At 67.2% G+C, this 55,891-nt stretch carries 51 protein-coding genes and 12 pseudogenes (2 of these 63 running past the window's edge); 27 read left to right on the top strand and 36 right to left on the bottom strand.

Translation table 11 applies throughout. The features are described 5' to 3' along the window. The 5 genes and pseudogenes from DPM13_RS18325 to DPM13_RS18345 all read right to left on the bottom strand — a co-directional run. Window positions 1-471, bottom strand: partial view of a CarD family transcriptional regulator gene (locus DPM13_RS18325; protein ID WP_028719133.1) — the 5' portion only. 39 nt of this gene lie to the left of the window's left edge; only the first 471 of its 510 coding nucleotides appear in the window; it begins with the start codon at window positions 469-471; its stop codon lies off the left edge, out of view. A 334-nt stretch (window positions 472-805) separates the two neighbouring features. After that, complete coding sequence (fdxA, locus tag DPM13_RS18330; RefSeq protein ID WP_080622591.1) at window positions 806-1,144, bottom strand: ferredoxin FdxA; 339 nt, start codon at window positions 1,142-1,144, stop codon at window positions 806-808. A gap of 178 nt (window positions 1,145-1,322) precedes the next feature. After that, the gene (locus DPM13_RS18335) at window positions 1,323-1,601 is read right to left on the bottom strand and encodes a S4 domain-containing protein (protein WP_223252165.1); all 279 of its coding nucleotides are present in this window, start codon (window positions 1,599-1,601) and stop codon (window positions 1,323-1,325) included. Between the two features lie 9 nt (window positions 1,602-1,610). After that, a pseudogene (locus DPM13_RS18340) lies at window positions 1,611-4,632 on the bottom strand (helicase-related protein). Then, window positions 4,632-5,309, bottom strand: coding sequence for a tetratricopeptide repeat protein (locus tag DPM13_RS18345; protein ID WP_112888572.1), 678 nt, complete (start codon window positions 5,307-5,309; stop codon window positions 4,632-4,634). Before DPM13_RS18345 ends, DPM13_RS18340 begins: the two are co-directional and overlap by 1 nt. 57 nt (window positions 5,310-5,366) lie before the next feature. Between DPM13_RS18345 and DPM13_RS18350 the strand changes: the two genes are divergently transcribed. From DPM13_RS18350 to DPM13_RS18380, 7 genes and pseudogenes are all read left to right on the top strand, one after another. Further along, window positions 5,367-5,651 (top strand): SCP2 sterol-binding domain-containing protein, encoded by a 285-nt coding sequence (locus DPM13_RS18350; protein ID WP_028719138.1) that lies wholly within the window; start codon window positions 5,367-5,369, stop codon window positions 5,649-5,651. 4 nt (window positions 5,652-5,655) lie between these two features. Continuing rightward, window positions 5,656-6,636, top strand: coding sequence for an alpha/beta fold hydrolase (locus DPM13_RS18355; RefSeq protein ID WP_112888573.1), 981 nt, complete (start codon window positions 5,656-5,658; stop codon window positions 6,634-6,636). A gap of 48 nt (window positions 6,637-6,684) precedes the next feature. Beyond that, window positions 6,685-8,552, top strand: a pseudogene (locus tag DPM13_RS18360) (M3 family oligoendopeptidase). A gap of 216 nt (window positions 8,553-8,768) precedes the next feature. Next, window positions 8,769-9,950: a dipeptidase gene (locus DPM13_RS18365; protein WP_112888574.1), complete on the top strand. Its 1,182-nt coding sequence runs from the start codon at window positions 8,769-8,771 to the stop codon at window positions 9,948-9,950. 251 nt (window positions 9,951-10,201) lie between these two features. Then, window positions 10,202-12,168 (top strand): annotated as a pseudogene (gene parE / locus DPM13_RS18370) (DNA topoisomerase IV subunit B). After that, window positions 12,168-12,496, top strand: a pseudogene (locus tag DPM13_RS18375) (YnfA family protein). The pseudogenes parE and DPM13_RS18375 overlap by 1 nt, the downstream one beginning before the upstream one ends. 93 nt (window positions 12,497-12,589) lie before the next feature. After that, window positions 12,590-12,868: an SH3 domain-containing protein gene (locus DPM13_RS18380; RefSeq protein ID WP_112888575.1), complete on the top strand. Its 279-nt coding sequence runs from the start codon at window positions 12,590-12,592 to the stop codon at window positions 12,866-12,868. Window positions 12,869-13,467: 599 nt separating this feature from the next. Here the strand turns inward: DPM13_RS18380 and DPM13_RS18385 are convergent. The 6 genes and pseudogenes from DPM13_RS18385 to DPM13_RS18410 all read right to left on the bottom strand — a co-directional run bounded on the left by DPM13_RS18385 (window position 13,468) and on the right by DPM13_RS18410 (window position 17,809). Beyond that, a complete protein-coding gene (locus DPM13_RS18385; RefSeq protein ID WP_112888576.1) occupies window positions 13,468-13,884 on the bottom strand; it encodes a phosphatase PAP2 family protein in 417 nt (138 codons plus the stop codon). A gap of 221 nt (window positions 13,885-14,105) precedes the next feature. Then, the gene (locus DPM13_RS18390) at window positions 14,106-14,768 is read right to left on the bottom strand and encodes an ABC transporter ATP-binding protein (RefSeq protein WP_080622600.1); all 663 of its coding nucleotides are present in this window, start codon (window positions 14,766-14,768) and stop codon (window positions 14,106-14,108) included. Beyond that, a pseudogene (locus DPM13_RS18395) lies at window positions 14,761-16,053 on the bottom strand (FtsX-like permease family protein). The gene DPM13_RS18390 and the pseudogene DPM13_RS18395 overlap by 8 nt, the downstream one beginning before the upstream one ends. 111 nt (window positions 16,054-16,164) lie before the next feature. Further along, on the bottom strand, window positions 16,165-16,791 hold the full coding sequence (locus tag DPM13_RS18400) for a LysE family translocator (protein ID WP_080622602.1): 627 nt from the start codon (window positions 16,789-16,791) through the stop codon (window positions 16,165-16,167). Between the two features lie 107 nt (window positions 16,792-16,898). After that, complete coding sequence (locus DPM13_RS18405) at window positions 16,899-17,357, bottom strand: Lrp/AsnC family transcriptional regulator (protein WP_099649605.1); 459 nt, start codon at window positions 17,355-17,357, stop codon at window positions 16,899-16,901. Then, window positions 17,354-17,809, bottom strand: coding sequence for an Lrp/AsnC family transcriptional regulator (locus tag DPM13_RS18410; protein ID WP_080622604.1), 456 nt, complete (start codon window positions 17,807-17,809; stop codon window positions 17,354-17,356). The genes DPM13_RS18405 and DPM13_RS18410 overlap by 4 nt, the downstream gene beginning before the upstream one ends. A gap of 127 nt (window positions 17,810-17,936) precedes the next feature. Here DPM13_RS18410 and ilvC point away from each other — a divergent pair. Together ilvC and DPM13_RS18425 are read left to right on the top strand one after the other, a co-directional pair. Further along, a pseudogene (ilvC, locus tag DPM13_RS18415) lies at window positions 17,937-18,960 on the top strand (ketol-acid reductoisomerase). Window positions 18,961-19,330: 370 nt separating this feature from the next. Beyond that, complete coding sequence (locus tag DPM13_RS18425; RefSeq protein ID WP_112888578.1) at window positions 19,331-19,798, top strand: hypothetical protein; 468 nt, start codon at window positions 19,331-19,333, stop codon at window positions 19,796-19,798. Here the strand turns inward: DPM13_RS18425 and DPM13_RS18430 are convergent. From DPM13_RS18430 to DPM13_RS18465, 15 genes and pseudogenes are all read right to left on the bottom strand, one after another. Further along, window positions 19,755-20,717, bottom strand: coding sequence for an IS1595 family transposase (locus DPM13_RS18430; RefSeq protein ID WP_112888817.1), 963 nt, complete (start codon window positions 20,715-20,717; stop codon window positions 19,755-19,757). The genes DPM13_RS18425 and DPM13_RS18430 overlap by 44 nt on opposite strands. 372 nt (window positions 20,718-21,089) lie before the next feature. Next, window positions 21,090-21,314 (bottom strand): substrate-binding domain-containing protein, encoded by a 225-nt coding sequence (locus DPM13_RS24275; protein ID WP_223252168.1) that lies wholly within the window; start codon window positions 21,312-21,314, stop codon window positions 21,090-21,092. 22 nt (window positions 21,315-21,336) lie between these two features. Further along, window positions 21,337-22,101 carry a LacI family DNA-binding transcriptional regulator gene (locus tag DPM13_RS18435; RefSeq protein WP_223252169.1) on the bottom strand — a complete coding sequence of 255 codons (765 nt, stop codon included), beginning with the start codon at window positions 22,099-22,101 and terminating at the stop codon, window positions 21,337-21,339. A gap of 81 nt (window positions 22,102-22,182) precedes the next feature. After that, on the bottom strand, window positions 22,183-22,278 hold the full coding sequence (locus DPM13_RS24280) for a class II D-tagatose-bisphosphate aldolase, non-catalytic subunit (protein ID WP_223252170.1): 96 nt from the start codon (window positions 22,276-22,278) through the stop codon (window positions 22,183-22,185). A 92-nt stretch (window positions 22,279-22,370) separates the two neighbouring features. After that, a complete protein-coding gene (locus DPM13_RS24285; protein WP_262983185.1) occupies window positions 22,371-22,901 on the bottom strand; it encodes a class II D-tagatose-bisphosphate aldolase, non-catalytic subunit in 531 nt (176 codons plus the stop codon). 203 nt (window positions 22,902-23,104) lie between these two features. After that, complete coding sequence (locus DPM13_RS24290) at window positions 23,105-23,443, bottom strand: class II D-tagatose-bisphosphate aldolase non-catalytic subunit (RefSeq protein WP_223252171.1); 339 nt, start codon at window positions 23,441-23,443, stop codon at window positions 23,105-23,107. Between the two features lie 4 nt (window positions 23,444-23,447). Next, window positions 23,448-24,137 carry a sugar kinase gene (locus DPM13_RS18445; protein ID WP_223252172.1) on the bottom strand — a complete coding sequence of 230 codons (690 nt, stop codon included), beginning with the start codon at window positions 24,135-24,137 and terminating at the stop codon, window positions 23,448-23,450. Between the two features lie 50 nt (window positions 24,138-24,187). Next, entirely contained in the window at window positions 24,188-24,385 is a 198-nt protein-coding gene (locus DPM13_RS24295) for a carbohydrate kinase family protein (RefSeq protein WP_223252173.1), read from the bottom strand. Window positions 24,386-24,387: 2 nt separating this feature from the next. Then, window positions 24,388-24,897: an ABC transporter permease gene (locus DPM13_RS24300; RefSeq protein WP_223252174.1), complete on the bottom strand. Its 510-nt coding sequence runs from the start codon at window positions 24,895-24,897 to the stop codon at window positions 24,388-24,390. A 171-nt stretch (window positions 24,898-25,068) separates the two neighbouring features. Then, window positions 25,069-25,671: an ABC transporter permease gene (locus DPM13_RS24305; protein ID WP_397246432.1), complete on the bottom strand. Its 603-nt coding sequence runs from the start codon at window positions 25,669-25,671 to the stop codon at window positions 25,069-25,071. Beyond that, window positions 25,602-26,558: an ATP-binding cassette domain-containing protein gene (locus tag DPM13_RS25470; protein ID WP_397245108.1), complete on the bottom strand. Its 957-nt coding sequence runs from the start codon at window positions 26,556-26,558 to the stop codon at window positions 25,602-25,604. The genes DPM13_RS24305 and DPM13_RS25470 overlap by 70 nt, the downstream gene beginning before the upstream one ends. A 2-nt stretch (window positions 26,559-26,560) precedes the next feature. Then, window positions 26,561-26,854, bottom strand: a complete 294-nt coding sequence (locus DPM13_RS25475; protein WP_262983187.1) for an ATP-binding cassette domain-containing protein — start codon at window positions 26,852-26,854, stop codon at window positions 26,561-26,563. 66 nt (window positions 26,855-26,920) lie between these two features. After that, window positions 26,921-27,478, bottom strand: a complete 558-nt coding sequence (locus DPM13_RS25480; protein ID WP_262983188.1) for a substrate-binding domain-containing protein — start codon at window positions 27,476-27,478, stop codon at window positions 26,921-26,923. Window positions 27,479-27,542: 64 nt separating this feature from the next. Next, a pseudogene (locus DPM13_RS26305) lies at window positions 27,543-27,833 on the bottom strand (substrate-binding domain-containing protein); the annotation flags it as partial. Between the two features lie 541 nt (window positions 27,834-28,374). Beyond that, window positions 28,375-28,920 carry a calcium-binding protein gene (locus DPM13_RS18465; protein WP_223252175.1) on the bottom strand — a complete coding sequence of 182 codons (546 nt, stop codon included), beginning with the start codon at window positions 28,918-28,920 and terminating at the stop codon, window positions 28,375-28,377. Between the two features lie 140 nt (window positions 28,921-29,060). On the opposite strand from DPM13_RS18465, the gene DPM13_RS18470 reads away from it, so the two are divergent. Genes DPM13_RS18470 through DPM13_RS18480 form a run of 3 tightly spaced genes read left to right on the top strand, consistent with a single transcriptional unit; the run spans window position 29,061 to window position 31,396 of the window. Further along, on the top strand, window positions 29,061-29,390 hold the full coding sequence (locus tag DPM13_RS18470; protein ID WP_112888579.1) for a PepSY domain-containing protein: 330 nt from the start codon (window positions 29,061-29,063) through the stop codon (window positions 29,388-29,390). Beyond that, entirely contained in the window at window positions 29,391-30,053 is a 663-nt protein-coding gene (locus DPM13_RS18475) for a response regulator transcription factor (protein ID WP_112888580.1), read from the top strand. It abuts the gene before it with no gap. Then, window positions 30,050-31,396: a sensor histidine kinase gene (locus tag DPM13_RS18480; RefSeq protein ID WP_112888581.1), complete on the top strand. Its 1,347-nt coding sequence runs from the start codon at window positions 30,050-30,052 to the stop codon at window positions 31,394-31,396. The genes DPM13_RS18475 and DPM13_RS18480 overlap by 4 nt, the downstream gene beginning before the upstream one ends. A gap of 5 nt (window positions 31,397-31,401) precedes the next feature. On the opposite strand, the gene DPM13_RS18485 is transcribed toward DPM13_RS18480, so the two are convergent. The 5 genes and pseudogenes from DPM13_RS18485 to hpbA all read right to left on the bottom strand — a co-directional run bounded on the left by DPM13_RS18485 (window position 31,402) and on the right by hpbA (window position 37,754). After that, window positions 31,402-32,454: a proline racemase family protein gene (locus DPM13_RS18485; protein WP_112888582.1), complete on the bottom strand. Its 1,053-nt coding sequence runs from the start codon at window positions 32,452-32,454 to the stop codon at window positions 31,402-31,404. Window positions 32,455-32,525: 71 nt separating this feature from the next. Beyond that, window positions 32,526-33,527, bottom strand: coding sequence for a glycine betaine ABC transporter substrate-binding protein (locus tag DPM13_RS18490; RefSeq protein WP_112888818.1), 1,002 nt, complete (start codon window positions 33,525-33,527; stop codon window positions 32,526-32,528). A 349-nt stretch (window positions 33,528-33,876) separates the two neighbouring features. Further along, window positions 33,877-34,533, bottom strand: a pseudogene (locus DPM13_RS18495) (electron transfer flavoprotein subunit alpha/FixB family protein); the annotation flags it as partial. A 236-nt stretch (window positions 34,534-34,769) separates the two neighbouring features. Continuing rightward, window positions 34,770-35,532: pseudogene (locus DPM13_RS18500) on the bottom strand (electron transfer flavoprotein subunit beta/FixA family protein). A 185-nt stretch (window positions 35,533-35,717) separates the two neighbouring features. Beyond that, window positions 35,718-37,754, bottom strand: a complete 2,037-nt coding sequence (gene hpbA, locus DPM13_RS18505) for an N-methyl-L-proline N-demethylase HpbA (RefSeq protein WP_112888583.1) — start codon at window positions 37,752-37,754, stop codon at window positions 35,718-35,720. A gap of 479 nt (window positions 37,755-38,233) precedes the next feature. Between hpbA and DPM13_RS18510 the strand changes: the two genes are divergently transcribed. From DPM13_RS18510 to DPM13_RS25495, 5 genes and pseudogenes are all read left to right on the top strand, one after another. Further along, on the top strand, window positions 38,234-39,115 hold the full coding sequence (locus DPM13_RS18510) for a glycine betaine ABC transporter substrate-binding protein (RefSeq protein ID WP_223252176.1): 882 nt from the start codon (window positions 38,234-38,236) through the stop codon (window positions 39,113-39,115). Window positions 39,116-39,297: 182 nt separating this feature from the next. Continuing rightward, on the top strand, window positions 39,298-40,185 hold the full coding sequence (locus DPM13_RS18515) for an ABC transporter permease (RefSeq protein ID WP_088239153.1): 888 nt from the start codon (window positions 39,298-39,300) through the stop codon (window positions 40,183-40,185). Beyond that, a pseudogene (locus tag DPM13_RS18520) lies at window positions 40,178-41,201 on the top strand (quaternary amine ABC transporter ATP-binding protein). Before DPM13_RS18515 ends, DPM13_RS18520 begins: the two are co-directional and overlap by 8 nt. Window positions 41,202-41,210: 9 nt before the next feature. Beyond that, window positions 41,211-41,921, top strand: a complete 711-nt coding sequence (locus tag DPM13_RS25490) for an FAD-dependent oxidoreductase (protein WP_262983189.1) — start codon at window positions 41,211-41,213, stop codon at window positions 41,919-41,921. Then, window positions 41,837-42,709: an FAD-dependent oxidoreductase gene (locus tag DPM13_RS25495; RefSeq protein ID WP_397246436.1), complete on the top strand. Its 873-nt coding sequence runs from the start codon at window positions 41,837-41,839 to the stop codon at window positions 42,707-42,709. Before DPM13_RS25490 ends, DPM13_RS25495 begins: the two co-directional genes overlap by 85 nt. 105 nt (window positions 42,710-42,814) lie before the next feature. On the opposite strand, the gene DPM13_RS27770 is transcribed toward DPM13_RS25495, so the two are convergent. The 3 genes and pseudogenes from DPM13_RS27770 to DPM13_RS27780 form a co-directional block, all read right to left on the bottom strand. Beyond that, a complete protein-coding gene (locus DPM13_RS27770; RefSeq protein WP_449579233.1) occupies window positions 42,815-44,557 on the bottom strand; it encodes an L-glutamate gamma-semialdehyde dehydrogenase in 1,743 nt (580 codons plus the stop codon). A gap of 307 nt (window positions 44,558-44,864) precedes the next feature. Beyond that, window positions 44,865-45,521, bottom strand: a pseudogene (locus DPM13_RS27775) (proline dehydrogenase family protein); the annotation flags it as partial. Window positions 45,522-45,605: 84 nt separating this feature from the next. Next, window positions 45,606-46,205: a hypothetical protein gene (locus DPM13_RS27780; protein WP_449579234.1), complete on the bottom strand. Its 600-nt coding sequence runs from the start codon at window positions 46,203-46,205 to the stop codon at window positions 45,606-45,608. Between the two features lie 109 nt (window positions 46,206-46,314). Between DPM13_RS27780 and DPM13_RS18535 the strand changes: the two genes are divergently transcribed. Further along, window positions 46,315-46,779 (top strand): Lrp/AsnC family transcriptional regulator, encoded by a 465-nt coding sequence (locus tag DPM13_RS18535; RefSeq protein ID WP_028718706.1) that lies wholly within the window; start codon window positions 46,315-46,317, stop codon window positions 46,777-46,779. A 9-nt stretch (window positions 46,780-46,788) separates the two neighbouring features. Here the strand turns inward: DPM13_RS18535 and DPM13_RS18540 are convergent, their stop codons facing one another. Next, complete coding sequence (locus tag DPM13_RS18540; protein WP_112888584.1) at window positions 46,789-47,955, bottom strand: ABC transporter substrate-binding protein; 1,167 nt, start codon at window positions 47,953-47,955, stop codon at window positions 46,789-46,791. Then, on the bottom strand, window positions 47,948-48,970 hold the full coding sequence (locus DPM13_RS18545; RefSeq protein WP_112888585.1) for a GntR family transcriptional regulator: 1,023 nt from the start codon (window positions 48,968-48,970) through the stop codon (window positions 47,948-47,950). The genes DPM13_RS18540 and DPM13_RS18545 overlap by 8 nt, the downstream gene beginning before the upstream one ends. Before the next feature lie 242 nt (window positions 48,971-49,212). Between DPM13_RS18545 and DPM13_RS18550 the strand changes: the two genes are divergently transcribed. From DPM13_RS18550 to DPM13_RS18585, 9 genes and pseudogenes are all read left to right on the top strand, one after another. Next, window positions 49,213-50,511, top strand: a complete 1,299-nt coding sequence (locus tag DPM13_RS18550; RefSeq protein WP_028718704.1) for an ABC transporter substrate-binding protein — start codon at window positions 49,213-49,215, stop codon at window positions 50,509-50,511. Between the two features lie 70 nt (window positions 50,512-50,581). Then, on the top strand, window positions 50,582-51,253 hold the full coding sequence (locus DPM13_RS18555) for an ABC transporter permease (protein ID WP_317616344.1): 672 nt from the start codon (window positions 50,582-50,584) through the stop codon (window positions 51,251-51,253). Next, on the top strand, window positions 51,205-51,456 hold the full coding sequence (locus DPM13_RS26310; RefSeq protein WP_317616345.1) for a hypothetical protein: 252 nt from the start codon (window positions 51,205-51,207) through the stop codon (window positions 51,454-51,456). Before DPM13_RS18555 ends, DPM13_RS26310 begins: the two co-directional genes overlap by 49 nt. A 9-nt stretch (window positions 51,457-51,465) precedes the next feature. Further along, a pseudogene (locus DPM13_RS18560) lies at window positions 51,466-52,306 on the top strand (ABC transporter permease). Beyond that, window positions 52,303-53,418, top strand: a complete 1,116-nt coding sequence (locus DPM13_RS18565; RefSeq protein WP_112888586.1) for an ABC transporter ATP-binding protein — start codon at window positions 52,303-52,305, stop codon at window positions 53,416-53,418. Before DPM13_RS18560 ends, DPM13_RS18565 begins: the two are co-directional and overlap by 4 nt. 1 nt (window position 53,419) lies before the next feature. Then, the gene (locus DPM13_RS18570; protein ID WP_112888587.1) at window positions 53,420-54,457 is read left to right on the top strand and encodes an asparaginase; all 1,038 of its coding nucleotides are present in this window, start codon (window positions 53,420-53,422) and stop codon (window positions 54,455-54,457) included. Then, a complete protein-coding gene (locus DPM13_RS18575) occupies window positions 54,457-55,359 on the top strand; it encodes a polysaccharide deacetylase family protein (RefSeq protein WP_028718699.1) in 903 nt (300 codons plus the stop codon). Before DPM13_RS18570 ends, DPM13_RS18575 begins: the two co-directional genes overlap by 1 nt. 4 nt (window positions 55,360-55,363) lie before the next feature. Then, complete coding sequence (locus tag DPM13_RS18580) at window positions 55,364-55,657, top strand: hypothetical protein (RefSeq protein WP_080622628.1); 294 nt, start codon at window positions 55,364-55,366, stop codon at window positions 55,655-55,657. Window positions 55,658-55,679: 22 nt separating this feature from the next. Then, window positions 55,680-55,891, top strand: the beginning of a protein-coding gene (locus tag DPM13_RS18585) for a CobW family GTP-binding protein (protein ID WP_223252177.1). The gene runs 718 nt beyond the window's last position; 212 of the gene's 930 nt are visible here — the first part of the coding sequence; it begins with the start codon at window positions 55,680-55,682; the stop codon falls past the right edge of the window.

A 55,891-nucleotide genomic window follows, 5' to 3' on the forward strand; every position in this document is an offset into this window, starting at 1 on the left:
CTGTGCGCCGGCCTCGTCGATGCCGCTGACGGCGGCGACTTCGCGGGTCAGGCGGTCCAGCGCGGCCTCGTACAACTGGCGTTCGGAATAGGACTGTTCGCGCTGGTCGTCGTTGCGGTGCAGGTCGCGCACCACCTCGGCAATCGACATCAGGTCGCCCGAGTTGATCTTCTGTTCGTATTCCTGCGCGCGGCGCGACCACATGGCGCGCTTGACGCGGGCCTTGCCCTTCAGCGTCTCAAGCGCGCGGTCGATCAGGTCCGGAGTGGCCAGGCCGCGCATGCCGATCTCGGTCGCGCGCGAGGTCGGAACGCGCAGCGTCATCTTGTCCTTTTCGAACGAGATCACGAACATCTCGAGGCGCAGGCCCGCGATTTCCTGTTCCTCGATGGAAACGATGCGGCCGACGCCATGGGTCGGATAGACCACGAAGTCATCGGGGCGGAATTCGGTCTTCTTGGCTTTCGACATAGAACTTCCTTCACAGCGGCGCCGTTCGCGGCGCAAAAAGCCCCAAGGCGGGCATGCTCCCGACCTTTTGGGCCACCATCGGTGTATTGCGATCCAGGCAGGGGCAGACAACCTGGACAGACAACATCGCCGGTCGGGCCACCAAAGCGGCCTGATCGGCGGTATGTCATGAACATAACATAAATTCAGGCCGGAATCAAAGCCGATGGAGCGCCCGAGGCCAACAAGAATGCAAAGGCTTTATGCGTCATGTTCCCAAAACCTTACAAGGAACATCGCAAGCACTTTCGAGGTCAGGGAAGCCCGAATCGCGTCGCCCTGACGCAGCGACAGATCAATCGCCCTCGCCGGGGTTGGGAGAGAAATATTTCTCCAGCTTGCCGGGCTGCCCGTCCATTTCCTGGTAGCCGGGCATGGGGTCTTTCTTGCGGGTGATGACGGGCCAAAGCTCGGAGTACTTGCGGTTGAACTCGACCCACTGCTCCATGTCCGGCTCGGTATCGGGACGAATGGCGTCGGCCGGGCATTCCGGTTCGCACACGCCACAGTCGATGCATTCGTCGGGATGGATCACCAGCGTGTTTTCGCCTTCGTAGAAACAGTCCACGGGGCACACCTCAACGCAGTCGGTGTATTTGCACATGATGCAGTTATCGGTGACGACATAGGTCATGGCGCGTCTATTCCTGTTTCCTGCCCGGCTAGTTACGCCCGGTGGGTTCATCATTCAAGGCCGGCCCGACCGAAAAGACCGGCATCCGAAGCGGAGCAGCCGGTCCGGGGACGGTGATCCAGAATGCGGCTGTCGGGCGAAACGCTGTTCCTCGTGCGGCCCCGATGGCGCGCAAGAATCACATTTCGACTTCCTCGTAAAGGGTTGCCGCCTCGGTCGCGGGGCCGCGCCGCTCTCCCAGGTCCAGGACCCGCAGGACGCGGACCCGCCCATGTGCCGCGACGGTGACCAGATCGCCCCCGCGCAGCACCTGCGCCGGCTTGGCGCAGGGCTTTCCGTTCAGGCGAATGCCGCCGGCCGCGATGGCGTCCGCGGCAAGTGTACGGGTCCGAAACATCCTGGCGTGATGCAGCCAGCGATCCAGGCGGATGCTGGCCGCGCCCTCGGGCTCAGCCACGCGTCCCGCTCACGTCTTGTTCTTGAGCGAGGCGAGAATCGCGAAGGGGCTGTCGGGGTCGACCTTCTTTTCGGGCCGCGGAGGACGCGCTTCGAAGGTCTTGGGTCCCTCGTGACGGGGCTTGCCCTTGTCGAAGCGCGGCTTGCCCTTGGGCCCGCGATCCTGGCGTTCCCCGCCCTGCCCCTGACGGTCTCCGCCGCCCTGACGGTCCGCGCGGTTTTCGTCGCGCCGGCGGGCTTCGCCCCGGGGCTTGCCGTCGTCGCGCGGGCCACCCTGCTGCCGGGCAGCGCCGTCGCGCCCACCCGCCTCGGCCGGCACACCCTGGCGCGGGCCGCCTTGCGGGTTGTCGCGGTCGCGGCGGGGGCCGCGGTCCTGACGGTCGCCCTGCGGACGCTCGCCCCGTTCGGGACGGCGGTTGCCGCGCGGGCGCGGAGCCCAGGTGAAGGTATAGAACACCTCAAGCTCGGGCGCGGCGGGCTGCTCGCCTTCGGCCGTCGTCCCCCACCGGTCACGTGTCGGACTCCGCGGCAGCCTTGCGGGCGGCCTGCTAGGCTCCACGGGCGCGGGTCTCGGCGGCCAGGACGCTTTCTGCCTCGGTCAGCGGATGTTCGTGGTCGGCGTCTTCGGGCGCGGGCGGCGCCGGCGGCGCGACCTCGGTCCGGGCCTTGGGGCGCTCGGCCTTCTCGGCGCGATAGCCAAGCCCGCCCATCAGGCCGGCGAACTGCTCCAGCGTCATGCCGGTGATCGACAGCATGTCGGGCGTCGCCTCGAATCCCGCGCGGCTGTCCTGGGTGCGCAGCATGTCGGCCAGCCGCTCCAGCATGTCGATGCGGATCGCGCGCTCGCCCGCAGGGTGATAGCCCGACAGCGTGTAATAGCCCTTGGGCACGTCCGGCAGGTTCGGGATCGTGACCAGCCCGGGCGGCGGGCTTTCGGGGAATTCGGAAAGCCCCTGGTCCAGCCCCCACAGCACCAGCCGCAGCCGGGTCGGCGCGGGCTTCAGCAGCGCCGGCTGGAAGATGGTGAACTGGCCGAAGCGCACGCCATGCTTGCGCAGGTGGCCGCGCGCGTCCTGATCCAGCTCCTTGACCTCGTTGGCCACGCCCTCGCGCGGCAGCACGCCCAGGGCTTCGACCAGACGGAAGGCGAAGCCACGCGCAAGCCCGGTCAGCGTCTCGTCGTTCTTCAGCGCCAGCAGCGGCTCGAAGGCGGTCGCCACCTTGCGGTCGATGAAGTGCTGCAGCCGGCGACGGACCTTTTCGGCGATCTCGGGGCCGGCCTCCTCGTCGACGAAGGGCTCGACGCCGGGCTTCAGCGCCTCGGCCCCCTTGACCAGCTTGCCGACGGCCGAGCTGCCCCACATCAGGCCGCCCTGTTCGGTAAAGTCCAGTTCGGTGTCCGGCGCGTTGTAGAACCGGTCGGCCCGCAGATGGAACTCGGGGCGCAGCGCCTCGTAGGCGGCGCGGGACAGCATCCGCGCCTCGTCCCCGGTTGCGTTCGGATCGGCGCGAAAGCGGAATCCCTCCAGACGGCCGGCGAACTCGCCCTCGACCGTCACTTCGCCCTTGTCATTCACCTCGGCCAAAAGGCTCTCCTTTTGCTTGAGCCGGCGCAGCAGCACTGAGGTGCGCCGGTCCACGAATCTTTGCGTCAATGCGGCATGCAACGCATCCGACAGTCGATCTTCTACCGCGCGCGTCTCGGCCCGCCAATGGGTTTCGTCCGAAACCCACCCCGAACGCTGCGCGACATAGGTCCAAGTGCGAATATATGCCAAACGTTTCGACAATGTGTCGATGTCGCCCGCCGTCTTGTCGATGCGGGACACCTGCGTGGCCAGCCAGTCGCCCGGAACACCGCCTTCTTGCAGAAAGCCGAAGATCCGCGCCAGCATCGTCGAATGCTCGGCCGGCGAGATCGAGCGGAAATCGGGAATCCGGCACACGTCCCACAGCAGGCGCACGTCCTTGGGGTGGGTCACGCGGTCGCGGATCTCGGGCATGGTGGTCAGCGCCTTCAGCGCGCGCAGGTCGTCCGCCTCGCGGCCCCGGGCCAGCCACTCGCTGCCGGGCGAGGCCTCGAGGCTTGCGATCAGCCGCTCGACGGTGCCGAACTCCAGCGCGGCGTTGCGCCACATCAGCCGGCTGATCGGCTGGAAGCGGTGGTTCTCGATCGCCTCGATCAGCCCCTCATCCAGCGGGCCTGCGTCCCCCGTGACGCCGAAGGTGCCAGGTTCCGTGTGCCGCCCCGCACGCCCGGCGATCTGGCCCAGTTCATGGGGGAACAGCGGGCGATAGCGGCGGCCGTCGAATTTCTCGGTCGCGGAAAAGGCGACGTGCCGGATGTCCAGGTTCAGGCCCATGCCGATGGCGTCGGTCGCGACCAGGTAATCCACCTCGCCCTGCTGGTACATGGCGACCTGGGCGTTGCGGGTGCGCGGCGACAGCGCCCCCATGACCACGGCGCAGCCGCCCTTCTGCCGGCGGATCAGTTCGGCCGTGGCATAGACCTCGTCGACGGAAAAGCACACGATGGCCGAGCGCGGCGGCATCCGGCTGATCTTTTTCGACCCCGCCCAGGACAGGGTCGAGAACCGCTCGCGCCGCATGAACTGCACGCTTGGCACCAGCGCCGCGATGGCGGGACGCATGGTGTCGCTGCCCAGAAGCAGGGTTTCGTGCAGCCCCCGCATGTGCAGCAGCCGGTCGGTGAAGACATGGCCGCGCTCGGGGTCGGCGCACAGCTGAATTTCGTCGATGGCGACGAAATCGGCGCCGACCTCGGGCATGGCCTCGGTGGTGGCGACCCAGTACTGCACCCGGTCGGGAACGATCCGCTCCTCTCCGGTGATCAGGGCGACGACGCTGGGGCCGCGCGCCTTGACGATGCGGTCATAGACCTCGCGCGCCAGCAGGCGCAGCGGCAGGCCGATGACGCCCGTGCGATGGGCCAGCATCCGTTCGATGGCATAGTGCGTCTTGCCGGTGTTGGTCGGCCCCAGGACCGCCGTCACCCGAGATCTGTCCTGCATCAGGCGTCCGTGCCCTTCGTGGTTTCTTCAAGCCGCTGCACCGCGTCCTGCGCGTCCTGCTGATGGGGATGGATCGCCAGGCTCGCGCGGTAGGCGGCAAGCGCGCGGGCGTCGTCGCCCAGTTCCTCGAAGATGCTGCCCAGCTGGGTCAGCGCGGCGAAATGGCGCGGCTCGCGCGCCAGCGCCTCGCCCAGGGCCGCGATGGCGGGCCCGGCGTCGCCGTTCAGGTAATAAGCCACGCCCAGCAGGTACCAGCCACCCGCGAAATCGGGCGCGTGGTCGGTCAGCGCGGTCAGGTGGCCGAGGGCGGCCGGCATGTCGCCCGCGTCCATCGCCGCCTCGCCCCGCTTGTAAAGCAGGTCCATCGCGGCCGAGCCGGACCGCGACCAGATCCGCAGGATGTCGGTTTCGGCGCGCGCCCAGGCCTCGCCCTCGGGCTGGGCCAGTTCGGCAAACAGCAGGTCCAGGTCCTCGCGCTCGCGCAGGCGGGCCTTGGCGGTGGGTTCGTCGGGCGCGGCGGGGGCGACCAGCGCGCCTGCGCCCGATTCGGGCGCCTCCTCGGCCACAGGCGGGCCGGCGGGGGGGGCAGCCTGCGCCAGCAGGCTGGCCGGAACCGCCAGCCCCAGGATTAACCCTGCCGTCACGGCAATGTGGAAATGGGGGACTGGCCAGCGCATGATCCCTATGTAACTGTCCCACCAATCCATTTCCAGACTCAGTCAGGGAGAATACTTATGAGCAAAGTGGTCGAGGCCGCCGTGGCCGCGCTGGACCCCAAGGCCAAGGGCTTTGACGGCACAGCCAAGTTCGTGATCGAGGGCGAGGGCGCGGTCTATATCGACGCTTCGGGCGCCCGGGCGGCGGACGATGCGGCCGACGTGACCCTGACCGCCAGCCGCGAGACGTTCGAGGGGCTGCTGTCGGGCGACGTGAACCCGACGATGGCCTTCATGACCGGCAAGCTCAAGGTCGACGGCTCGATGCCCACCGCGATGAAGCTCGGGGCGCTTCTGGGCTGACGCGGTGACGCCGGCGCCCTTCAACACGCTGCCGGGCGACCCCCTGCCCATGGCCCGCGCCGTCTGGCTGCGGGCCGAGGACGGGATCCGGCTGCGCGCGGCGCACTGGGCGGCAGGCGGGGCCTCGGGCTCGGTCCTGCTGTTCCCCGGCCGCACCGAATACGTCGAGAAATACAACGCCGTCGCGCTGGACCTGAACGCGGCGGGCTATGACGTCCTGGCCATCGACTGGCGCGGTCAGGGCATGTCCGACCGGCTGCTGGCCGATCCGCGGCTGGGCCATGTCGAGCGGTTTTCCGACTATCAGCGCGACGTGGTCGAACTGGTCGTGGCGGCCCAGGAAATCGGCCTGCCCCGACCCTGGCACCTGCTGGCCCATTCCATGGGCGGCGCCATCGGGCTGGCGGCGCTGGCGGGCGGCCTGCCGGTCGCCTCGGCGGTGTTCTCGGCGCCCATGTGGGGGCTGAGCCTGTCCAACATCATGACCCGCATCGCACTTGGCATGGTGGTCGTGGCCCGCACCTTCGGTCGCCACCAGGGCGTCGCACCCGGCTCGGGCGGGGCCGAGCCCTTCGTGCTCAAGCAGGGCTTCCTGGACAACCTGCTGACCGGCGACGGCACCCGCTGGGGCCGCTTCGTGGCCGAGGCCGACGCCTGGCCCGACCTCGCCATCGGCGGCGTGACCCACCACTGGCTGGCCGAGGCACTGGCCGAATGCCGCCGCCTGGCCGAGATCCCCGCGCCGCCCCTGCCGATGCTGGCGGGTCTGGGGGACGGGGAGCGCATCGTCTCGGCCCAGGCGATCCGCGACCGGGTCGCGGCCTGGCCCGGCGCGCGGCTTCTGGACCTGCGATCCTGCCGGCACGAAGCGATGATGGAGCGCCCGGCAGTCCGCGCCGCCTTCCTCGAAGCCGCGACCGCGCATTTCGCGGCCAGCCAGGCCGGCCCTGCGTCCGACACGCAGGATTTTCACGCCACGGGTTGAAGCCGCCGGGACAAAGCGTCAAATCCTGACCAACAGAAAGGAAAGTTCATGACGATTTCCCCCGCCAGCCGTCTTCTGTTCCCCTGGGCCGCCGCCCCGTCCCTGCCCCACGACGAAAACGCACAGCCTGTGGCCGCCGCCGCAAACGCCGCCCTGGGCGATCTGCCCGAATGGGACCTGACCGACCTTTATCCCGCCCCCGACGCGCCCGAACTGCAGGCCGACCTGGACACCCTGGCGCGGGCCTGCTGCAGCTTCGCGCGCGACTACGAGGGCAAGCTCGCCTCGCTCGACGCGCCCAAGATGCTGGAATGCATCCAGCGCTATGAACAGATCGACACGCTGGCCGGGCGCATCATGTCCTATGCCGGGCTGCGCTATTACCAGAACACCACCGACGGCGCCCGCGCCAAGATGATGGGCGACCTGCAGGACAGGATCACCGAGGTGACGACGGGGCTTGTCTTCTTCAGCCTGGAATTCAACCGCATCTCGGACGACCGCTATGACGAGGTGTTCTCGGCCAGCGGGACGGCGCGCTATCGCCCCGTCTTCGACCGGATGCGGGCCATGCGCCCCTATCAGCTATCGGACGAGCTGGAACGCTTCCTGCACGACAATTCCGTGGTCGGCGCCGCCGCCTGGAACCGGCTCTTCGACGAAACCACCGCCGGCCTGACCTTCGACGTCGAGGGCGAGGAGCTGGGGATCGAGGCGACGCTGAACCTGCTGACCGACCACGACCGCGCCCGCCGCGAGGCCGGCGCCAAGGCGCTGGCCGAGGTCTTCGGCAAGAACATCAAGCTGTTCTCGCGCATCCACAACACGCTCGCCAAGGAAAAATCCATCGAGGACAAGTGGCGCAAGATGCCGACGCCGCAGACCGCGCGCCACCTGTCGAACCACGTCGAACCCGAGGTGGTCGAGGCGCTCCGGAATGCCGTGACCGCCGCCTATCCGCGCCTGTCGCACCGCTACTACCGGTTGAAGGCGAAATGGCTGGGCCTCGACAAGCTGCAGGTCTGGGACCGCAACGCGCCCCTGCCCACGGAAAACCCGCGCCTGATCCCCTGGCCCGAGGCGCGCGCCACCGTGCTTGACGCCTATGCCGGCTTCTCGCCGAAGCTGGCCGAGCTTGCCGAGCCCTTCTTCGACCGGGGCTGGATCGACGCGGGCGTAAAGCCCGGCAAGGCACCGGGTGCCTTCGCCCATCCGACCGTGACGACCGTGCACCCCTATGTGCTGCTGAACTATCTGGGCAAGCCGCGCGACGTGATGACGCTGGCCCATGAACTGGGGCATGGCGTCCACCAGCGTCTGGCGGCCGCGCAGGGTGAGCTTCTGTCCTCGACGCCCCTGACGCTGGCCGAGACGGCCTCTGTCTTCGGCGAGATGCTGACCTTCCGCGCGCTCCTGGCCAAGACCACCGATCCGGTCCAGCGCAAGGCCCTGATCGCCGGCAAGGTCGAGGACATGATCAACACCGTCGTGCGCCAGATCGCCTTCTACGATTTCGAATGCAAGCTGCACGCCGCCCGCGCCGAAGGGGAGCTGACACCCGAGGACATCAACGCGCTCTGGATGTCGGTGCAGGCCGAATCCCTGGGCGACGCCTTCGAGTTCATGCCGGGCTACGAAACCTTCTGGACCTATGTCCCGCATTTCGTCCATTCGCCCTTCTACGTCTATGCCTACGCCTTCGGCGACGGGCTGGTGAACGCGCTTTATGCCGCCTACGAGGACGGGCTGCCCGACTTCCAGGACAAGTACTTCGCCCTGCTTTCGGCCGGCGGCTCGCGCACCACAAGGACCTGCTGGCGCCCTTCGGCCTCGACGCCTCGGACCCGGCCTTCTGGGACAAGGGCCTGTCGATGATCGAGGCGCTGATCGACGAACTCGAGGCGATGGAGGGCTGACGCGCCGCGACCCGGGGGCGCTTCGCCCCCCGGACCCCCCGAGGATATTTTTTCAAGAAAGAAGACCGGCTTGTGCTTCTTTCTTGCCCAAATATCCCGGGGGGCGAGGAGCGCCCGGAAAAGGTCCGCAGGGCCTTTTCAGCGACAAGCGGGGCGGAGCCCCGGCAACGGCGGGGCCGGCGATCCGCCCACCCCCGACAAGACGAGGGAGAAACCATGATCCGGATCCTGCAGCGCCTTGTCCTGACGCTCCTGGCGCTGGCCCTGGCGGCGGCCGTCTTGGTCGCGGTCCTGGGCCCTGCCTGGATCGAGCGGCGACTGAACCCGGTGACCGACGCGGGGGACAAGGTCGCCGTCTCGGCGCGGGCGCAGGCGCTGCACGACAGCCTGGTCATCGCGGACTGGCATTCCGACGCGCTGCTCTGGGATCGCGACATCCTGAAGCGCGCCGACCGCGGCCACACCGATGTTCCCCGCCTGGCCGAGGGCAATGTCGCCGTGCAGGTCTTTACCACCGTCACCAAAAGCCCGCGCGGCCAGAACTACGACCACAACAGCGCCGAGGCGCCCGACAACATCACGCCGCTGTTCATCGGCCAGCTGCGGCCCATCCCCAGCTGGTTCAGCCTCAAGGAACGCGCGCTGGTCCAGGCCGAGGCGCTGAACCGTGCGGCCGAGGCCGCGCCGGACAACCTGATGCTGATCCGTTCGGCCCAGGACCTGCAGACGCTGCTCGAGGCGCGGCGCAAGGGTGCGCGCACCCTGGGCGCCATCCTGGGCTCGGAAGGCGGCCACCCGCTCGAGGGCGACATCGCGAACCTGCGCGTGCTTTACGGCGCGGGCTTTCGCCTGATCGGCCTGACGCATTTCTTCGACAACGAACTGGGCGGCAGCCTGCATGGCGAAGGCGGCAGCGGCTCGGGCCTGTCGGAATTCGGCCGCCAGGTCGTGCGCGAGATGCAGGAGCGGCGCATGATCGTGGACCTGGCCCACGCCAGTCCCCAGATGGTGCGCGACGTGCTGGCCATGCCCGGCACCCGCCCGATCCTGTCCCATACCGGCATCCATGGTCATTGCCCCAGTCCGCGCAACCTGTCGGACGATCTGGTGCGCGCCATCGCCGCCAAGGGCGGGGTCATCGGCATCGGCTATTGGGCGGACGTGAACTGCGGCGGCACCCCGGCCGACATCGCGGCCTCGGTCAAGGCCGCCATCGCGCTGGTCGGAGAGGACCATGTCTCGCTCGGCTCGGATTACGACGGCTCGGTCGATGCGCCCTTCGACGCGTCGCGGCTGGCGGTCCTGACCCAGGCGCTGATCGACGCGGGCCTGAGCGATGCGCAGATCGCCAAGGTGATGGGCGGGAACATGATCCGCTATCTGGCGCAGAACCTCTAAAAGGCCCGACCGGCACGCCAAGGCCTGACGGCGCCGGTCGGCCCCCACTGGCCACCCTTTCAAAGCGGCGTTCCGCCCGCGGCGGCGCCGCTTTGCCACCCCTGAACAGCCTGACAATAGTCCAATTTGTCGCAGCCCGACATGACGCAGATCAAACGCCCCGCAGATCCGCCTGCGGCAAGGCGCTTTCCCTTGCCCCCGCCCCGCCGGGCATGAGATAACGCCGGCCCAAGAACAGACGAGCAGGTGCCATGGCCGACGATCTTTTCCCCGCCTCTGACCGGGCCTCCGACAGCTACTCGGCCGCCTCGATCGAAGTGCTCGAGGGGCTCGAGCCCGTGCGCAAGCGGCCCGGCATGTATATCGGCGGCACCGACGAACGCGCCCTGCACCACCTGGTCGCCGAAATCCTGGACAACGCGATGGACGAGGCGGTCGCGGGCCATGCCACCCGCATCAGGTCGGCTGCTCGCCGATTTCCCGTCATCGGCGCGACAACGGCCGTGGCATCCCGATCGACCCACATCCCAAGTTCCCCGGCAAGTCCGCGCTCGAGGTGATCCTGTGCACGCTGCACGCCGGCGGCAAGTTCTCGGGCGACGCCTACCAGACCTCGGGGGGGCTGCACGGGGTCGGCGCCTCGGTCGTGAACGCGCTGTCGGACAGCATGGTCGTGCAGGTCGCGCGCAACCGCGAGCTGTTCCAGCAAAGCTTCTCGCGCGGGATCCCGCAGGGCCCGGTCCAAAAGGTCGGCGCGGCCCCGAACCGGCGCGGCACGACGGTCAGCTTCCACGCTGACGAGCAGATCTTCGGCCATCACCGCTTCAAGCCCGCCCGGCTGCTGAAAATGGTAAAGTCCAAGGCCTATCTGTTCTCGGGCGTGGAAATCCGCTGGAAGACCGAGATCGACGATGGCGAAACGCCGGTCGAGGCCAGCTTCCATTTTCCCGGCGGGCTGGCGGATTACCTGAACGAACAGCTGACCGGCGCCTCGACCTATGCCGAGCGGCCCTTTGCCGGCAGCGTCGATTTCAAGGAAAAGTTCGGCGTCCCCGGCAAGGTCGACTGGGCGATCAACTGGACGCCCTCGCGCGACGGCTTCATCCAGTCCTATTGCAACACCGTCCCGACACCAGAAGGCGGCACGCATGAGGCCGGCTTCTGGTCCGCGATCCTCAAGGGCATCCGTGGCTATGGCGAGCTGATCAGCAACAAGAAGGCCGCGAACATCACCCGCGACGACCTGCTGACAGGCGGCTGCGCGCTTGTCAGCTGCTTCATCCGCGAACCCGAGTTCGTGGGCCAGACCAAGGACCGCCTTGCCACGACCGAGGCCGCGCGTCTGGTCGAGGGCGCCGTGCGCGACCATTTCGACAACTGGCTGGCCGCCGACACCAAATCGGCGGGCGCGATCCTGGATTTTCTGGTCCTGCGGGCCGAGGAGCGCCTGCGCCGCCGGCAAGAGAAGGAAACCGCCCGCAAGTCGGCCACGAAGAAGCTGCGCCTGCCCGGCAAGCTGGTCGATTGCTCGGCCACCAACCGCGAGGGGACCGAGCTGTTCATCGTCGAGGGCGACAGCGCGGGCGGCAGCGCCAAGATGGCGCGCGAACGCCAGACCCAGGCCCTGCTGCCGCTGCGCGGCAAGATCCTGAACGTGCTGGGCGCGGCCAGTTCCAAGCTGGGCTCGAACCAGGAGATCAACGACCTCTGCCAGGCGCTGGGGGTCAGCATGGGGTCGCGCTTCAACATCGACGACCTGCGCTATGACAAGATCATCATCATGACCGACGCCGACGTGGACGGCGCGCATATCGCCAGCCTGCTGATGACCTTCTTCTTTACCCAGATGCGGCCGCTGATCGACAAGGGGCACCTGTATCTGGCCTGCCCGCCGCTTTACCGCCTGACCCAGGGCGCGCATCGCGTCTATGTCGCGGACGACGCCGAGAAAGAGGCGATGCTGGCCCGTGGCCTGGGCGGCAAGGGCAAGATCGACGTGCAGCGCTTCAAGGGCCTGGGCGAGATGGACGCCAAGGACCTCAAGGATACGACGATGAACCCCAGGACACGCAAGCTGATCCGGGTGTCCATCGACGAGGACGAGGGCGGCGAGACCGGCGATCTGGTCGAGCGCCTGATGGGCAAGAAGCCCGAACTGCGCTTTCAGTTCATCCAGGAGAATGCCCAGTTCGCGGATGCCGAGGAACTGGACGTCTGATGCTGGCCGCGCCGCTCGCGATCTACGCGCTCGCCGCGCTGGCCGAGATCACCGGCTGCTTCGCCTTCTGGGCCTGGGCGCGGCTCGGGCGCTCGGCCTGTGGCTGGTGCCCGGGATGCTGTCTCTGGCACTGTTCGCCTGGGCGCTGACGCGGATCGAGACCGACTTCGCCGGCCGCGCCTATGCCGCCTACGGCGGGATCTATGTCGCCGCCTCGCTCGGCTGGCTGTGGCTGACCGAGGGGCAGGTGCCCACCCGCTGGGACCTGCTCGGTGGCGGCCTGTGCATCGCGGGGGCGATGGTGGTCCTGGCGGGCGCACGGGCCTGAGCCGCGCCTTGTCCGGGCGTCGTATCCGGCACCTGCCTGCTGTCTTTCGGCGCGGTGGTGTCGTAGTCAGAGCAAAACGATTCAGGTCAGGCAATGCGAACTCATCTTGCTGCTCTTCTCGCTCTCATGATCATCGCCGGTTGCGCGGCCGGTCCCGGCACCGTGGTCAAGGGCGCCGGGCCGGACGAGCTTTTGAAGCTGCGCGAAGGCCCCGGCCTCAACTACCGGATCATCCTCGGCCTTCCCGACGGCACGCGCCTCACGCGCCACGACTGCGTGACCAAAGCCGGCAAACGCTGGTGCCGGGTCTCGCTCGCAGCCAAGCCCGGCGTCTCGGGTTACGTGTCGGCAGACTATCTGTCGGAGTCCTGATTTTCCGCTGCCGGGCTAGCGGGGGCTCTGGTCGCTACGCCGGCGGGAGCGATACCGGATTGCTTTTAGCGGGCCGTCAAGTGTCGGCGTTGCGGGACGAAGCGGTCATTCTACATTGGGGAATTTCGAAGCACTCGGCTGCGATCAGACAGACAATTTTTTTAACCAAGCGAATTTGAGATTTTTTCAAGTGCCTCTTGTATGTCTGGCGCAAGTTCAATGCCAGTGAGTAAAGATCAAAGAAAGAAATATTGAGGTGCTCCGTTGCACAGTCCGCCTGCGTATAGATGAGTATATGAAAGGGCATCCACCGTTTCATTGATCCAAGGGAAGCCCCGCAAGCAACTCGTCACTGCTTGCGGGGTTTTTTGCAGCCAGCAATTCCAATTTAGCTACATGCCTATATAGGTATATGCCTATCTGCCTATATACCCTCTAGCAAACGCATAACGCCGAATGACCAGGCTGATCTGCAAGCTTTGCAAACTCCACACAACCAACTCTTGAATTTTAGGTGTCACAAGTCGGATCATAAGTTCTAATTTAGCCATTTGAGAATTCTAATCTGATGACAGCCATGTGCCAAGTCCGCAATGGGCTCAAAACCGCATCCCCCACCGAAACCCGACCCCCTCGGTCCCGATCCCGAAGCTCGCCGCGCCGAAGCTGACCCCGATCAGCGCGCCGGTGAACACCTGCTCCACGGTATGCTCGCCCGCGTGCACCCGGCTCCAGCCGGTCAGCCCGGCCGCGCCATAGGCCGCCGCGCCTGCCCAGGGCTTGTCCTCAAAGCACTTCCCCGCCAGATCGCCCGCGCCGAAGAACGCCGCCCCGGTGTGGCCCGAGGGGAAGCCCTTGCCCTCGCCCGAGGGGCGGCGCGCGATGGGGGCGCCGTCGAAGAATTCCTTCATGCCCCAGACCAGCGCCGTCTGCAGGAAGCCCCGCACGGCGAAATCCTCCAGCCGGTCCTGATCGGCGGCGCAGGCCGCCGCGGCCAGCGGCAACCCGTATTTCATCGCCGTGCCGAACTGTTCGAACGGGTCCGCCGCCGCCGGGAATGCGAGGGCGGCGACGAGGGTCAGCGATGTTGCGCAACGGCTGCGTGCGTTGCGCGCTGTGACCGCGCGCCGCGTCGGTGCAAGAAACCCAGCAATCACCGGGATTTTCGCTGTGACAGCCGTGCACAGGGCGTACACCGGCCGTACACCGGCGATGCACCGGACTTTGCGCCGCTTCATCACCCCCCCAGCCGGATCACCCGGTCCATGCGCCCCGCCAGATCCATGTTGTGCGTCGCGATCAGCGCCGAGAGCCCGGTCTGGCGCACCAGGCCCATCAGCACGTCGAAGACCTTGTCCGAGGTCGCGGGATCGAGGTTCCCGGTCGGCTCGTCCGCCAGCAGCAGCGCGGGCGCATTCGCCAGCGCCCGGCAAAAGGCCACGCGCTGCTGTTCGCCCCCGGAGAGCTGCGCCGGGCGGTGATCGGCGCGGTGCGACAGCCCGACACGGCCCAGCAGGTCCGCCGCCCGGGCCCGCGCCGCGCCTTGGGAAACGCCGTTCGCCAGCTGCGGCAGAACGATGTTTTCGGCGGCCGAGAATTCGGGCAGCAGGTGGTGGAACTGATAGACGAAGCCCAGCGAGACGCGGCGCGCCTCGGTGCGGGCGCGGTCGCCCTGCCCGGTCATGTCGCGCCCGTTCAGCACCACGCGGCCCGCGTCGGCGGTGTCCAGCAGACCCGCGATATGCAGTAGCGTCGATTTCCCGGCCCCCGAGGGCGCGACCAGCGCCACCACCTCGCCCCGCGCGACCGAGAGCGACAGGTCCGACAGCACCGGCACCGGGGCCGGGCCGCCCTTGCCGTAGGTCTTGGAGATCGCGTCCAGAACCAGAACGTCATTCATAGCGCAGGGCCTCGACCGGGTTCATCCGCGCCGCGCGGCGGGCGGGAAAGATGGTGACGACGAAGGACAGCGCCAGCGACAGGCCCACGGCCTTGGCGACATCCACCCAGCGCAGCCGCGCCGGCAGTTCATAGATGCCGCGGACCGAGGCGTCCCATGCGCCCCCGCCGGATATCCAGTTCACGAAATCCAGCACATGCTGGACGTTCAGCGCGAAGGCCACCCCCAGCGCGACGCCCGCGAGCGTGCCGATCACCCCGGTGAAGGCCCCGCAGAGGAAAAACACCCGCAGCACCGAGCCCTCGGTCAGGCCCATGGTGCGCAGGATGCCGATGTCGCGGCCCTTGTTCTTGACCAGCATGATCAGCCCCGAGGTGATGTTCATCGAGGCGATCAGCACCAGGATCGACAGGATGACGAACATCACGTTGTCCTCCATCGTCAGCGCGCGCAGGAAGCTGCCCGAGGCATCCTTCCAGGTCCAGATCTGCGCGCGTTCGCCGGCGGCGGTCAGCAGCGCCGGGGTCAGCGCGTCCACGCGCTCGGGGTCCTGCACGAAGACCTCGATCTCGTCCGCGACTCCCTCGCGGTTGAAATAGGACTGCGCCTGGGGCATCGGCATGTAGACGCGGGTCTTGTCGATGTCATAGCGCCCGGCCGAGAAGATATAGACCACGTCATAGCTTTCGATCCGGGGCGTGGTGCCGAAGGCGGTCTGCGCCCCGCGCGGGGAAATCAGCTGCACCCGGTCGCCGACGCCCACGCCCAGGTCGCGCGCAAGCTCGGCCCCGATGGCGATGCCGCGGTCGAAACCCTCGATATTGCCGCCGGCGGTCGAGGGATTGGAGATGCGCGGCATGGCCTTCAGATCGGCCAGCGTCACCCCATAGACCTCGGCCACGTTGTTGGAATCGTTGGCCGAGACCATCACCTGGCCGCGAACAACCGGGGTTGCGCGGGTGACGCCCGGAACAGCCGCCAGCCGCGCCGCCAGCGCGTCCGCATCCTGGATCGTGCCGGGCACGACATAGGTTTCCTCGGTCAGATCGTTATAGACCGAGGTCGGCATGTAGGACACCGAACTGTGGGCGTTCGCGCCCAGGATGGTGTCGACGAACTCGGCCCTCGATCTCGCCGTCCGCTGCGGCGATCAGCGCGGCCGCCGCGCAGGTGGCCTCGAGGCTGATCCGGTCATCACGCTGACCCCGCCCTCGGCCCGGCGGGCGCGCAGGTAGCGCCAGGCGATCAGGAATTCGTAGCGCGAGAACGGGCGGGAACTGGCCATCGGTCACCTTGGGTTTGGTTCGGGACTGATTGGCGCGGGCGATCACGAAAGGCAAGGCTACAAGGGCGTGAGGGCGGCGTGGGGATGGTGCGAGGGGGGCCTTTGCTGCCGCTAAGCGGTCGGACGCCGCGCCGCTGCGAGAAGCGCGCCGAAAGCGATCATCGTGCTGCCGCTGATGCGGTTGATCCAGCGCAGGCCATGTGCATTGCGCATCACCCCTGAAAGCCGGGTTCCGGCATAGGCGTAGAGTGCAATGGCCAGCAGTTCGAGGGTGAGGAAAACAGCCCCGAGGACCATGAAGCTGCCCCAGTAATGTGCCGGGGCCACGAACTGCGGGAAAAAGGCCGTGAAGATCAGAATGGCTTTGGGGTTGCCGATGGCGACCAGAAACTCCTGCCGGATGAGACCACGGACCCCATGCTTGCCAAGGTCCGGATTTTCCGCAGGTAGTTCCGCCTCGGAGCGCAGGATTTTGACGCCGAGCCAGACAAGATAGGCCGCCCCCGCAAACTTCACGGCCGTAAACGCGATCTCGGAGGCCACGAGCAATGCGCCCATGCCAAGCGCGGCCACGGTAATCATCATAACGAAGGCAACGAGGCGGCCAGCGGCAGCCACAAGGGCCACCTGCAAACCATACCGCGCGCCGATGGTCATCGAGAGCAGGTTGTTCGGGCCGAATGCCATGTTTAGCGCGAAACAGGCAGGCACAAACAGGAGCAAGGTTTCCAAAGGCATTGCGTCACCATCAGCTTTTTCGGGACCATGCCCCGAATTTATTTGGCTTGTCTATGACTGCATCGTCCCGCACAGCAGACATTCTACCGCAGCAACAGGAACGCACCCTATAGCGGCCCCGGCCGGCGTTCCTCGGACAGCATCACATTGGCCTCGACCTGGCCCACGCCCGGCAGGGTCATGATGCGGCGGCGCAGGATGCGTTCGAAATCGGCGATGTCGCGGGCGTGGATGCGCAGGCGGTAGTCGAACTGGCCCAGGACGTGCTGGACCACCTGCACCTCGGGGATGGCGGTCACGGCGCGTTCGAATTCGTCCAGGCTGGTGCGGCCCTTGGCGGCGAGCCGAATGCCCAGGAACACGGTGACGCCGAACCCCAGCGCCGCCTGATCGACCACGACGCGGCGCCCGGCGATCACCCCCGCCTCGGTCAGGCGCTTGATGCGGCGCCAGGTCGCGGGCTGGGTCAGGCCGATCTGGCGCCCGATCTCGGCGGCGCTGCGGGTCGCGTCGCGGGCCAGCAGGCGCAGGATGGCCCGGTCGGTGGCGTCGGGCGACAGGGTCACAGCGGCAGCTCCTGCCCGTCCTTGATATTGCTGACCAGCATCAGCGCGTCGGAATCCGAGACATGCGGCAGAGACAGGATGCTTTCGCGATAGATCTGCTGCCAATGCGCCATGTCGCGGGCAATGACGTTCAGCCGCAGGTCGACCGAGCCGAGGAAGGTCTGGATTTCCGTCACTTCGGGCACCTGCCGCGCCGCCGCCATGAATTCGTCGAAGGCGCGCGGGTGGGTCTTGTCGAGGGTGAAGCGCAGGCTGACCTGCACCTCGTAGCCAAGCTTGCGCCAGTCGATGCGGGTTTCGAGCGCGCGGATCACCCCGGTTTCGCGCAGCTTCTCGAGCCGGCGCCACAGGCTTGCCGGGGTGACGCCGGCGCGTTCCGCCAAGTCGGCATTGCCGATGTCGGGGTCGGCCAGGAGCTGGCGCAGAATGCGTCTGTCGGTGGCGTCGGGCATGATTTTTTCATTACAGTAAGTAATAGATTATCATTTCCTAGCTTAGCCACTCTAGAATGGAAAGATTGCACAGAACTGGCGCTGCGCGGTCCCTATAACCGTCGCATCGGAACGAGGAGAGACTCTGATGCGCGTTTACTATGATCGCGACTGCGACGTGAACCTGATCAAGGACAAGAAGATCGCCATGCTGGGTTACGGCAGCCAGGGCCACGCCCATGCGCTGAACCTGCGCGATTCGGGCGCCAAGAACCTGGTCGTGGCGCTGCGCGAGGGCTCGCCCTCGGCCAAGAAGGCCGAAGCCGAGGGGCTGAAGGTCATGGGCATCGCCGAAGCCGCCGCCTGGGCCGACCTGGTCATGTTCACCATGCCCGACGAGCTGCAGGCCGAGACCTACAGGAAATACGTCCACGACAACCTGCGCGAGGGCGCGGCGATCGCCTTCGCCCACGGCCTGAACGTGCACTTCGGCCTGATCGAGCCGAAGAAGGGCGTCGACGTCATCATGATGGCCCCCAAGGGCCCTGGCCACACCGTTCGCGGCGAATACGTTCAAGGGCGGCGGCGTGCCCTGCCTGGTCGCGGTGCACCAGGACGCGACCGGCAAGGCCATGGACCTTGGCCTGAGCTACTGCTCGGCCATCGGCGGCGGCCGTTCGGGCATCATCGAGACCAACTTCCGCCAGGAATGCGAAACCGACCTGTTCGGCGAGCAGGCGGTTCTGTGCGGCGGCCTGGTCGAGCTGATCCGCATGGGCTTCGAAACCCTGGTCGAGGCGGGCTATGAGCCCGAGATGGCCTATTTCGAATGCCTGCACGAGGTGAAGCTGATCGTCGACCTGATCTATGAAGGCGGCATCGCCAACATGAACTATTCGATCAGCAACACCGCCGAATACGGCGAATACGTCAGCGGCCCGCGCATCCTGCCCTACGACGAGACCAAGGCGCGGATGAAGGCGGTGCTGAACGACATCCAGACCGGCAAGTTCGTGCGCGACTTCATGCAGGAAAACGCCGTCGGCCAGCCGTTCTTCAAGGCCACCCGCCGCATCAACGACGAGCACCAGATCGAGAAGGTCGGCGAGAAACTGCGCGCCATGATGCCCTGGATCAGCAAGGGCAAGATGGTGGACAAAGAGCGGAACTGATCGGTTCCGGACAGGAAGCCCCGCAGCGATGCGGGGCTTTTTTGTTGCGGCAAATGTAGCCGATCATCGGACGAGGCTTTTCATGAAGCTGAGACAAGACCACTCCACCGGGCTTGCCGCCGCGAAGGCGGGGCTCCGCCGGGCAGGGCCACCGGGTTGCAAAGGACTGCCTTGCCGAAGGAGCAGGCGCATCCCGATGAGCGGTTTCACCGGGCCGATCATGCGGGATGTTCAGAAGTTCAGATACCGGCGATCCCGACGGCTGAGGTTACGGAACGCAGCCTGCGCGTACGAGCTTCTTCGGTCTTAGGTAGCAAACGCACCAAATTGCCGACTGGATCGGGGGCATGACGTTTGTTCCAATGTCGGCATGTCCGAACCTTTGGTGATCCAGACGTTGACGCAGAAGCGCGCCGAGATACTCGGCCGGATCAAGGCCTATGAGGCGCAAATCGCCCAGGCCAAACACGACCTGGCGCATGTGAACGCGACGATCGAACTGTTCGCCGCTCCAGAGCGGCAGCGGGTGCGGTATATGGTCAGCCATGGCTTCTTCAAGAAGGGCGAGATCGCCGACATCTGCGTCCGCCATCTCGACGTCGACGGGGAGATGACCACGCGCGAGCTCGCCGAGCGCGTCATGGCCGAACGGGATCTCGAGATCTCGGATACCGCCCTGAGGAACTCTGTGGTATTCAAGGTGGTTCAGGCGTTGCGCCATGCCAAGCGCCGAAAGCTCGTCCGTATGGTGGAGAAGCGCAAAGGGATGTGCTTGTGGGCTGCAGGCGACGCTGTCACGCTGCGCGTCGTTGCCAGTATCCCTTCCACGCCCGGCTGACCGGCACGGCAAGCGCCCCGCCGATCAGGCGATCTGCCAGACATCCGTTGCTTTCCTCCCGGTGATCCTCGAGCCAGGCGGCATGAGTTGCGTAGGCATCGAGATACCGCCCTTCAACCCTCAGATGCTGGCCGCCGATCATCCGTCTCAGCCGCGAGAAGTAGCTCTCGGCGCCATTTGTGTGAGCACCATTCAGACTGTAAGCCTCTGAATGATTGATTCTTTGCATGTCGAAATCGGGCTCCAGAAGATCCCAGTGCGTGCCCTCGTCGGCCGAAACGACGGTGCCGGAGGCGGTCTGCTCCCTGACGAAGTCGACACCCAGGCCCTCGCGCAGAAAGGTCCGTGTGACGGTTCGGCCGCCGCGCTGGCGCAGCACGACCACCACGTGGCGTTTGCCGCTGCGGTTGCCGAGCAGCCGCCGGTCGACACGCTCATCACGCAGGTTGGCGGGCCGGACATGACCACCAAAGGCAGCTCCGTCCACCTCCACCTCGCCCGTCAGGCGCATATCCCGGATCTCGGTCGTCATCGCCTCGCGGAGTTTGTGCATCAGCACGAACGCCGTCTTGTGCTGCACGTCCAGATCGCGCGAGAGCTGGACGGCCGACAGCCCCTTGGCCGCGTTCACGAACAGGCAGATCGCGCCGAGCAGGTCGACGAAGGACAGCTTCCGCGACGCGAAGATGGTGCCGGAGGTCACGCTGAACTGGCGATGGCAGGCTGCACATTTGAAACGCCGACGGGTCGTCAGGTCGTAGACATCAGCGCATCCGCAGGCCGGACAGACCGGCGCGCCGTCTGTCTCAGGCCAGCGCAGCCGGCAGAACCGGCGATAGGCGGCCTCCTCGCCATCGGAGAAAATCACCTTGAGCGAAAGTGTTCGTGCCGCCGCGGAGAGAAGAAAGTGCTGCGCCATGGAGGCCTCCAGAGCCATCATGTTCACATAATGTTCTCAAAAGCCCACTGCGTCAACGCTATGGTGCGTTTGCTACCTAAGACCGAGCTCTGTCCGAGCAGATCTTCGAACCCTGGCCGAACGCCGTCGCAAGATGGCCTCGGCGCTCGTTTATAACCCCGTCAGGCGGCATTCATCGCTCGGCTTCAAGACGCCGCCTCGAGCGAAAGGGCCGGGAACTGAGCTAAACGCTCTCCACAAAACCCGGGGCAAGTCCAGAGCCCCGGATCGAGTGCCAGTTTGCGACCCCTAGAAGCGCGGGGCAGCGCAAGATAACCGAAATCGCACGGCTGACGGCACTTCGTGCTTTATCCCGGCCCCGCCTGGGCTGGATCAGGCCGAGGCGCGCAGGATCAACCGGCCCTCGAGCCGGCGCAGCGGCTGGGTGGGGCGGACGCCGTCCTCGATCATGTGAAACAGGGTGGTGAGGCTGGCTTCGGCGATGGCCACATAGTCCTGCGCCACCGTGGTCAGGCCGGGGGCGGTAAAGCGCGCCATCGGATGGTCGTCGTGGCCCGCGACCCGCAGCGCGCCACAGGCGCCGCGCCCGACCGGCACGCCTCGTTCATGGCCGCCGCGATCAGCCCGATGCCTTCTGGCTTTGGTCGCCAGCACGGTCTGTGTCGACACCGCCCGGCAGCAGAGCGTTCGCCCGGATGCCTTGCGCCGCATAATCCCAGCCGCTGACCTGAGTGCCGATCACATCGGGCTGAAGCCCCTGGTCGGCCATGGCGCGGACATAGGCCTCGCGCCGCTCGCGGGCGTTGGTGTTGACGGCGGGCATGTCCAGAAAGCAGGGCGGCGCGCCGCTGCGGCACAGATAGTCCACCATCAGCCCCATGGACTGGGCATTGTCGGTGCCCACGAAGACCTCGTCCCCGTCCATGTGGTTGTCGAAGATCACCGTCGGAATGTCGGCCGCCAGCTTCCGGATGCGGTCCGAGGCGGAGCTGTCCCCCAGGGGCGCGACGATCGCCCCGGCGATGCGCAGGGAATAGAGCATCTCGATGGCGCTGCGTTCGCGATCGGCGTCGCCATGCGAACCCAGGACGATGGCCCAATAGCCCGCCTCGATGCAGCGGGTTTCGATCTGGCGGACGATCTCGGCATAGAACGGGTCGATGATGTGGGGGACGATGATGCCGATGTTCTTGGTCAGCTTGCGGTTCTGGTTGATCGCGAACAGGTTCGGCCGATAGCCATAGCGGGCGATAGCCTGCTCGATCCGTTCCCGGGTCGAGCGGCGGACGCTGGAAGGATCGTTGAAGTATTTCGAGATCGTCGGCCGCGAGATGCCGCTGACCGACGAGAATTCTTCCATGTTCCTGATCTTGTGGTCTTCCATCCCGGCTCTTTCCCGGCGCGCGTCGGAATGTGGCGGCGCCTGTCCAAGGTCCTGCATTGTTTTCCGCATGGCCCGCAAGGGTCAAGGGCAGCAGGCCGCCACATAGTCCTGCACCAGCCCCTGGACCGCCGCCAGCGCCAGGTCCCGCGCCCGGGACGGCAGCCGCCCGGCGCGCACCTCGGGGTAAAGCCCGCCCAGGTGTTGCGCCCAGCGCTAGCGGCAGGTCGGCCGTCGAGCTGCGCGATCTGGTCAGCGATCGCCGACCTGGCCTACTGCCGCAGCAATTTTCGCTTCGCGCTTTTGGAACACCGCTGCAAGGCCTGCTCGGCCTCGGTGCCATGGTAATAGCGGTCCCAGTTCCGGGGGGCGTCCAGCATCACCGCCTCCATCGTGTCGCGCAGGCGGCGCGGGCGGCGGCCGGGGAACAGCTCCTCGGCGATGGCGTCCAGCCCGTAAAGCGCCTGGCGCAGCATGAAGGTCAGGCCCGGCCCGACCTTGAGGATGGCAAAGCCGTCGCCGACCAGCGCGGCCAGCGCCTCGCGCGTCTGGTAGTCGGTCGAATGCGCCTCGTAGACCAGGCCCGGCATCCGCCCCAGCACGGCGGCAAGGTCGCGGGCGGCTGCGGGGTCATAGCCGATGACGTTGTGGTTGCCGAACTCGACCCCCGGCTGGACGACAAGCCCGATGACGCGGGCGAACGCATCATCCTGCCCGGCGTCCGCAAAGGCCTGCCGGTGGACGGCGTGGGTGGTCAGGGCGGCGTCGGGGTGCGTGACCTCGAGCCCCTCGATTTCCTCCATGGCGCCACCGGGGATCGGGACCTCGGTGCCGATGACATAGACGGGCGGGATGCCGCCCGCGGCCGCGCCGCCTCGGCCGCCGCGGCCAGGCGCGCGGCTCGGGTCGCGGTTTCGGCGTCGTCCAGCGCGACGGGTTCGCCCGCGCAGCCCATGGAGCGGCCAGGTGCAGCTTGGTGCAACCTGCGGCGGCTAGGCGCGGATCATCACCTCGGCCTTGCCATCGCCTGTTCGGCGGGCAGGTCCTTCCAGGGGTTCGGGCCCAGATGGTCGCCGCCCAGGATCAGCCGGTCCGGCGGAAAGCCCACGCGCGCCGCGATGTCATGGACGCAGTCGGCAAAATCGGCGGGCGTCATGCCGGTATAGCCGCCGTCCTGGTTGACCTGGTTGCAGGTCGCCTCGATCAGCAGCGGCAGGGGCGTCGGCAGGGTGGAACGCATCGCCGCCTCGATCGCCAGCGGATGGGCGGTGCAGATCGAGGGGATGCCCGAAGGGCCGGGCCGATCGCGCCATTGGCCGATGGAATGCAGTGGGTTGTCGGTCATCGGTTCAGGCCCCTTGTTCTTGCAGCAGCGCCATGAGTTCGGCGCGGGTCGAGGTGCCCTCCATGGGCCCCAGCCGCGTCACGGCGCGCGCGCCCGCGGCATTGGCCAGGCGCAGCGCCAGGCCCGGTTCGGTGTCAGCCAGCCACAGGCTGAGAAAGGCGCCGCCAAAGGCGTCCCCCGCTCCGGTCGGGTCGATCTCGTTCACCGAGAGCGGCGGGGCATCGACGCGCAGGCCGCGCTGGAACAGGCTGGCCCCCTCTGCACCGCGCTTGACGACCACGGTGCGGATGCCGCGCTCCAGCAGCGCGGCGATGGCGCCGGCCTCGTCCCGGCCGGGGTCGAACAGGAACAGCTCCTCGCCCGAGGGCAGGAACAGGTCGGTCATGTCCAGGATCGCCCCCAGCGCCTCGCGCATTCCCGGCGCGTCCAGCAGTTCCGGCCGCAGGTTCGGGTCGAAGGAAATCGTGCCGCCCCGCGCCTTGATGCGCCGCGCGGCATCCATCACCATCCGGCCCAGCCCGGGCGCGGACAGGGCCGAGCCCATGACATGCAGATGCCCGCAGGCATCGACCAGCGCCTCGGACGCGGGCGTGGGCCGGATCTGGCCGCAGGCGGCATGGCGCAGGTTGTAAAGAAATGCCCGGCTGCCGTCTGGACGATAGCGGACGAAGGCGCTGCCGGTGATTTCCTCCACAGCGCCTCGTGCCCGAGACATCGACCCCGCGGCCAGCAGCCGGTCGATGTTCAGCCGCCCGAAATGTCGTTCCCCACGCGCGAGACGATGGCGCAAGGCGTGCCCAGCTTGCCGCACTGGTCGACGAAGATCGCCGGCGCACCCGAGGGGAAGGGCCCGACCAGCGGCTGCGCCTGCAGGAACCCGTCGCCCCGCGTGGTCGCCACGATCTCGACCAGGACTTCGCCGATGGTCAGGACTTTCTGCATGGTCAGCTCCGCCGCTGCTTGGCCCGAACGTCCAGCCAGACGGCGATCAGGATCACCAGCCCCTTGACGATCAGCTGATAGAAATAGGGCACGGACAGCATGTTCATGCCGTTGTTCATGACCCCGATGATAAGCGCCCCGATCAGCGTGCCGACCATGGTGCCGACGCCGCCCGCCAGGCTGGTCCCGCCCAGCACCGCCGCGGCGATGGCGTCCAGCTCATAGCTCATGCCAGCGTTGGTCTGGGCCGAGTAGAGGCGCGAGGACAGCAGGATGCCCGAAAGCGCCGCCATCACCCCCGACAGGGTAAAGATGGTGATCTTGAGCCGGTCGACCTTGATGCCGGAATAGACCGCGGCCTCGCGGTTGCCGCCGGTCAGATAGGTGCGCCGGCCAAAGGTCGTGCGCGACAGAAGGATGTGGTTGAACAGAAACAGCGCCAGCACGATCCAGATGATGATCGGAAGGCCAAGCCAGGCATTGCTGCCGATGGCGGTCCAGGCCGGGTCCATGATCATCGCCGGCGCCCCGATTGGTGGGCACGTTGCCATTGCCTACGACTATGCTGGCCGGCTCCTGCGTTCGAGCAATACCCGCAGCCAGACTGCTTACAGTCAGGTGTTCAGCTATGACCGCGCCGGCCGGATGCGGAGCAAGGGCCAAACCGCGGCCGGAGCGACGAGCTACGTGTACGCCAATCCCGCAACCGCGATGATCGAGCCGATGGACAGGTCGATTTCGCCCAGCAGGATGACCCAGGTCATGCCGAAGGCCGCGATTGCGACCACCGCCACCTGCTGCAGGATGTTCGTCAGGTTCGCGATGGTCATGAACCGTTCGTTCATGACGGAAAAGATCACGCACAGCACGACCAGCGACACCAGGATGCCGCCGTATTGATGCAGGGCGGCGCGAAGCTGGTGGCGGGTCGCGTGAATGTCGGGGTCGGTCGTCTGGGTCATTGATGGGTTCCCGTTGCATGGGCCATGACGCGTTCCGGCGTCAGGTCGCCGCGCGGCGCCGAAGCCCGCAGCGCGGCCTTCGGCCATGACGGCGATGCGGTCGGCCAGACCCAGCACCTCGGGCAGTTCCGAGGACACCAGCAGGATCGCGGCCCCCTGGGCGGCCAGTTCGCGGATGATGCGATAGATCTCGGATTTCGCGCCGATGTCGACGCCGCGCGTCGGCTCGTCCAGGATCAGGACGCGGGGCCTGGTCAGCAGCCATTGCGCCAGCACGACCTTCTGCTGGTTGCCGCCGGACAGGGTACCTGCGGGCGTGTCCAGCGCTTGGTGCGGATCGCCAGCCGCCGCACCTCGGCGCCGGCGGCGCGGCGTTCCTCGGCAAAGCGCAGGAAGCCGCCCCGACCCGAGAACCGGCCCAGCGAGGCGGCCGAGATGTTCGAGCGAACGCCCGCGCCCAGGATCAGCCCCTCTTCCTTGCGGTTCTCGGTGACAAAGCCGATGCCGGCGGCAATGGCCTCGGCCGGGTCGCGCGGATGCAAGGGGCTGCCGCCGACGATGATCTGGCCGGTCGCGGCGCGCATCCCGAACAGCGCCTTCATCACTTCGGACCGGCCGGAGCCGACCAGCCCGTAAAAGCCCAGGATCTCGCCCGGGCGGACGGCGAAGGAGACATCGCTGAACGCCTTGCCGATGGACAGGCCCCGCACCTCGAGCGCGGGGGCGCGGGCAAGGTCCGGCGCCGGGGTCAGGCGGGGCGGATAGATTTCCTCCATCCGGCGCCCGACCATCAGCGCGATCAGGTCCTCGATGGTGGTATCCTCGCGCTGGCGGGTCGCGACATATTCGCCGTCGCGGATGACGGTGATGTCATCGGACAGCCGCATGATCTCCTCCATCCGGTGCGAGATGTACAGGATCGCGGTGCCCCGCGCCTTGAGCCGCTCGACGATGCGGAACAGGATCTCGGCCTCGGAATCGGACAGGGACGACGTAGGCTCGTCCAGGATCAGCACCTTGGCCGGGCGGCTCAGGCCCTTGGCGATTTCGACCAGCTGGCGCTGTGCGATGGACAGTTGGCCGACGCGCGCGCCCACATCGACCGGCAGGCCCAGGTCGCGCACCAGCGCCGCCGCCTGGGCCCGCAGCTTGCGGTCGTTGATCAAGCCCAGGCGGGACGGCTCGTGCGTGGCCATGATGTTCTCGGCCACCGTCAGGTTGTCGGACAGGCTGACTTCCTGAAAGACGATCGCCAGGCCCTGCGCCGCCGCTCCTGCGGGCTTTGCGGCGCATAGGGGCGGCCGTCCAGCACCATCTCGCCGCCCGAAGGCTGGTGGACCCCCACCAGGATCTTCATCAGCGTGGACTTGCCGGCGCCGTTCTCGCCCAGGATGGTATGGACGCGGCCGGGCCTGACGTCGAGCCGCATGGACTTGAGCGCCGCGACCGGGCCGAAGCTTTTTCTGACGTCGCGCAGGGACAGCACGACTGGCGCGGTCTGGCTCATCCGCTTGCCTCCTCCCCCAGGGCCGGCGCAAGGCATCGCGGGGCGGCGCCTTGCGCGACAATGACCCTATTTCTTGACGTAGACGCCCGGCACGATGGGCTGCTCGGCGGGAACGTCCTTGCCCTCGATGACCATGGCGGCCGTGTCCACGGCGGTCTTGCCCATCTGGTCGGGGAACTGCTGGATCACGCCGACCATGGTCGGGTTGGTATCGACCGCGTTGCGGGCCTCTTCCATGCCGTCAAAGCCGATCACCTTGACCTTGCCCTCAAGCCCCGCCGACTTCACGGCGACGGTCGCCGCCAGCGCCGCATCGTCGCCAAAGCCGAAGATGCCGGTGATGTCGGGATTGGCCTGCAGCATGTTCTGCGCGACGGCCAGGGCCTCGGCCCGGGTGATGCCGGTCTGCTGGGCGACGATCTCGATGCCCGGATGCGCCTCGAGCGCCTTCTTGAAGCCCTCGATGCGGGCGACGACCGACTGGACGGTGGGATAGTCGATGATCGCGACCTTGCCCTGACCGCCCAGGACCTGGGCCATCAATTCGCCCGCCTTCACGCCGCCGGCATAGTTGTCGGTGCCGATGTGGGACGTGACCTTGGCGTTCGCCGCCGGCACGTCCACGGTCAACGACCTTGATGCCCGCGGCCTCGGCCTTGGCGATGGCAGCCATCACGCCCTGGCTGTCCACCGGCGAGATCACGATGACATCGACGCCCTTGACGATGAAGTCCTCGACATCGGCCAGCTGCTTGTTCAGGTCCTGGTTGGCGATGCTGATTTCCAGCGGCACGCCCTTGGCCTCGGCCTCGGACTTCATCGCATCGGCCAGTTCGATATAGAACGGATGCTGCTGCGTCAGCAGCGAGGCACCGATGCCGTCGGCCTGCGCCGCCCCGCCAAAGGCCAGCGCGGCCGAGGTCAGCAGCGCCGAAAGCGCAATCTTGTAGGTCATGAGGCCCTCCCAAGGTCTCAACATCAACGAGACAGCCGGCCCAGGCCGGCGACGCACCGGATTCCCGTTCCGGCGGTCAGGGAGGTTTAGAACAAAAAATTTTACGGGTGTCAATTATAGACGTTACTCGAGGTAATTTTCTGCCCTAAGTACTCACGAGCGAAAGCTTCTTCGAATAGTTTCCTCAATCAATTCAATAAGGTTGCCACGGCACCGGCGGGTCGCAGAAAGGACAGGCGAGGCGGCCGTGGGTGGCCGCCCCGCCATGCTGCCCGCATCACGCCATCTCTTTGGCCACCGGCAGTCGAGCATCGACCCGGATGACCTCTTTGCGCAGGGTTCGCGCTGTCCGACACCTAGGGACTGCAGGTGGGCGAACTGTGCCTGCCAGGGCCAGGATCACCGAAGCGCCGCCCATGGCCTGGCCGGCCGGGCGGCGCCCCCTTGCGTCAGATCAGAAAGTCGCTGCTGTCCAGTTGCGCCACGCGGAAGTTGTCGATGGTGATGGTGGTATCGGCCGACAGCCGCAGCACCACATCGTCGCCAACCTGCTGGGCCGAGCGGATCAGCGCGTTGACCTGCGCCGCGCTGTAGTCGTCGATATCCGCCGATCCTCGCCATTGCGGAAATCGGTGATGCGGTCGCGCCCGTCGCCACGCTCGAACTCGAACACATCGGCGCCGGCGCCGCCGGTCAGCGTGTCGGCCCCTGCCCCGCCGTCCAGCGTGTCGCGACCTGCGCCGCCGTGCAGGAAGTCGAACCCGCTGCCACCGTCCAGATCGTCATTGCCCGCGCCGCCCAGCAGGCGGTCGTTGCCGGCGTCGCCGTCCAGTTCGTCGTTGCCGTCATCGCCGGCAAGCGTGTCGTTGCCCGCGCCGCCTTCAAGTTCGTCATGACCCACGCCACCGTGCAGAAGATCGTTGCCGGTGCCGCCCTCAAGCTCGTCATTGCCGGCGCCGCCATACAGCTTGTCGTTGCCGGCCCCGCCCTCGATTTCGTCATTGCCGCCGTGACCCAGGATGGTGTCGTTCCCGCCCAGCCCGGACAGCCAGTCCGAGAGGTTGGTTCCCGCGATCCGGTCGGCCAGGTTGGTTCCGATCTTGCGTGCCATCATGCGATCCTTTCGTTGTTGATTCGGGTTTCGGGGCGCGCTGCCCCGGCTTGTGCCTTCGTCTTGCCACAACCCGCCTGACAGCGCTCTGATCCGATCTGTCAGCGAAATGTCAGCGGCGAACCGCTAGATAAGGCGTCATGACACGCGCGCTTTTCCTTTTCCTTGCCCTGCTGCTGGCGCCGCAGGTCGCCGGCGGCCAGGGCAGCCCCGGGCCGGCCGCCGGCCCCGGTCCCGACGTCGAGCTGGCCCGCGACCTGGTCGAACGCGGCGAGATCCTGCCCCTGGCCCAGGTCCTGGCCCGGTTGCAGGAACAGCACCCCGGCAAGGTGATCGAGGTCGAACTGGAATACAGCAACGGAATTCTGGTCTATGAAGTCGACCTGGTCACCACCGACGGCCGCCTGATCGAGGTGGACATGAACGCCGCCAACGGCACAATCGTGGATGTGGACGAGGAAGAGGACTGAATGCGCGCCCTGGTGGTCGAAGACGATCCCCGCATCGCGGCCGATCTGGACCGCGCGCTGACCGGCTCGGGTTTTCGGGTCGAGACGGTGGCGGATGGCGACAGCGCCTGGTTTCGCGGCGGGACCGAGAATTACGACCTGATCGTGCTGGACCTGAACCTGCCCCGGCTGGACGGGCTGACCGTGCTGAAGCGCTGGCGCGCCGAGGGCTGCGAAAGCCCGGTTCTGATCCTGACCGCGCGCGGCGCCTGGACCGAACGGGTCGAGGGCATCGACGCGGGCGCCGACGATTACCTTCCCAAGCCCTTCCGCATGGAGGAGCTGATCGCCCGCGCCCGCGCCCTGGTGCGCCGTGCGGGCGGGCGCGGTGCGGGCCAGCAGCAGTTCGGCCGGCTGGTGGTGGACCTGAACCGCATGACGGTCGCGCTGGACGGGATACCCGTGGCGGTGACGCCGCTGGAGTTCCGCCTGCTGGCCTATCTGGCGCTGAACCGCGACCGGGTGATCGCGCCGGGCGAACTGCTGGAGCATCTTTACGGCGACGACGACGCGCGCGAAGCGAACGCGCTTGAAGCCATCGTCGCCCGCCTGCGCCGCAAGCTCGGGCCCGGCGTCATCGCCACGCGGCGCGGCTTCGGCTATCACCTGGACGCGCAGGCGTGAAGGTTTCGATCCGCTGGCGGATGATGCTGGCCGGGGCGCTCGCCATCGTGGTGGCGCTGGCCTTGTCGTCGGTCGGGCTGGCACTGCTGTTCGACCGCCATGTGGAACGCATCGCTCAGGCCGACCTGAAATCGCGGGCCCTGGCCCTGGCCTCGATGGTCGAGCGTCTGCCCCCCGGCCGCCCCGCCCTGCGCCCGGTGCCGCTGGACCCGCTTTATGAGCAGGTCTTTTCGGGCCATTACTGGCAGATCAGGCTGGGGGACGACCTGCGCCATTCCCGCTCGCTCTGGGATGCCAACCTGCCCATGGTCGAGGCCCCCCCCGTTCCCGGCCGCCTGACGATGCTGGACCTGACCGGCCCGCAGTCCGAGTCGCTGATCGCCCTGCAACAGGACCTGCTGATCGGTTCCGGGGCGGATGCGGTGCCGCTGCAGATCCTGGTCGCGCTTGACCGCAACGAACTGGCGCTGGCCCGGCGCGGCTTCATGCGCGACCTGCTGCCCTATCTTTCGTTGCTGGGGGCGCTGCTGCTGACGGCGTTCTTCGTGCAGATCAGCGTCGGCCTGCAACCCCTGGCGCAGGTTGGCGCCCGGGTGGCCGAACTTGCTCGCGGCGCGCGCACCCGGATCGGCACTGACATGCCGGCCGAGGTGGTCCCGCTGGCCAGCCAGATCGACACGCTGCTGGATGCCCGCGACCGGGAACTGGCCCGCGCCCGCCACCGCGCGGCGGACCTTGCCCATGGCCTGAAAACCCCCTTGCAGGCGCTGATGGGCGACGCCCGACAACTGCGCGACAGCGGCCAGCACGAGATCGCCGAAAGCATCGAAACCATCGCCGCCGCCATGCGCCGCCATGTCGACCGCGAACTGGCCCGGGCCCGCATCCAGACCGACCGCGCCGCGGCCGGCGCCGACCCCGCGCAGGTGCTGCGCAAGCTGGTCGAGGTCCTGCGCCGCACCCCGCAGGGCGGCCTGATCGACTGGCGGATCGAGGCGCCCGAGCCGCTGCGCGCCCGCATCGACGCGGGCGACCTGACCGAGGCGCTTGGGGCGCTGATGGAAAACGCCATGCGCCACGCGCATGAAACCGTCACCGCCTCGGTCCGGGCCGAAGGCGGTAAGGTGGCAATCCGGGTCCGCGACGACGGCCCCGGCGTGCCCGAGGCCGACCTGACCCGCCTGACCCAGCGCGGCCTCAGCCTCGACCCGGAAAGCGAGGGACAGGGCATTGGCCTGGCCCTGGTCGCGGGCGTGGCCGATGCCGCCGGGGGCAGCCTGCGGATGCGCAACGCCCGCCCGGGACTCGAGGTGCTGCTGACGCTGGACCCGGCCGCGCGCTAGGGCCTTCAGGCCCAGGTGTCGCCCACGGTGAACCCTTCCGTGAACGGATCGTCGTGGTCCAGCACCAGCGTGTTCAGCCCATAGATCCAGCTGGTTCCCGAGACCTCGGGAACGACCGCGGCGCGGCCGGCGATGGTCGTTTCCTCGACCAGGCGGCCGGTATAGACATTGCCGAGGATGCTTTGGTGGCGGAAGGGCCGGTTCAGCGGCAATTCGCCCTTGGCGTGCAGCACCGCCATCTTGGCGCAGGTGCCCGTGCCGCAAGGGCAGCGGTCGATCGCGCCGGTCCAGGTCGCCGGATCGTCCCAGGAGAAGTCGCCCGAGGCCATGGTGACGGCGTTCTTCCAGTCCGCGTTCGGGTCCCCGGTCGGTCCCGAAAGCTGCGAGATGGTGATGCCCACGCCGGGATAGTCGGGATGGGCGACCGGCAGCTGCTCGATCGCGGCCTGCCGGATCATCGAGGACACGCGCGTGATTTCGCGCCCATGGTCGGGGATCAGCTCCAGGCCCGGGAACTGGCGCACGTCCGCGATGACATAGAACATGCCGCCCCAGCCCACATCGACGCGCACACGCCCCAGGTGCGGCACGTCGATTTCGGCGTCCAGATGCGCGGCAAAGGCGGGCACGTTGCGGAACGTCACGCTTTTGACCTTGCCGCCCTGACATTCGGCGCGCACGCGGATCAGCCCGGCCGGCGCCTCGAGCACCAGTTCGGTCACCGGCTCCTGCATCGGCAGCAAGCCCATCTCGAGCAGCACGGTGACGACCGAGATCGTGTTCCCGCCCGACATGACGGGATATTCGATCTGCTCCATGATGATATAGCCGGCATCGGCCTCGGGGTGGGTCGGGGGCACGATGATGTTGCAGCAATGCGCCGGATAGCCGCGCGGCTCGCGCAGCATCAGCTTGCGCAACTGGTCGTCGTTGGTTTCCAGCCATTTCATCTTTTCATAGACGGAATTGCCCGGAATGTGCGGCACGCCGCCGGTGATGACACGCATCGGCGTTCCGGCATGGGTATCGACGGCATTGATCATGCGCTTGAACGCCATGACTCTCTCCTGGAAATGATGGTGGTCGGCCGCCCGGGCGCCGGCCCGGGCGGAAACGGTTGGACCAGGACCTAAAGGGCGGCTTCGACCTTCTGGGCCACTTCGGGCGGCACCCATTTGGTCCAGATATCCTTGCTTTCCTTCAGGAAGTGGACGGCGCCATCCTCGCCCGTGGCTTGGTTGTCGGTTTCCCAGGCCATCAGCTTGCTGACGGTGTCGTTGCTCCAGCCGCGGGTGGTGAAATAGGCCATGACCTCGGGGCTGGTGCGTGCGGCGAAATCCTTGGTGACGACCGTCATCACCTCGTCCACGGGCCAGCCGGTGATCTTGGGATCGGCGCAGTCGAGCGTGGTGATGCAGCGCTTCCATTCGTCGGGATCGTGTTCGACCGTCGCCTGCAGCATCACCATGGGATATTTGCCCAAGAGCGCGGTCGGCGCCCAGTAATAGGTGATGAACCCTTCCTGCCGCTCGTAGGCCTTGGCGATGGCCCCGTCGAGGCCCGCGGCCGAGCCAGGGCTCATCAGGTTGAAGCCCTTGGCCTCGGCGCCATAGGCTTTGTAAAGCTGCGCGGTGACGACCGTGGCGCCCCAGCCTTCGGCCCCGTTGAAGATCACGCCCTTGCCGGAATCCTCAGGGTCGGGAAACAGTTCGGGATGGGCCAGGGCGTCGTCGACGGTCTTGATCTCGGGATGGGCGTCGGCCAGGTATTTCGGGATCCACCAGCCCTGGATGCCACCATCGGGCAGCGCGGGGGCGCCATAGATGATCTTGCCCTCGGCCAGGCCGCGCGGCACCACTTCGGGCAGCAGGTTCACCCAGGTTTCCGAGGACACGTCGGGATCGCCCTTTTCCACCATCGAGGTGGTCGTGGGCACGGTGTCGCCCGGCACTGTCTCGACGGTGCAGCCATAGCCGTGCTCCAGGATGAACTTGTCGACAAAGGTCAGCACCTCGGCGCTTTGCACATTGTGGACGGCCAGCGTCACATCCCCGCATTCCGCGCCAAGTGCCATGCCGCCTGCCCCGCAGAAGGCGGCGGCAAGGACAGTCGAGCCAAGCAGTTTCTGCATTTCCATCTCCCTGTATGCGGCTGGTTGTTGGAGGGTGCCGCTTTGTTTCGAAATACCGCCAGAGCTCGATGGGTTTCAGAACCGTATATGATATTTCAGATACAGTTTTGTGCGAGTGCCGCGATTCGGTCAAGCACGATCAACGAAAGAAGGGAATTTCTGCGCTGTCGCGGGTCTTTCGAAGGAGGGTGGAAATGCAAAACCGCCCCTTTTGCGGGGGCGGTTTCGGTCCGGGGCTGGGCCGGCGCGTTGCGTGGGGTGGCCGGGGGCTCTGCCCCCGCGGCCCCGTGGCCCCCGCCGGGGCCGCGGGGACGCGCCCCCCGGGGTATTTGCGCAGACGGTGAAGCGCTCAGAGCTTTCCTGTGAGTTCCGGCACCACGGTGAAGAGGTCACCGACGAGGCCGTAGTCGGCGACCTGGAAGATGGGGGCCTCCTCGTCCTTGTTGATGGCGACGATCACCTTCGAATCCTTCATCCCCGCCAGGTGCTGGATCGCGCCCGAGATGCCCACGGCCACGTAAAGCTCGGGCGCCACCACCTTGCCGGTCTGCCCGACCTGCCAGTCGTTCGGCGCATAGCCACTGTCGACCGCCGCGCGCGACGCGCCGACCGCCGCGCCCAGCTTGTCGGCGAGCTGCTCGATGATCGCGAAGCTCTCCTTCGACCCCAGCGCCCGGCCGCCCGAGACCACGCGTTTCGCGCTTGTCAGTTCGGGACGGTCGCTCTCGGCCACCTCGTCGGCGACCCAGGACGACAGCCCCGGATCGGCCGCGGCCGCCGCCTCGGCGATCGCCGCCGAGCCGCCGCCGGGCGCCGCCTCGAAGCTTGCCGTGCGCAGCGTGAAGACCTTGGTCGCATCCTTCGAGCGCACCGTCTGGATCGCGTTGCCGGCATAGATCGGGCGCTCGAACGTGCCCTCGTCGATCACCTTCGAGACCTCCGACAGAACCATCACGTCCAGAAGCGCCGCGACGCGCGGCAGCACGTTCTTGGCATCCGTCGACGGGCGCGGTGGTTGTCGGCGAGCGCCGGCCGCGGCACGTCGGGCAGCCGTGCCGCCAGAAGGGCCTGGCCTCAAGGGGCATCAGCCACAGCACCTTCGCCCGCCGGCGACGTGCCGCCTCGGCGGCGGCGGCGCGGGCCTGCGCGCCCGCCACCAGAACCGGCGCCGCGCCCAAGCCGGACCGCGTCCATCGGCCCCGGCCGCGTCCAGGTTCGCGCTGCCGGTCGGGACTTCCTGGATCAGGACAGCCGGATAGCCCTTCTGAAAATGACCGATACAGGCCTGAACGATCCCACCTTGATGCCGGCCTTGCGGCCCTCGGGCTCGCGCACCGAGACCACCTCGAGCCGCGGCGCGACCTCGACCCCGTAATCGGCCGGGGTCTTCTCCTCCAGCGGCTTCTTCTTGGCCTTCATGATGTTCGGAAGGCTCGCATAGCGCGGCTCGTTCAGCCGCAGGTCGGCGGTCACGACCGCGGGCAGGCCGACCTCGATGGTCTGCAGGCCGCCGTCGACCTCGCGCGTCACCTTGGCCCTGGCCCCCTCGATCTCGAGCTTCGAGGCGAAGGTCGCCTGGCCCCAGCCCAGAAGCGCCGCCAGCATCTGCCCGGTCGCGTTCATGTCGTTGTCGATGGCCTGCTTGCCCGCGATGACCAGCTCGGCGCCCTCGGCCCTGGCCACCGCGGCCAGGATCTTGGCCACCGCCAAGGGCTCGATGTCCTGGTGCACGTCATCCGCAGCAGCGACGAGAATGGCCCGGTCCGCGCCCATCGCCAGCGCCGTGCGCAGAGTTTCCTGAGCCTGCTTCACGCCGATGCGTGACCGCGATCACCTCATCGGCCTTGCCGGCTTCCTTCAGGCGGATCGCCTCCTCGACCGCGATCTCGTCGAACGGGTTCATCGACATCTTCACATTCGCAAGGTCAACCCCAGACCCGTCGCTCCGAACCCGAGCCTTCACGTTGTAGTCAATAACCCGCTTTACCGGGATGAGGATCTTCATCACAAATCCTGTCGTTGGTGTCATCCGTCATACGCGCCGCGCTCCGAAGGGCGAGCGGCGGTTCATCCAGGCGCATGGCGGCCGCACGTCCCGGAGGCGGCAGGCAGGCATTCTGCAGGGCTCCGGTGCGCGACATGACTCTCCTGGATATCAGGGCGCGCCGATCCCATCGGCGCGCCAAAGCATTACAGATCCTTGACCAGCCGCAGCGCGTCGTAGATCGCGGCATGGGTGTTGCGGGCGGCCACCGCATCGCCGATGCGGAACAGGCGGAACTTGCCCTCGGGGTTCTTGCGGACATTCTGAAACCCGCCGGTGGTCAGCGCCTCGTAGTCGACCTCGCCCAGGTTCGAGGAGAGGGGCTTCAGGTCGAAATACAACTCGTCCAGCGGGCGCGTGCCGTGGTTGACCACCACCTGATCGACCAGCCGCTCGCGGGTGACGCCGCCGTAATCGCTGCCCAGTGTCGCGCGCAGCTGGTTGCCGTCGCGCGCGACCTGCATCAGCCGCCAGGTCACGGTGAAGGTGGTGTCCAGCTTTTGCAGGCTGCGCATGTAGGGAACCAGGTTCATCGCCATCACCTCGGGCGAGAAGCTGCGGTCCGGCGTCACGATTTCCACCCTGGCGCCGGTCGCGGCGATCAGGTCGGCGGCCTGCAGCGCGGCATGGTCGCCCGCGTCGTCATAGACCAGCACGTTCTGGCCCGGTTTCACGTCGCCGGAAAGAATGTCCCAGGCGGACACCACCAGATCGTTGCCCTCGGTCAGAACCTCGGTATGGGGCAGGCCGCCGGTGGCGACGATGACCTCGTCCGGGTCGGTCGCCAGCACGTCCTCGGCCTCGGCGAAGGTGTTGAAGTTGAAGGTGACGCCGTGCTTTTCGCACATGGCCTGCCGCCAGGCGATGATCGAGATCATCTCGCGCCGCCGTTCCTGCAGCGCGGTCAGGCGGATCTGGCCGCCGGGCTGGTCGGCGGCCTCGAAGACCGTCACGGCATGGCCGCGCTCGGCCGCGACGCGGGCGGCCTCCATCCCGGCGGGGCCTGCCCCGACGATGGTGACGCGCTTTTTCGTGGGCGCGGCAGGGATGGTGTGGGGCATCGTTTCCTCGCGCCCCGTTGCGGCGTTGTGCAGGCAGAAGGCCAGCCCGCCCTGATAGATGCGGTCGAGGCAATAGTTCGCGCCGACGCAGGGGCGAATGTCGTCCTCGCGCCCCTCGATCACCTTGCGGACCAGATGCGGGTCGGCCATGTGGGCGCGGGTCATGCCGACCATGTCCAGCAGCCCTGCGGCGATGGCGTGGCGCGCGGTCGGCACGTCGGGGATCTTGGCGGCGTGGAAGGTCGGGAAATTGGTGGCCTTGCGGATCGCCCCGGCGAATTCCAGGTGCGGCGCATTGCGCATGCCCTGCACCGGGATCACGTCCGTCAGGCCGGCGTCGGTGTCGATATGGCCCTTGACCACGTTCAGGAAATCGACCAGCCCACTGTCCTTGAGCTTTTGCGAAATGGCGATGCCGTCCTCGGCGGTGATGCCGCCGGGCAGATCCTCATCCCCGGTATAGCGCACGCCCAAGATGAAATCCTCGCCGCAGCGTTCGCGGATGCCCTTGAGGATGTCGAAGGTAAAGCGCAGCCGGTTGTCCAGGCTGCCGCCATAGGGGCCGTCCAGGTCGTTGGTCAGGGGCGACCAGAACTGGTCCATCAGGTGGCCATACGCCTGCAGTTCCAGCCCGTCCAGGCCCGCGGCCTTCATCCGTTCGGCGGCATCGACATAGTCGCCGATGATGCGGCTGATGTCCCAATCCTCCATCTTCTTGGGGAACGAACGGTGCGCCGCCTCGCGTTCGTGGCTGGGGGAGACGACGGGCAGCCAGTCCGCCTTGTCCCAGCGCGTGCGCCGGCCCAGGTGCGTCAGCTGGATCATCACCGCGCAGCCGTGGTCGTGGCATTCGTCGGTCAGCTTCTTCATCCAGCCGACGACCTCGTCCTTCCAGGCCAGGATGTTGTTGAAGACCGGCGGGCTGTCGCGCGACACCGAGGCCGAGCCCGCCGTCATGGTCAGCGCCACCCCCGCCCTGGCGCGTTCGACATGATAGGCACGATAGCGGTCCTTGGGCATGCCATCCTCGGGATAGGCAGGCTCGTGGCTGGTGATCATGATCCGGTTGCGAAGCGTCAGGTGCTTCAGCTGATAGGGCTGCAAAAGGGGATCGTTCGACATGGCTCTGCCTGGATGGGTGGATACTCTGCCCTTCAGCAATCCTGAAACTGTTCATTCATGTCAATTAAAAAATCATCTGTGAACGGTTAACGCCCAAAAATGAACATTATCGGGACGAAGCCTTAGCATCCTGGGCGCGCCGCAAGGCGAATCAGCCTTCGTCAAGGACGGATCCCGCAATCGTACAACTGTTCAACAAGGTCGCCACCACGTTCTTACCTGCATAGCAAATGCTCTATTATGAACTTTGATCCGACAGTCATGAACATTTTGTTGCAAGAACGCCGGCCATTCTGTAGCGAATATGACGGGAGACGCCTTGGGGCGGAGGATTTGCCACGGAGGAGGCAGCGCGGCCATTCGGGCCGCTGCGTGCGCACACCGGGTTCCACCGCACCGGGCCAAGGGGAAAATCAGGCGCGGCAAGCCATGCGGCGGCTCGTACGGCGCCAAGGGAACAGCCGCACAGGAAACGCAAGATGCAGAAACTCGCCCTCGCCTTTGCAGCCGCCGTACCGGCGCTCGCCTTCTCGACCGCGGCACGGGCCGAATGCGGGTCGCTGACCATCGCCAGCATGAACTGGCAAAGCGCCGAGGTGCTGGCCAGCCTGGACCAGTTCATCCTGAACGAAGGCTATGGCTGCGACGCCGAGGTCACGGTGGGCGACACTGTCCCGGCCATCACCTCGCTGGTGGAAAAGGGCTCGCCCGAAATCGTTCCCGAGGGCTGGGTCGGGCTGATGCCCGAACTGTTCGAAAAGGGCCTGGCCGAGGGCAAGATCGTCTCGGTCGGCAAGGCGCTGTCGGACGGCGGTGTGCAGGGCTGGTTCATGCCCAAGTTCATCCAGGACGAACACCCCGAGATCCGCACCGTCGCGGACGTGCTGAAGCATCCCGAACTGTTTCCCGCACCCGAGGACCCGTCCAAGGGCGCGATCTTTACCGGCCCGCAAGGCTGGGGCGGCAATGTCATCACCACGCAGCTGGCCCACGCCTTCGGGGCCGAGGATCACGGCTTTACCCTGGTCGACCCGGGCTCGGCCGCGGGGCACGACGGCGCGGTCGCGCGGGCCTATGAACGCCACGAGGGCTGGGTCGGGTATTACTGGGCCCCGACCGCGCTTTTGGGCAAATACGAGATGGTCAAGCTGGACTTCGGCGTGCCGCTGGACATGGCGGAATGGAAACGCTGCACCTCGGTGGCCGATTGCGCCGACCCCAAGCCGAACAGCTGGCCCACCGACGAAGTCCTGACCCTGGTGGCCAAGGAGTTCGCCGAAACGACCGATCCGGCCGTCATCGACTATCTGAAAAAACGCAGCTGGTCGAACGACACGGTCAACGCGCTGATGGCTGGATGACCGAGAACCAGGCCACGGGCCAGGACGGCGCGCGCGACTTCCTGAAGACCCACCCCGAGATTGGACCCAATGGGTCAGCCCCGAGGCGGCCGAGACCATCAAGGCTGCCCTGTAAGATCGCCGGGGGGCCGGCCAAGGCCCGCCCCCTGCCTGTCGTAGCCCACCCGCTCCATGAGGTCGCCATGACTTGGTTCGACAAGTTCCCGCAGCTGAACGACGGATTCCTTCGTGACCTGAAGAAGGTCATCGACGACGGCTTCCGCAGCTTTACCCGCAGTTATGGCGACGCCATCGAAAGCCTGTTCGAGCCCCTGCGCCATTTTCTGGTCTGGTCGGAAAACCTGCTGACGAGCACGCCCTGGCCGATTATCCTGATCGCCATCGCGGCCATCGCCTGGGGCGCCAGCCGCAGCGCCAGGATCGTTGTCGCCTGCATCCTGACGCTTTGCCTGATCGGCGCCTTCGGGATGTGGGATGACACGATGAAGACCATCTCGATGATCCTGACCTCGACGCTCCTCGCCATCGCGGTCGGGCTGCCCATCGGCATCCTGATGTCGCGCTCGGACCGGGTGCAGGGGGTGGTCAATCCGGTGCTGGACGTGATGCAGACCATGCCGAGCTTCGTCTATCTGATCCCGGTGGTCATGCTGCTGGGCATCGGCAAGGTGCCGGGGCTGATCGCCGTGGTGATCTACGCCATCCCGCCGATGATCCGCCTGACGAACCTGGGCATCCGCCAGGTGGACAGCGAAGTGCTCGAGGCCGCCGACGCCTTCGGGTCCTCGAAATGGCAGCGCCTGATCAAGGCGGAGCTGCCGCTGGCCCTGCCCACCATCATGGCCGGCATCAACCAGACCATCATGATGGCGCTGGCGATGGTCGTCATCGCATCCATGATCGGCGTCCAGGGCCTGGGCCAGCCGGTGCTGAAGGCGATCTCGAACCAGTATTTCACGCTGGGGCTTTTCAACGGGCTTGCCATCGTCGGTATCGCGATCCTGTTCGACCGCATCAGCCAGGCCTGGGGCCAGCGCCTGCAGAAACACCGCGGAGGCCATCATGTCTGAACCCATCGGAATCGAGATCCGCAACCTTTACAAGATCTTCGGCGCGCGCGGAGCGGAGTACGTCGATGCCGTCAACCGCGGCATGACCAAGCAGGAGCTGAACGACAAGCACCGCCATGTGCTGGGCCTGCGCGACATCAACATCTCGATCCCGGCCGGCGCGATCCAGGTCGTGATGGGACTGTCTGGTTCGGGCAAGTCGACGCTGATCCGCCACATCAACCGGCTGATCGAACCCACCGCCGGCCAGATCGTCATCGAGGGCCAGGACGTCGTGCAGATGGCCCCCGAGGTGCTGCGCCAGTTCCGCATGCACAAGACGGCGATGGTGTTCCAGAAATTCGGCCTGCTGCCGCACCGCACGGTCCTTGAAAACGTGGGCTACGGGCTGGAAGTGCAGGGCGTCGACTCGGCGACCCGGCACAAGACCGCGATGCGCTGGATCGAACGGGTCGGCCTGAAGGGGTTCGAGGCCAAGTATCCCAGCCAGCTGTCGGGCGGCATGCAGCAGCGCGTGGGCCTGGCCCGCGCGCTGGCGAACGACGCCCCGATCCTGCTGATGGACGAGGCCTATTCGGCGCTGGACCCCTTGATCCGCTATGACATGCAGACGGTCCTGCTGGACCTGCAAAAGAGGTCGCAAGACCATCGTCTTCATCACCCACGACCTTGACGAGGCCTTGCGCATCGGCGACCGCATCGCGCTTTTGCGCGACGGTTCGGTCATTCAGCAGGGCACCGGGCAGGACATCGTGCTGAACCCCGCCGACGACTATGTGGCGAACTTCGTCCAGCATGTCGACCGCGGCAAGGTGGTGCAGGTGGCCTCGGTGATGGAGCCCCTGAACGGCGAGCCCCTGCCCGAACCCGTGGTGCGGTCCGACATCACCCTGACGCAGGCGCTGCGCGACATGATGGCCCGGGGCGTGCAAAGCCTGGGCGTCGAGGACCCCAGCGGCAAGCCGGTCGGGCGACTGTCGATGCAGCGCGCGATCTCGGTCTCGGCCGGGGCATAGAGGGGCGCCATGACCCGACCGACGCTGGACGACCTCGATGCCGTCCATTTCGACGTGGTGATCGTCGGCGCGGGCGCCGTCGGCTGCGCGACGGCCCGCGAACTGGCGGGGCGCGGCTATCGCACCCTGCTGGTGGACCGGGGCGACATCGCCTCGGGCACCTCGGCGCGGTCCAGCCGGATGCTGTATTCGGGCCTTGGCTACCTGGCGGCGCGCTATCCGCTGTGGCAGATGGCGCTGCGGCCCCGCGACATGCTGCAGCGCCTGCGCTATACCCGCCAGGTGATGCGCTGCCGGGCCGAGCTTGTGCAGTCGATGCCCGGGCACCTGACGCGGCATGATTTCCATTACCCCTTCCGGCGCGGCGACCGCTATCCGGCCTGGCTGGTCGATCTGGGCTTCAAGCTGGTCGAGGCGCTTGGCGGCTGGCGGGTCCCCCTGGCCTATCGCCGGACGGCCGACGTGGCGGGGGCAAGCGCGCTTGCCGCCGAACTGGGCGGGCCGCTGACGGGCGTGGGGCTGTTTCAGGAATACATGTATGCCTGGCCCGAACGCATCTGCGTCGACACCGCGCTGGATGCCGAACGGCGCGGCGCGACGATCCGCACCTATACCGCGGTCACCGGATCGACCGGCTGGACCGGCGCTGGCAGGTTTCGCTGGCCGAACGCGCGCCCGGTGCGGCGGGCACGGCCCGGGTCACGGCCGATCTGGTGGTGAACGCCGCAGGTCCCTGGATCGACCGGGTGCCGGGCGGCGGAACCGGCCCGCGCGTCCTGGGCGTCAAGGGTGTCAACGTCATGATCCGCCTGCCCGACCGCTTCCGCGGCCTGGGGCTGGAGGCGTTCTCCAGCAAGGGCGAGCCCTTCTACGTCTTTCCCTGGCGCGACCTGCATTTCATCGGTCCGACCGAAACCGTCGTCACAGGCGACCCCGACACCGTGACGGTCGACGAGGCCGAGATCGACTATATCCTGGCCGAGGCGAACCTGCTGTTCCCCCGGCTGGGACTGGACCGCAGCCACGTGATCCATGCCTGGTGCGGCGTGCGTCCGACCTCGACCCAGGATGGCCGGACGACCGTCCTGCCGGTTCGCGTGGTCGAGGATGCGGCGCGGCCCCGGCTGCTGGCGATCACCGGCTCGACCATCATGCTGCATCGCCACGCGGCGCGGCTGGCGGCCCGGGCCGTCGAACGGCGGCTGGGCAAGCGCGGCGCGGCGCCCCAAGGCACCATCCTGAAGCCCGAACCGCCCGCGACCCGCGCCGGGATCGAGGCATTGCTGCAGGCCGAACATGTCGTGACCCTGGCCGACCTGGTCCGCCGCCGCCTGCCCGACGGGCTGGGCCCCGATCTGGGCCATGCCCGGGCCGAGGGGTTGTCCCATGTCATGGCGGCCGCCATGGGCTGGAGCGAGGAGCGCCGGCACGAGGAATTGCGCTGCTTTGCCGCCGAGGTCGAGCGGATCAACCCGCCCATGCGCCCCCAAGCCGCAACCGCCGCCTGAGCCGCGCGTCGGCGCGCAAGAAAAGGGGGACCCCGCGGGGTCCCCTTTGCCACGGCGTCACCCGCCCGTTCGGGCGGGGACCCGCGCGGGGCCCCCTTGCCCGGTTCAGCCCGCCAGCAGCGCGGCATTGCCCCCGGCTGCGGTGGTGTCAACGCACAGGTGGCGTTCGTGGGCGACATGGGCCAGGTCGGGCATGGCGGTGATCAGCTGCACGATTTCGCCATCGCGGTCCGCCAGCGCCGCGGCATAGGCGCGGCCGCGCGCCTCGTCGCCCCACCACAGCACCGCGGAAAGCTGCGGCAGCCGGGTCAGCAGCGCGGGCGCGACATCGCCATCGGCAGCAACGGCGATGCCGCCCAGCCGCTCGACCGCGGTCACCTGCGCGGCGGCGGCCGCCCGGCCCGGACCCAGACACAGGACCGGGCCCCGGGCGTGGGCGGACAGCCGGTTCAGCTCTCCGGTGGGGCCGGGCATCAGCCGCTCTTCGATCCTTTTCGGGACTGCGGCGGCCGACAGGGCGCTGCGCAGCCGGGCCTCGTCGGCCGGCGCCTTCCACGCCATGCCGATGGCCGCCGGCGCGCCGGGCGCGAAGAAGCGCGGCACATAGCGCGGCCCGCCGGCCTTGGGCCCGGTACCCGACAGCCCCTCGCCGCCAAAGGGCTGGCTGCCCACGACCGCGCCGATCTGGTTGCGGTTGACGTAGATGTTGCCGACATGGATCGCGTCCGAGACCTCTTGCACGCGGCTGTCGATGCGGGTGTGCAGGCCAAAGGTCAGCCCGAAGCCGCGCGCGTTGATGTCGGCCACGACCTGATCCAGATCGTCGCCCCGGAAGGTCGCGACATGCAGGACCGGGCCAAAGGTTTCGCGCTCGAGGTCGGCGATGCCGCCGACCTTCAGCAGCGTCGGCGGGATGAAGTAGCCTTGGTCCGGCACGTCCAGCTTGTGCAGCACGCGGTTGTCGTTGGCCTCGATATAGCCGGCGATGTCCTTTTGCGCCTTGGGGTCGATCACCGGGCCCACGTCGGTCGACAGCGCCCAGGGGTCGCCCACGGTCAGTTCGTCCATCGCGCCCTTGATCATCTCGATCAGATGCGGGGCGATGTCTTCCTGGACGTACAGGCAGCGCAGGGCCGAACAGCGCTGCCCCGCCGACCGGAAGCTCGAGGCCACCACGTCGCGCACCGCCTGTTCCGGCAGGGCGGTCGAATCGACCACCATCGCGTTCAGCCCGCCGGTTTCGGCGATCAGCGGCGTGCCGGGTTCCAGGTTCGCGGCCATGGTCCGGGCGATGGTCTGCGCCGTCTCGGTCGAGCCGGTAAAGACCACCCCCGCCACACGCGGGTCCGAGGTCATGGCCGTGCCCACCACGCTGCCGCGTCCCGGCAGCAGTTGCAGCGCGGTCTTTGGCACGCCGGCCTGGTGCAGCAATTGCACCCCCAGCATCGCGATCACCGGCGTCGGCTCGGCCGGCTTGGCGATGACGGCATTCCCCGCCATCAACGCCGCCGCGATCTGGCCGGTAAAGATCGCCAGCGGAAAGTTCCACGGCGCGATCGCCTTGTAGGCCGCACTGTCGCTGGCGTAGTCGCCGCGGTTCTCGCGGAAAAGCCGAACACCGCGTTCGCGCAGTTCGGCCACGGCGTCGCCCAGGGTCTTGCCGGCCTCTCGGCCGAGGATGCCAAAGATGCGGGCGTGGTTTTCCTCGTAAAGGTCGGCGGCGCGGCGCAGCACGGCGGCGCGTTCCGCCGCCGGGGCGTCCCAGATGCGGGCGTCGTCGATGGCACGCCCGCGGTTTCGGCATTGACGATCCGCATCCGGCGTCTTTTCGCCGGTGGCCGGGATCATCCTCATCCTGTCGTGTGCCGGTCGGCTCCGAGACGGTCTGCGGCAAAGCATCGGGAAGGGGCAGGTCGCGCGCGGCCTCGATCGCGGCCAGCACCTGCTCGTCGCTCAGGTCGAAACCCGTCGAGTTCGGGCGGTCATCGCCGAACAGGGCCTGCGGGGTCAGCAGAGAACGCGGCGGGCGCGCCGTCGCCAGCGCGTCGAAGGGGTCGCGGGCGACCTCCTCGGGCGGGATGGCTTCGTCCACGATCTGGTTGACGAAGCTGCTGTTCGCGCCGTTTTCCAACAGGCGGCGGACCAGATAGGCCAGCAGGTCGCGATGCGCGCCGACGGGCGCGTAGATCCGGCAGCGGCCTTTCGTCTCGCGCAGGACGATGTCATGCAGCCGCTCGCCCATGCCGTGCAGGCGCTGGAATTCGAACTCGACGCCCTGGGCCATTTCCAGAATGGCGGCGACGGTCTGGGCGTTGTGGGTGGCGAATTGCGGATAGATCCGGTCGCCGTAGCCGATCAGCTTGCGGGCATTGGCGATATAGCTGACATCGGTCGCGACCTTGCTGGTGAACAGCGGAAAGCCGGGGAAACCCTCGACCTGGGCGCGCTTGATCTCGGTGTCCCAATAGGCGCCCTTGACCAGCCGCACCATGATCTTGCGGTCCAGACGCGCGGCGGTATCGTAAAGCCAGTCGATGGTCTGGCCGGCGCGCTTGCCATAGGCCTGCACCACCACGCCGAACCCGTCCCAGCCGGCCAGCGAGGGGTCCGACAGCACCGCCTCGATCACCTTCAGGGACAGCACCAGCCGGTCCTGCTCCTCGGCGTCGATGTTCATGCCCATGCCGGCCGCCTTGGCCTGTTGCGCCAGCCGCAGCACCACCGGCACCAGTTCGGCCATGACGCGCGCTTCCTGCGCCACCTCATAGCGCGGATGCAGCGCCGAAAGCTTGATCGAGATGCCGGGGTTCATCTGGACCGAGCCCTTGTCGCAGGCTTGGCGATGGCCGCGATGGCGTCGGCATAGGCGCGGTCATAGCGTGCGGCGTCAGCCCGGTCATCGCCGCCTCGCCCAGATGTCGTAGCTGTAGGTAAAGCCCTGCGCCTCGCGCGTGCGGGCGCGGTCCAGCGCCTTGCCGATGGTCTGGCCCAGTACGAACTGGCGGCCCATTTCCTTCATCGCGCGGCCGACGGCGGACCGGATCACCGGCTCGCCCAGGCGGCGGACCATCCGGCGCAGCGTGCCGGCCTGGTCGTCGTCCAGCACCTTGCCGGTCAGCATCAGGGCCCAGGTCGAGGCGTTGACCAGCGACGAGGTCGCCTCGCCCAGGTGCCTGCCCCAGTCCGAGGGGGCGATCTTGTCCTCGATCAGCGCGTCGATGGTCTGGCGGTCGGGGACGCGCAGCATCGCCTCGGCCAGGCACATCAGCGCCACGCCCTCGCGCGTGGACAGCCCGTATTCCGACAGGAAATGCTCCATCAGGCTGGGCTTGGCCTCGGCCCGGATGCGGCGCACCAGATCGGCGGCGCGGGCGGTGATCTGGGCGCGCGCGGCGGGGCTCAGCGCGGCCTGGGCGACCAGCCTGTCCAGAAGCGCCGCTTCATCCGCGAACTTGGCTTCGGTCGAAAACACGGTGGGGCTGACGGATGACGACATGCGGATCTCCTGGTTCGTTGCGGCAGTGATACCACATGTCCCATGGTCCATGTGCCCGAAGATGTGCTATATGCTAGGCGAACGGAACATTTTTCAGGGCGATGACAGGATGCAGGACAGGCTGGACCCGGTGGATTGGAAAATTCTTGAGGAATTGACCCAGAACGCCCGCATCCCGGTCGCGGAACTGGCGCGCAAGGTGGGGCTGTCCAAGACGCCCGTCGCGCTGCGCATCCGGCACATGGAGGAGATCGGCCTGATCACCGGCTATCGCGCGATCCTGTCCCCGCTGAAGCTGGGACTGACCAATGTCACCTATCTCGAGGTCAGCATGAACGACACGCGCGAACACGCGCTGCAGCAGTTCAACACCGCCGTCCGCGCCATCCCCGAGGTCGAGGAATGCTACATGATCGCCGGTGGCTGCGATTACCTGCTGAAGGTGCGTTCGCGCGACATGGCCCATTTCCGCCAGATCCTTGCCGAGAAGATCTCGATCCTGCCCCACATCAGCAACACGTCAAGCCATGTGTCCATGGAGGCCGTGGTCGAGCAGAACTTCAACCTGGGCTAAGGGGCGGCGTCAGGCCTGCTGGAATTCGTGCCAGCGCCGGACCAGGTAATTGTGTTCGGGCATGATCGTGCTCCAGACCCGGACCTTGGCCAGGCGCTGGTGATAGCCGCCCCCTTCGCGGCACTCGCCCTTGCGGACGACGACCCGCCCCTCCATGTCGGGCAGGTCGGCGGCGGCAGGCAGCCCACCATACCAGTAATCCCATTCCTCGCCGCTCAGCGTGTCGCGCAGGGGCTCGGGCACCGACATGTAATAGCCCTGGCGGGCCATGATCGCGCCAGGCACGCCGTCCAGCCACCAGTTCAGATAGCGATAGGCCATCTCAAGCCGCGCACCCTGCGCCGCGGCCGACAGGCACATGCCGGAATGCCACCCGCGATAGCCCTCGGCCGGGGCGGCATAGGTCAGATCGAAGCCAAGCTTTCTCATGCCGTAATAGGCCGGGGACCACAGCGACGAGACGACGCAGCCCGAGGTGGACAAAAGCCGGATCGAATCCTCGGCCGAGGTCCAGAAGCGGCTGAAATGCCCGCTGCGCTTGCGCGCCATCAGATGGCCGAACATCTCGTCGATCTCCTCGACGGTCAGGTCGCCCGGATCGCCGACCCGCATCAGGCCGGCCGCCTCGACCGCCATGGCCAGTTCGACCGCGCTGGCCGCCGGGTCCAGGCTGAGCGCGCAGCGGCCGTGCCAGCGTTCATCCAGAAGCCAGGCCCAGCTTTCCGGTTCATCCGGGCGGCGGCGGGCGGCCAGTTCGGGCATATAGGCAAAGCTGTCCACGTTGTAGGACGTCGGCAGCATCGAGATCGGCGGCACCGCCGAGGCAGGCACGGCCGACAGCGTGCGGTCGGGCTGGACGAACAGGACATCCCCCGGACGCGTGCCGAAGCCCTGCCCCGCGCCCCCGAACACGCCCGATGAGCGGACCTGCGGCCAGCGTCCGATGCGGCCGGTGTCGATGGCCTGGATCGACCCCGCCGTCCACAGCAGGTCCAGGGAATGGAACCACTGGTCATAGACGTCATAGCTTTCCGGCGACAGAACGCCCCGGCTTTGGCAGGCCAGCCCGTCCAGCACCTCGAATTCGATCGGAAAGTCCAGGTCGGCATGCGCCTGCCGGCGCAGCGCGCCGGTCAGCGTGGCCGAAGTGCCGATGACCCTGAGCGCCTCAGCCATCGCGGCCCCGATAGACGGGCGCCATGTAGGGGGCAAGGTCCGGCGGCTCCAGCAGCGACAGGACGCGCAGCCGGGCCAGGGTCAGCGCTTCGACCCGCAGCAGATGGGCGTGCAGCAAGCCCTGCGCCTGGCCGATCTGGCCCCGCCCCAGGTGGCGCAGGATCCCCGCATATTCGTGCAGCGCAGGCAGGTCGTCGATGATCGGGAAATGGCGCCGGAACAGGCGCGGGACCAGAAGCGACAACTGGTTCCGGCGGATCGAGCCGAGCAAGCGCGAATTGCGCACGCCCTCGTACATCTCGACGAACATCGCCTGCTCCAGCCTGTCCAGCGCGGCGGCACCGCAGGCCGGAAACGCCTGGATCGCGGCCTCGACCTGGGAAAGCAGCGCCGCGGACCGTTCGGCCGGCAGGCTGGGGGCGACCTGGGCCAAGGCCTCGGGTTCAAGCAGGCGGCGCATCTGCAGGGTGTCGCGCAGGTCCCGCGCCGTCATCTGCCCGACGATCCAGTGCGACTTGCGGTTCTTTTCGATCAGCCGCCGGTCCATCAGGCGCCACAGGACCTCGCGCGCGACGGTGCGGCTGACATTGTGGAAATCGCCCAGTTCGGTTTCCTGGATGCGGAAGGTGCCGAAGGGCATGCAGGCGGTGACGGTTTCGGCAACCTGCGAAAAGATCCGCTCCCACGACGCCGTGCGCTCGATGTCGTCCGCCTCGGCCGTCAGGATCTGGTGCAGGTGACGCGAGGACAGGCGCAGCGGGGTACCCGACCGGCCCACGACATAGCCCTGGCCCGATGCCCGCGTGACCAGCCCCTGCTGGGCCAGCATGGCCAGCGCCCGGCGCACGGGCGCCCGGCTCATCCCCAACTGACTGGAAATCCGCGCCTCCTTCAGGACGGTGCCGGCGGGCAGTTCGCCGGTCCGGATCTTGCCTGCAAGCAGATCGCGCACCGAGGCATAGAAGAACGCGCCTCCTGCGCCCCCCGCCTGGTCCTGCGCCTTGCCCAAGGTCATCGCGATCCACTTCCTGCACAAGAACCGGGCGGATTTTCAGGCAAACGGCCCAGGGTTCCGCACCTGCCCCCGTCCGCGATCTTGCGCCCGCCATTCTGGTCGCGCAAATGGAAATGTGCATTGCATCCTAAATACAGTTTGCTACCGTATGCCTGTCGATGCCGACTCCAGAAGGCCGCCGAACTGGCCCGGGCCGGCGCTGTCCGTGCGATGGTCACGGGGATCCAACGGGGAGATATGAGATGACGCAATCTGACAGACAGGATCGCGCGGGGCTGACGCGTCGCCGATTTCTGAAGACCACGGCCGCGGCCACCGGGGCGGCGCTGGGATCGGGCGCCATCGGCGCGCCGATGATCTGGGCCCAGACCATCAAGGACGTGACCCTGAACCAGGTGGGCCCCTCTTATTCGGTGATCGCCGACATCGCGGAAAAGGCCAGCGCCGACCTGGGCTTCAAGATCGTGCCGCAGACCGCAGACAGCACCGCGCTGATGGCCAAGGTGGTCACCCAGCCCGAAACCATCGACATCGCCGACCTGGAATTCTGGGCGATGCAGAAGGTCTGGCGTTCGGGCAAGCTGCAGCCGGTCGAGATCGCCAAGATCAAGCTGTGGTCCAAGATGACGCCGCTGATGCGGGACGGCAAGAACTTCGACGGCTCGGACCTGTCGCGCCAGGGCACCATGCCGTTCGAGGTGATGTACACCGGCGGCCCCGGCGACACCAGTTTCGCGACCGAGGCGACCGATTACGCCACCACCATGCCCACCATCTACAACGCCGACACGCTGGGCATCCGCTCGGACCTGATCGGGCGGCCGGTGGAAAGCTGGGCCGAGCTTTTCAACCCAGAGTTCAAGGGCAAGACCGCCCTGGTGAACATCCCCCAGATCGGCATCATGGACGCCGCCATGGCGCTCGAGGCGATGGGCGAGATCACCTATGCCGACAAGGGCAACATGACCCGAGAGGAGATCGACCACACCATCAACCGCCTGATCGAGCTGAAGAAGGCCGGCCAGTTCCGCGCCTTCTGGAGCACATTCGATGAATCCGTGAACCTGATGGCCGCGGGCGAGGTGGTGATCCAGTCGATGTGGTCGCCCGCCGTGACGGCGGTCAAGTCGCGCGGGCTGCAATGCGTCTATCAGGGCCTCAAGGAAGGCTATCGCGGCTGGGGCCTTGGCATGGGCCTGATGGGGCACCTGGAAGGCGTGAAGCTGGAAGCGGCCTACGAATACCTGAACTGGTATCTGTCCGGCTGGCAGGGCGCCTTCATCGCGCGGCAGGGCTATTATTCCTCGGTCCCCGAAACCGCCTTGGCGAACCTGACCCCGAACGAGGTCGGCTACTGGTACGAAGGCAAGCCCGCGACCGAGGACATCCTGGACCCTTACGGGGCGGTGATGGACAAGGCCGGCGCCGTGCGCGACGGCGGGTCGTTCCAGGACCGCATGGGCCATGTCGCCTGCTGGAACACGGTGATGGACGAAGAGCGCTACATGGTCCAGCGCTGGAACGAGTTCGTCTCGGCCTGAGCGCCGGGCGGGCGGCGTGGCACCACACGCGCCGCCCTTCCTGAAGAACGCCTCTGTTCGGAGAACCGCCATGTCCGCCAAATCGTCCGGCAGCGGATCGCGCCTGGCCCCCTATCTGCAGGTCGCGCCGCTGGCCTTCATCATGCTGGCGATGGTGGGCATCCCCATCGGCACCGTGGTCATGCTGAGCTTCTGGGAATCCGACGGGATCTCGGTCTATCCCGCCTTCACCTGGCAGAACTACCACGACGTGCTGACCGCCGGCGTCACGCTGACCCTGTTCCTGAACACGCTGAAATACGCAGCGATGGTGCTGGTGGCTACGGTGCTGATCGGGTTCACGTGTTCGTATTTCCTGGTCTTTCACGTCCGCAACCTGAAATGGCAGATCGGGCTTTTCCTGCTGTGCACGATTCCGTTCTGGACCTCGAACGTGATCCGCATGGTCAGTTGGATCCCCTTCCTGGGGCGCGAGGGGCTGTTCAACCAGATGCTGATGCAGGCCGGGCTGATCCGGCAGCCGCTGGATATCCTGCTGTATTCGGATTTCGCGGTGGTGCTGACCTATGTCCACCTGTTCACGCTGTTCATGATCGTCCCGATCTACAACAGCCTCTCCACGCTCGACCGCAACCTGATCGAGGCGGCGCGAGACCTTGGCGCCAGCGGCTGGCAGGTGCAGCATCCGTCATCATGCCGCATGCCAAGACCGGGATCGCGCTGGGGTCGATCTTTGTCGTGACGCTGGTGATGGGCGATTTCTTCGTCGTCCGGGTGATGAGCGGCGGGCAAAGCGCCTCGGTCGTCTCGGCGATGAAGAACCAGATCGACCAGCTGTTCTATCCGCAGGCCTCGGCCCTGGCGGTGCTGCTGATCGTGGTGGTGGTGCTGATGGTCTCGGCCATCCTGCGGGTGGTCGACATCCGCGCCGAGCTGGCGAAGTAGGGGGCAATCATGGCACAGTCATCCACCCGCCGCGGCGCCGATTTCTATATCCTCGCGGCCTTCTTCGCGCTGTTCGTCCTGTTCCTGTACGGTCCGATGCTGATGATCTTCATCCTCAGCTTCCAGGGACCGACGGGCGGGCTGACCTTTCCGATGCGCGGCGTCTCGACGCACTGGTTCCATGACCTGTGGTCCTCCAGCCGCTATGGCGACCTTGGCGGCGCATTCCGCCGGTCGCTGGTGCTGGGACTGATGGCGATGGTCATCACCGCGACGGTCTGCCTGTTCGCGGCGCTGGGCTTTCGCCGCCGCTTCTGGGGGCGGGGCCGCTGTTCTACCTGTCGATCATCAGCCTGATCGTGCCGGGCATCCTGCTGGGCCTGGGCATCAGCCAGCTGTTCCAGCTGCTGGGCCTGCGGCTGCGTGGTGGCTGTCGGGCCTGGGCGCGCATCTCAGCTGGACGCTGCCTTTTGGCCTGCTGATCATGTTCGCCGTGCTGAACCGCTTCGACGGATCGTGGGAGGAAGCGGCCCGCGACGCGGGCGCCCGGCCCTGGCAGGTGCTGGGCCTGGTCACGGTGCCGATCCTGTTCCCCGGGCTGATCGCCGTCGCCCTGTTCGGCTTTACGCTGTCCTATGACGAAATGCCGCGGTCGCTGCTGACCGTGGGGGGCAAGAACACGCTGCCCATCGAAATCTCGAACATGACCACGAATGTCACCACGCCGGCGCTTTACGCCATCGGCACGGTGACCTCGGCCGTCAGCTTCCTGGTGATCGCCCTGGCCTTCGGCGCCATCGCCATCATCCAGAGGCAGCGGTCGCGCGCCAAGCGGGGAAAAACCGAATGACAGAACAAAGCCGCATCGACATCCGCAACGTCACCAAGCTTTACGGCCCGGTGAAAGCCGTCAACAATGTCGATCTGACCATCGACGGCGGGGCCTATTGCTGCATGATCGGCCCCTCGGGCTGCGGCAAGACGACGCTGCTGCGGATGATCGCCGGGCACGAAACCCCAAGCTCCGGCACCATCTCGATCGGCGGCACCGACGTGACCACGGCCCGCACCGGCAGCCGGGGGACGGCGCTGATGTTTCAGAACTATGCGCTGTTCCCGCATCTGTCGCTGACCGACAACGTGGCCTTCAGCCTGCGCGTCAAGGGCGTCCGCGCGGACGAGCGCCGCCGCGCCGCGCGCGAGATGCTGGATCGGGTGCAGCTTCTGCATCTGGCCGACCGCGTGCCGTCCGAGCTGTCGGGCGGCCAGCAGCAGCGCGTGGCCCTGGCCCGCGCGCTGATCAACAAGCCCAAGGTCCTGCTGCTGGACGAGCCGCTTTCCGCGCTGGACGAGTTCCTGCGGCTGAAAATGCGGGTCGAACTGAAGCGGTTGCAGAACGACCTGGGCATCACCTTCATCCACGTCACCCATACCCAGCCCGAGGCGATCGCCCTGGCCGACCAGGTGGTGGTGATGGACCACGGCTTGATCGAACAAGCCGCCAGCCCGCGCGAGATCTACAATTTTCCGCACAGCCCCTATGTCGCCCGCTTCATGGGCGGCCAGAACGTGCTGGGCGGCACCGTCGCCCGCGCCGAGGTCGGCAGCGCGGTCGTGACCGGGCCGACCGGCCTGACCTATGACGTCGCCGGCGCGGCGGGGCTGCAGACCGGGCAGGAGCTGCGCTTTTCGGTGCGCCGCGACCGCATCCGCGCCGCCGACGCGCCCGCCCCGCGCAACGGCATTTCCGGGCAGGTGGTGAACATCGAATACCAGGGCACCTTCGTCAAGGTCGCGCTGGACACCGGCCTGCGCGAGGAATTCATCATCTACATGGACGACGAGGAATTCTTCGCCCGCCCCCGCGCGGTGGGCGAGACGGTCCATGCCGCCTGGGACCCGGCGCTGAACCATTACCTGCCCGGCACGAACAATTCGGCCGGCACGCCGCACGAGGACTAGGATGAAGCCCCAAGTCCAGATCATCGCCCTGGGCGGCACCATCGCCTGCACGCCCGACAGCGCGGGGTCCGGCGTCGCGCCCGGCCTGACCGGCGCCGACCTGGTGGCGGCCGTCCCCCAGCTGGCCGCGCTGGCCGATGTCGAGGCGCGGAACCTGTCGAACGTCCCCTCGACCGAGATCGGCCTGCCGCTGGTGATCGAACTGGCCGCCGCGATCCGCGCGCATGAGGATCAGGGCGCCGCCGGCATCGTCGTCACCCAGGGCACCGACACCATCGAGGAAACCGCCTTTCTGCTGCATCTTCTGCACCGGGGGGCCATCCCAGTGGTGGTGACGGGGGCGATGCGCAACCCCTCGGTGCCCGGGGCGGACGGGGCGGCGAACCTGTTTGCCGCCGTCGCCTGCGCGGCCGATCCGCGATGCCGCGACCTGGGGGTCATGGTCGCCTTTGACGATGTGATCCACCCGGCCGCCTGGGTGCAAAAGCGCGACACCTCCTCGACCGGGGCGTTCTGGTCCCCTGCCCCCCTGGGCTGGATGGCCGAGGGGCGGCCCGCGCTTTATGCCCGGCCGCCGCGCGGCCCTACCTTTGACCCGGCGCTGGAGGCCGCCCTGCCCTTCGTCCCGATCCTCAAGCCCGGCCTTTCCGACCCGCCGCTGCTGGTCGAGGCGGCACTGGCCGCCGGCGCCGCGGGCCTTGTGCTGGACCTGGCGGGCGGCGGGCATGTGCTGTCCTCCTGGCTGGAGCCGCTGACATCGGCCGCGCGCCGCGTTCCGGTGATCTTTTCCAGCCGCACCCGGGGCGGGCGCGTGCTGTCACGGACCTATGGCCAGGTCGGGGGGGAAATCGACCTGCTGAAGCGGGGCCTGCGCGGCAGCGGCGATCTTGACGCGCTGAAGGCGCGGCTGGTGCTGATGCTGGCGCTGATGACCGGGGCGCCCGAGCGTTTCGACCGCTTCACCGACCTGTCCTGGCGTTCCGCGGCGGACGCCCGCGGCACCGACGATCCCGAAAACACCTCAACAGGGAGGCTATGATGGCCAAGAAAATCTATTGCGCATTCGGCACCGACATCGACTCGGTCGCCGGCTGGATCGGGTCCTATGGCGGCGGCGACAGCCCCTCGGACATCCAGCGCGGCATCTTCGCGACCGAGGTCGGCATCCCGCGCCTGCTGCGGCTGTTCAAGAAATACGACCTGCGCACCAGCTTCTTCATTCCCGGCCATTCGCTGGAAACCTTCCCGGACGAGATGCGGATGATCGTCGATGCCGGGCATGAGATCGGCGCCCACGGCTATCTGCACGAGAACCCCATCGCCATGACCCCCCAGCAGGAAGAGGACGTGCTGGTCAAGTCCATCGAGCTGATCGAGGGGCTGACCGGCCGCGCGCCGCGCGGCTATGTCGCGCCCTGGTGGGAAATGTCGAACTCGACCGCCGCGCTGTTGCAGAAATACGGCTTCAGCTATGACCACTCACAGGGCTACCGCGACTTTCAGCCGTTCTATGCCCGCGTCGGCGACGAATGGAACGTCATCGACTATACCAAGCAGGCCAAGGACTGGATGCACCCGCTGAAGCACGGCAAGGAAATCGACCTGGTCGATATCGCCGCCAACTGGTATGTCGACGACCTGCCGCCGATGATGTTCATGAAGAAGGCGCCGAACAGCCACGGCTTCGTCAATCCCCGCGACATCGAGGAACTGTGGCGCGACCAGTTCGACTGGGTTTACCGTGAGATGGACTATGCCGTCTTTGCCTTCACCATCCACCCGGATGTGTCTGGCCGTCCGCAGGTGCTGCTGATGCTGGAACGGCTGATCGAATACATCAACGGCCACGACGGCATCGAATGGGCCACCTTCGAGGAGATCGCCGACGATTTCCGCAAGCGCTATCCCTTCGCCTCGGACAAGCGGCCCGAGGTGATCTGAAGCCATGTGCAGCGCCTGCGGCTTTCCGGCCGCGCCGGGCCATTGGACGGATGCGGGCGCGCAGACGCCGGGCGACCGGCTGCGCCTGCGCTTTGCCCGTCTGGGGGCGGTGAACCGGCTGCTGGCGCCTTATGGGCTGAAGGCCTGGGACGACGGCGTGACGCCGGGGTTGCAGCTGTTCGCCCCGGGCGGCCAGCGGGAGCTGGTGCCCGATCTGGCAGCCCTCTGGGCCGTAGCCGAGCGAATGGCCGGCCGCCCCATCGACCCTCTGTCCGACCGCGCCCTGGCCGATGGCTGAGGGCGCGCGTTCGGACGGCCGCTTGCCGCTGACCATCCTGGGCGGTTTCCTGGGGGCCGGGAAAAGCACCTGGCTGCGCCATCAGCTGCACCAGGGCCGGTTCCGGGACCATGCCATCCTGGTCAACGAGGCCGCGGAAACCCCGGTCGACAATCTGCTGCTGGCCGGAGCCCTGCGCCTTGGGGTGCTGGCAGGCGGCTGCGCCTGCTGCACCGGACAGGCCGCGCTGGTCGC

Source organism: Paracoccus mutanolyticus (genome assembly GCF_003285265.1).
Classification (GTDB): domain Bacteria; phylum Pseudomonadota; class Alphaproteobacteria; order Rhodobacterales; family Rhodobacteraceae; genus Paracoccus; species Paracoccus yeei.

What these genes read in the sequence shown, in the direction of transcription:
- DPM13_RS18385 (WP_112888576.1), bottom strand. Translation starts at nt 13,884, where the DNA reads ATGAAATACGGGTTGCCGCTGGCCGCGGCGGCCTGCGCCGCCGATCAG.
- DPM13_RS18365 (WP_112888574.1), top strand. Translation starts at nt 8,769, where the DNA reads ATGATCCGGATCCTGCAGCGCCTTGTCCTGACGCTCCTGGCGCTGGCC.
- DPM13_RS18490 (WP_112888818.1), bottom strand. Translation starts at nt 33,527, where the DNA reads ATGCAGAAACTGCTTGGCTCGACTGTCCTTGCCGCCGCCTTCTGCGGG.
- DPM13_RS24295 (WP_223252173.1), bottom strand. Translation starts at nt 24,385, where the DNA reads ATGCAGAAAGTCCTGACCATCGGCGAAGTCCTGGTCGAGATCGTGGCG.
- DPM13_RS18555 (WP_317616344.1), top strand. Translation starts at nt 50,582, where the DNA reads ATGTCCGCCAAATCGTCCGGCAGCGGATCGCGCCTGGCCCCCTATCTG.
- DPM13_RS18410 (WP_080622604.1), bottom strand. Translation starts at nt 17,809, where the DNA reads ATGCCCGACGCCACCGACAGACGCATTCTGCGCCAGCTCCTGGCCGAC.
- DPM13_RS18380 (WP_112888575.1), top strand. Translation starts at nt 12,590, where the DNA reads ATGCGAACTCATCTTGCTGCTCTTCTCGCTCTCATGATCATCGCCGGT.
- DPM13_RS18575 (WP_028718699.1), top strand. Translation starts at nt 54,457, where the DNA reads ATGGCCAAGAAAATCTATTGCGCATTCGGCACCGACATCGACTCGGTC.
- DPM13_RS18425 (WP_112888578.1), top strand. Translation starts at nt 19,331, where the DNA reads ATGTCCGAACCTTTGGTGATCCAGACGTTGACGCAGAAGCGCGCCGAG.
- DPM13_RS18475 (WP_112888580.1), top strand. Translation starts at nt 29,391, where the DNA reads ATGCGCGCCCTGGTGGTCGAAGACGATCCCCGCATCGCGGCCGATCTG.
- DPM13_RS18565 (WP_112888586.1), top strand. Translation starts at nt 52,303, where the DNA reads ATGACAGAACAAAGCCGCATCGACATCCGCAACGTCACCAAGCTTTAC.
- DPM13_RS18345 (WP_112888572.1), bottom strand. Translation starts at nt 5,309, where the DNA reads ATGCGCTGGCCAGTCCCCCATTTCCACATTGCCGTGACGGCAGGGTTA.
- hpbA (WP_112888583.1), bottom strand. Translation starts at nt 37,754, where the DNA reads ATGTCGAACGATCCCCTTTTGCAGCCCTATCAGCTGAAGCACCTGACG.
- DPM13_RS18515 (WP_088239153.1), top strand. Translation starts at nt 39,298, where the DNA reads ATGACTTGGTTCGACAAGTTCCCGCAGCTGAACGACGGATTCCTTCGT.
- DPM13_RS18570 (WP_112888587.1), top strand. Translation starts at nt 53,420, where the DNA reads ATGAAGCCCCAAGTCCAGATCATCGCCCTGGGCGGCACCATCGCCTGC.
- DPM13_RS18510 (WP_223252176.1), top strand. Translation starts at nt 38,234, where the DNA reads ATGCAGAAACTCGCCCTCGCCTTTGCAGCCGCCGTACCGGCGCTCGCC.
- DPM13_RS24290 (WP_223252171.1), bottom strand. Translation starts at nt 23,443, where the DNA reads ATGACCGACAACCCACTGCATTCCATCGGCCAATGGCGCGATCGGCCC.
- DPM13_RS18550 (WP_028718704.1), top strand. Translation starts at nt 49,213, where the DNA reads ATGACGCAATCTGACAGACAGGATCGCGCGGGGCTGACGCGTCGCCGA.
- DPM13_RS18470 (WP_112888579.1), top strand. Translation starts at nt 29,061, where the DNA reads ATGACACGCGCGCTTTTCCTTTTCCTTGCCCTGCTGCTGGCGCCGCAG.
- DPM13_RS18535 (WP_028718706.1), top strand. Translation starts at nt 46,315, where the DNA reads ATGCAGGACAGGCTGGACCCGGTGGATTGGAAAATTCTTGAGGAATTG.
- DPM13_RS24285 (WP_262983185.1), bottom strand. Translation starts at nt 22,901, where the DNA reads ATGGAGGAAATCGAGGGGCTCGAGGTCACGCACCCCGACGCCGCCCTG.
- DPM13_RS27770 (WP_449579233.1), bottom strand. Translation starts at nt 44,557, where the DNA reads ATGATCCCGGCCACCGGCGAAAAGACGCCGGATGCGGATCGTCAATGC.
- DPM13_RS24300 (WP_223252174.1), bottom strand. Translation starts at nt 24,897, where the DNA reads ATGGACCCGGCCTGGACCGCCATCGGCAGCAATGCCTGGCTTGGCCTT.
- DPM13_RS18400 (WP_080622602.1), bottom strand. Translation starts at nt 16,791, where the DNA reads ATGCCTTTGGAAACCTTGCTCCTGTTTGTGCCTGCCTGTTTCGCGCTA.
- DPM13_RS18350 (WP_028719138.1), top strand. Translation starts at nt 5,367, where the DNA reads ATGAGCAAAGTGGTCGAGGCCGCCGTGGCCGCGCTGGACCCCAAGGCC.
- DPM13_RS18540 (WP_112888584.1), bottom strand. Translation starts at nt 47,955, where the DNA reads ATGGCTGAGGCGCTCAGGGTCATCGGCACTTCGGCCACGCTGACCGGC.
- DPM13_RS18465 (WP_223252175.1), bottom strand. Translation starts at nt 28,920, where the DNA reads ATGGCACGCAAGATCGGAACCAACCTGGCCGACCGGATCGCGGGAACC.
- DPM13_RS18485 (WP_112888582.1), bottom strand. Translation starts at nt 32,454, where the DNA reads ATGGCGTTCAAGCGCATGATCAATGCCGTCGATACCCATGCCGGAACG.
- DPM13_RS27780 (WP_449579234.1), bottom strand. Translation starts at nt 46,205, where the DNA reads ATGTCGTCATCCGTCAGCCCCACCGTGTTTTCGACCGAAGCCAAGTTC.
- DPM13_RS18545 (WP_112888585.1), bottom strand. Translation starts at nt 48,970, where the DNA reads ATGACCTTGGGCAAGGCGCAGGACCAGGCGGGGGGCGCAGGAGGCGCG.
- DPM13_RS18430 (WP_112888817.1), bottom strand. Translation starts at nt 20,717, where the DNA reads ATGGCGCAGCACTTTCTTCTCTCCGCGGCGGCACGAACACTTTCGCTC.
- fdxA (WP_080622591.1), bottom strand. Translation starts at nt 1,144, where the DNA reads ATGACCTATGTCGTCACCGATAACTGCATCATGTGCAAATACACCGAC.
- DPM13_RS18390 (WP_080622600.1), bottom strand. Translation starts at nt 14,768, where the DNA reads ATGAATGACGTTCTGGTTCTGGACGCGATCTCCAAGACCTACGGCAAG.
- DPM13_RS25475 (WP_262983187.1), bottom strand. Translation starts at nt 26,854, where the DNA reads ATGAGCCAGACCGCGCCAGTCGTGCTGTCCCTGCGCGACGTCAGAAAA.
- DPM13_RS26310 (WP_317616345.1), top strand. Translation starts at nt 51,205, where the DNA reads ATGCCGCATGCCAAGACCGGGATCGCGCTGGGGTCGATCTTTGTCGTG.
- DPM13_RS25490 (WP_262983189.1), top strand. Translation starts at nt 41,211, where the DNA reads ATGACCCGACCGACGCTGGACGACCTCGATGCCGTCCATTTCGACGTG.
- DPM13_RS18580 (WP_080622628.1), top strand. Translation starts at nt 55,364, where the DNA reads ATGTGCAGCGCCTGCGGCTTTCCGGCCGCGCCGGGCCATTGGACGGAT.
- DPM13_RS18435 (WP_223252169.1), bottom strand. Translation starts at nt 22,101, where the DNA reads ATGGAAGACCACAAGATCAGGAACATGGAAGAATTCTCGTCGGTCAGC.